This window comes from Pantoea graminicola, from assembly GCF_048452665.1.
In the GTDB taxonomy this organism is placed as follows: domain Bacteria; phylum Pseudomonadota; class Gammaproteobacteria; order Enterobacterales; family Enterobacteriaceae; genus Pantoea.
The window spans coordinates 1-55,426 of the sequence record NZ_JBLWSJ010000002.1 but is presented as its reverse complement, the minus strand read 5'-3'; the positions used below and the strand labels follow the sequence as shown (position 1 = coordinate 55,426).

Annotated in this window: 59 protein-coding genes; 32 read left to right on the top strand and 27 right to left on the bottom strand. The window is 55.7% G+C overall.

Features of this window, described 5'->3' with window-relative positions; translation table 11 throughout:
- The first annotated feature begins 189 nt into the window (after positions 1-189).
- The 5 genes from ACNY69_RS04305 to ACNY69_RS04285 all read left to right on the top strand — a co-directional run bounded on the left by ACNY69_RS04305 (position 190) and on the right by ACNY69_RS04285 (position 2,466).
- Positions 190-669, top strand: a complete 480-nt coding sequence (locus ACNY69_RS04305) for a very short patch repair endonuclease (protein WP_418797400.1) — start codon at positions 190-192, stop codon at positions 667-669.
- 52 nt (positions 670-721) lie between these two features.
- Entirely contained in the window at positions 722-997 is a 276-nt protein-coding gene (locus ACNY69_RS04300; protein WP_293771487.1) for a hypothetical protein, read from the top strand.
- A 10-nt stretch (positions 998-1,007) separates the two neighbouring features.
- Positions 1,008-1,919, top strand: coding sequence for a DUF808 domain-containing protein (locus ACNY69_RS04295; protein WP_111141188.1), 912 nt, complete (start codon positions 1,008-1,010; stop codon positions 1,917-1,919).
- Positions 1,920-1,952: 33 nt separating this feature from the next.
- Positions 1,953-2,084: a hypothetical protein gene (locus ACNY69_RS04290; protein ID WP_003854444.1), complete on the top strand. Its 132-nt coding sequence runs from the start codon at positions 1,953-1,955 to the stop codon at positions 2,082-2,084.
- A 187-nt stretch (positions 2,085-2,271) separates the two neighbouring features.
- Positions 2,272-2,466: a YodC family protein gene (locus tag ACNY69_RS04285; RefSeq protein ID WP_111141187.1), complete on the top strand. Its 195-nt coding sequence runs from the start codon at positions 2,272-2,274 to the stop codon at positions 2,464-2,466.
- Between the two features lie 63 nt (positions 2,467-2,529).
- Here the strand turns inward: ACNY69_RS04285 and ACNY69_RS04280 are convergent, their stop codons facing one another.
- The 3 genes from ACNY69_RS04280 to ACNY69_RS04270 form a co-directional block, all read right to left on the bottom strand.
- A complete protein-coding gene (locus tag ACNY69_RS04280; RefSeq protein WP_111141186.1) occupies positions 2,530-3,750 on the bottom strand; it encodes a glycosyltransferase family protein in 1,221 nt (406 codons plus the stop codon).
- Between the two features lie 30 nt (positions 3,751-3,780).
- On the bottom strand, positions 3,781-4,569 hold the full coding sequence (locus tag ACNY69_RS04275; RefSeq protein WP_111141185.1) for a mannosyl-3-phosphoglycerate phosphatase-related protein: 789 nt from the start codon (positions 4,567-4,569) through the stop codon (positions 3,781-3,783).
- A 353-nt stretch (positions 4,570-4,922) separates the two neighbouring features.
- Positions 4,923-5,168, bottom strand: coding sequence for a DUF2525 domain-containing protein (locus tag ACNY69_RS04270; protein WP_418797397.1), 246 nt, complete (start codon positions 5,166-5,168; stop codon positions 4,923-4,925).
- A 313-nt stretch (positions 5,169-5,481) separates the two neighbouring features.
- Here ACNY69_RS04270 and ACNY69_RS04265 point away from each other — a divergent pair, with 313 nt between their 5' ends.
- Both ACNY69_RS04265 and dsrB read left to right on the top strand, forming a co-directional pair.
- Positions 5,482-5,640 (top strand): YqaE/Pmp3 family membrane protein, encoded by a 159-nt coding sequence (locus ACNY69_RS04265; RefSeq protein ID WP_111141183.1) that lies wholly within the window; start codon positions 5,482-5,484, stop codon positions 5,638-5,640.
- Between the two features lie 63 nt (positions 5,641-5,703).
- Positions 5,704-5,898, top strand: a complete 195-nt coding sequence (gene dsrB / locus ACNY69_RS04260) for a protein DsrB (RefSeq protein ID WP_111141182.1) — start codon at positions 5,704-5,706, stop codon at positions 5,896-5,898.
- A gap of 141 nt (positions 5,899-6,039) precedes the next feature.
- Here the strand turns inward: dsrB and ACNY69_RS04255 are convergent, their stop codons facing one another.
- The 15 genes from ACNY69_RS04255 to fliF all read right to left on the bottom strand — a co-directional run bounded on the left by ACNY69_RS04255 (position 6,040) and on the right by fliF (position 19,896).
- The gene (locus tag ACNY69_RS04255) at positions 6,040-7,746 is read right to left on the bottom strand and encodes a methyl-accepting chemotaxis protein (protein WP_418797395.1); all 1,707 of its coding nucleotides are present in this window, start codon (positions 7,744-7,746) and stop codon (positions 6,040-6,042) included.
- Positions 7,747-7,888: 142 nt separating this feature from the next.
- A complete protein-coding gene (gene rcsA, locus ACNY69_RS04250; protein ID WP_009089542.1) occupies positions 7,889-8,524 on the bottom strand; it encodes a transcriptional regulator RcsA in 636 nt (211 codons plus the stop codon).
- A gap of 628 nt (positions 8,525-9,152) precedes the next feature.
- On the bottom strand, positions 9,153-9,938 hold the full coding sequence (fliR, locus tag ACNY69_RS04245) for a flagellar biosynthetic protein FliR (RefSeq protein WP_367395571.1): 786 nt from the start codon (positions 9,936-9,938) through the stop codon (positions 9,153-9,155).
- Complete coding sequence (gene fliQ, locus ACNY69_RS04240; protein WP_003854466.1) at positions 9,938-10,207, bottom strand: flagellar biosynthesis protein FliQ; 270 nt, start codon at positions 10,205-10,207, stop codon at positions 9,938-9,940. The genes fliR and fliQ overlap by 1 nt, the downstream gene beginning before the upstream one ends.
- A gap of 25 nt (positions 10,208-10,232) precedes the next feature.
- Entirely contained in the window at positions 10,233-10,964 is a 732-nt protein-coding gene (fliP, locus tag ACNY69_RS04235) for a flagellar type III secretion system pore protein FliP (RefSeq protein WP_111142214.1), read from the bottom strand.
- Complete coding sequence (fliO, locus tag ACNY69_RS04230; protein ID WP_111142211.1) at positions 10,964-11,362, bottom strand: flagellar biosynthetic protein FliO; 399 nt, start codon at positions 11,360-11,362, stop codon at positions 10,964-10,966. Before fliO ends, fliP begins: the two co-directional genes overlap by 1 nt.
- 13 nt (positions 11,363-11,375) lie before the next feature.
- Positions 11,376-11,786: a flagellar motor switch protein FliN gene (gene fliN, locus ACNY69_RS04225; RefSeq protein ID WP_111142212.1), complete on the bottom strand. Its 411-nt coding sequence runs from the start codon at positions 11,784-11,786 to the stop codon at positions 11,376-11,378.
- Positions 11,779-12,786, bottom strand: coding sequence for a flagellar motor switch protein FliM (gene fliM, locus ACNY69_RS04220; RefSeq protein WP_293771461.1), 1,008 nt, complete (start codon positions 12,784-12,786; stop codon positions 11,779-11,781). Before fliM ends, fliN begins: the two co-directional genes overlap by 8 nt.
- A 4-nt stretch (positions 12,787-12,790) precedes the next feature.
- Positions 12,791-13,276 carry a flagellar basal body-associated protein FliL gene (gene fliL / locus ACNY69_RS04215; protein ID WP_418797394.1) on the bottom strand — a complete coding sequence of 162 codons (486 nt, stop codon included), beginning with the start codon at positions 13,274-13,276 and terminating at the stop codon, positions 12,791-12,793.
- Between the two features lie 129 nt (positions 13,277-13,405).
- Positions 13,406-14,671 (bottom strand): flagellar hook-length control protein FliK, encoded by a 1,266-nt coding sequence (locus ACNY69_RS04210; RefSeq protein ID WP_418797393.1) that lies wholly within the window; start codon positions 14,669-14,671, stop codon positions 13,406-13,408.
- Positions 14,668-15,111 (bottom strand): flagellar export protein FliJ, encoded by a 444-nt coding sequence (fliJ, locus tag ACNY69_RS04205; protein ID WP_111139991.1) that lies wholly within the window; start codon positions 15,109-15,111, stop codon positions 14,668-14,670. The genes ACNY69_RS04210 and fliJ overlap by 4 nt, the downstream gene beginning before the upstream one ends.
- Before the next feature lie 25 nt (positions 15,112-15,136).
- Entirely contained in the window at positions 15,137-16,501 is a 1,365-nt protein-coding gene (gene fliI / locus ACNY69_RS04200) for a flagellar protein export ATPase FliI (protein WP_140916955.1), read from the bottom strand.
- Entirely contained in the window at positions 16,501-17,193 is a 693-nt protein-coding gene (gene fliH / locus ACNY69_RS04195; RefSeq protein WP_111139989.1) for a flagellar assembly protein FliH, read from the bottom strand. Before fliH ends, fliI begins: the two co-directional genes overlap by 1 nt.
- Positions 17,186-18,178 (bottom strand): flagellar motor switch protein FliG, encoded by a 993-nt coding sequence (gene fliG, locus ACNY69_RS04190; RefSeq protein WP_008926874.1) that lies wholly within the window; start codon positions 18,176-18,178, stop codon positions 17,186-17,188. The genes fliH and fliG overlap by 8 nt, the downstream gene beginning before the upstream one ends.
- The gene (gene fliF, locus ACNY69_RS04185) at positions 18,175-19,896 is read right to left on the bottom strand and encodes a flagellar basal-body MS-ring/collar protein FliF (protein WP_418797392.1); all 1,722 of its coding nucleotides are present in this window, start codon (positions 19,894-19,896) and stop codon (positions 18,175-18,177) included. Before fliF ends, fliG begins: the two co-directional genes overlap by 4 nt.
- A 230-nt stretch (positions 19,897-20,126) precedes the next feature.
- On the opposite strand from fliF, the gene fliE reads away from it, so the two are divergent.
- Positions 20,127-20,438 (top strand): flagellar hook-basal body complex protein FliE, encoded by a 312-nt coding sequence (gene fliE / locus ACNY69_RS04180; protein WP_111139987.1) that lies wholly within the window; start codon positions 20,127-20,129, stop codon positions 20,436-20,438.
- A 188-nt stretch (positions 20,439-20,626) separates the two neighbouring features.
- Positions 20,627-20,968, top strand: coding sequence for a hypothetical protein (locus ACNY69_RS04175; RefSeq protein ID WP_111139976.1), 342 nt, complete (start codon positions 20,627-20,629; stop codon positions 20,966-20,968).
- Positions 20,969-21,103: 135 nt separating this feature from the next.
- Here the strand turns inward: ACNY69_RS04175 and ACNY69_RS04170 are convergent, their stop codons facing one another.
- Positions 21,104-21,304: a hypothetical protein gene (locus tag ACNY69_RS04170; protein WP_111139975.1), complete on the bottom strand. Its 201-nt coding sequence runs from the start codon at positions 21,302-21,304 to the stop codon at positions 21,104-21,106.
- A 271-nt stretch (positions 21,305-21,575) separates the two neighbouring features.
- Between ACNY69_RS04170 and ACNY69_RS04165 the strand changes: the two genes are divergently transcribed.
- The gene (locus ACNY69_RS04165) at positions 21,576-21,824 is read left to right on the top strand and encodes a hypothetical protein (protein WP_128084347.1); all 249 of its coding nucleotides are present in this window, start codon (positions 21,576-21,578) and stop codon (positions 21,822-21,824) included.
- A 39-nt stretch (positions 21,825-21,863) separates the two neighbouring features.
- On the opposite strand, the gene ACNY69_RS04160 is transcribed toward ACNY69_RS04165, so the two are convergent.
- Positions 21,864-22,496, bottom strand: a complete 633-nt coding sequence (locus ACNY69_RS04160; protein ID WP_111139973.1) for a helix-turn-helix domain-containing protein — start codon at positions 22,494-22,496, stop codon at positions 21,864-21,866.
- A 136-nt stretch (positions 22,497-22,632) separates the two neighbouring features.
- Here ACNY69_RS04160 and ACNY69_RS04155 point away from each other — a divergent pair, with 136 nt between their 5' ends.
- From ACNY69_RS04155 to ACNY69_RS04145, 3 genes are all read left to right on the top strand, one after another.
- Positions 22,633-23,016 (top strand): hypothetical protein, encoded by a 384-nt coding sequence (locus tag ACNY69_RS04155; RefSeq protein ID WP_111139972.1) that lies wholly within the window; start codon positions 22,633-22,635, stop codon positions 23,014-23,016.
- Positions 23,003-23,344 (top strand): hypothetical protein, encoded by a 342-nt coding sequence (locus ACNY69_RS04150; RefSeq protein WP_128084346.1) that lies wholly within the window; start codon positions 23,003-23,005, stop codon positions 23,342-23,344. The genes ACNY69_RS04155 and ACNY69_RS04150 overlap by 14 nt, the downstream gene beginning before the upstream one ends.
- Positions 23,345-23,495: 151 nt before the next feature.
- Positions 23,496-23,762 (top strand): hypothetical protein, encoded by a 267-nt coding sequence (locus ACNY69_RS04145; RefSeq protein WP_418797388.1) that lies wholly within the window; start codon positions 23,496-23,498, stop codon positions 23,760-23,762.
- A 38-nt stretch (positions 23,763-23,800) separates the two neighbouring features.
- Here the strand turns inward: ACNY69_RS04145 and ACNY69_RS04140 are convergent, their stop codons facing one another.
- A complete protein-coding gene (locus ACNY69_RS04140) occupies positions 23,801-24,040 on the bottom strand; it encodes a DinI-like family protein (RefSeq protein WP_111139969.1) in 240 nt (79 codons plus the stop codon).
- Positions 24,041-24,216: 176 nt separating this feature from the next.
- On the opposite strand from ACNY69_RS04140, the gene iraP reads away from it, so the two are divergent.
- Entirely contained in the window at positions 24,217-24,516 is a 300-nt protein-coding gene (iraP, locus tag ACNY69_RS04135; protein ID WP_293771432.1) for an anti-adapter protein IraP, read from the top strand.
- A gap of 166 nt (positions 24,517-24,682) precedes the next feature.
- Here the strand turns inward: iraP and ACNY69_RS04130 are convergent, their stop codons facing one another.
- Positions 24,683-25,006: a DUF6388 family protein gene (locus ACNY69_RS04130; RefSeq protein ID WP_418797387.1), complete on the bottom strand. Its 324-nt coding sequence runs from the start codon at positions 25,004-25,006 to the stop codon at positions 24,683-24,685.
- A 251-nt stretch (positions 25,007-25,257) separates the two neighbouring features.
- On the opposite strand from ACNY69_RS04130, the gene yedD reads away from it, so the two are divergent.
- Positions 25,258-25,728: a lipoprotein YedD gene (yedD, locus tag ACNY69_RS04125; protein ID WP_418797385.1), complete on the top strand. Its 471-nt coding sequence runs from the start codon at positions 25,258-25,260 to the stop codon at positions 25,726-25,728.
- Positions 25,729-25,816: 88 nt separating this feature from the next.
- Here yedD and amyA read toward each other — a convergent pair whose 3' ends face one another.
- From amyA to fliD, 4 genes are all read right to left on the bottom strand, one after another.
- On the bottom strand, positions 25,817-27,298 hold the full coding sequence (gene amyA, locus ACNY69_RS04120; RefSeq protein WP_418797383.1) for an alpha-amylase: 1,482 nt from the start codon (positions 27,296-27,298) through the stop codon (positions 25,817-25,819).
- Between the two features lie 100 nt (positions 27,299-27,398).
- Complete coding sequence (fliT, locus tag ACNY69_RS04115) at positions 27,399-27,764, bottom strand: flagella biosynthesis regulatory protein FliT (protein ID WP_293771424.1); 366 nt, start codon at positions 27,762-27,764, stop codon at positions 27,399-27,401.
- On the bottom strand, positions 27,764-28,171 hold the full coding sequence (gene fliS / locus ACNY69_RS04110) for a flagellar export chaperone FliS (protein WP_111139963.1): 408 nt from the start codon (positions 28,169-28,171) through the stop codon (positions 27,764-27,766). The genes fliT and fliS overlap by 1 nt, the downstream gene beginning before the upstream one ends.
- An 8-nt stretch (positions 28,172-28,179) precedes the next feature.
- Entirely contained in the window at positions 28,180-29,595 is a 1,416-nt protein-coding gene (gene fliD / locus ACNY69_RS04105; RefSeq protein ID WP_418797382.1) for a flagellar filament capping protein FliD, read from the bottom strand.
- A gap of 336 nt (positions 29,596-29,931) precedes the next feature.
- Between fliD and ACNY69_RS04100 the strand changes: the two genes are divergently transcribed.
- From ACNY69_RS04100 to ACNY69_RS04055, 10 genes are all read left to right on the top strand, one after another.
- Complete coding sequence (locus ACNY69_RS04100; protein ID WP_418797381.1) at positions 29,932-31,143, top strand: FliC/FljB family flagellin; 1,212 nt, start codon at positions 29,932-29,934, stop codon at positions 31,141-31,143.
- A gap of 156 nt (positions 31,144-31,299) precedes the next feature.
- The gene (gene fliB / locus ACNY69_RS04095) at positions 31,300-32,502 is read left to right on the top strand and encodes a flagellin lysine-N-methylase (RefSeq protein WP_418797380.1); all 1,203 of its coding nucleotides are present in this window, start codon (positions 31,300-31,302) and stop codon (positions 32,500-32,502) included.
- Between the two features lie 284 nt (positions 32,503-32,786).
- Positions 32,787-33,755, top strand: a complete 969-nt coding sequence (locus ACNY69_RS04090; RefSeq protein ID WP_111139958.1) for an HNH endonuclease signature motif containing protein — start codon at positions 32,787-32,789, stop codon at positions 33,753-33,755.
- Between the two features lie 144 nt (positions 33,756-33,899).
- The gene (locus tag ACNY69_RS04085; protein ID WP_111139957.1) at positions 33,900-34,622 is read left to right on the top strand and encodes an RNA polymerase sigma factor FliA; all 723 of its coding nucleotides are present in this window, start codon (positions 33,900-33,902) and stop codon (positions 34,620-34,622) included.
- Between the two features lie 49 nt (positions 34,623-34,671).
- Positions 34,672-35,175, top strand: a complete 504-nt coding sequence (gene fliZ, locus ACNY69_RS04080; protein WP_111139956.1) for a flagella biosynthesis regulatory protein FliZ — start codon at positions 34,672-34,674, stop codon at positions 35,173-35,175.
- Between the two features lie 227 nt (positions 35,176-35,402).
- A complete protein-coding gene (locus ACNY69_RS04075; protein WP_418797379.1) occupies positions 35,403-36,389 on the top strand; it encodes a D-cysteine desulfhydrase in 987 nt (328 codons plus the stop codon).
- 115 nt (positions 36,390-36,504) lie between these two features.
- The gene (gene tcyJ / locus ACNY69_RS04070; RefSeq protein ID WP_418797378.1) at positions 36,505-37,305 is read left to right on the top strand and encodes a cystine ABC transporter substrate-binding protein; all 801 of its coding nucleotides are present in this window, start codon (positions 36,505-36,507) and stop codon (positions 37,303-37,305) included.
- The gene (gene tcyL, locus ACNY69_RS04065; RefSeq protein WP_111139953.1) at positions 37,305-37,973 is read left to right on the top strand and encodes a cystine ABC transporter permease; all 669 of its coding nucleotides are present in this window, start codon (positions 37,305-37,307) and stop codon (positions 37,971-37,973) included. The genes tcyJ and tcyL overlap by 1 nt, the downstream gene beginning before the upstream one ends.
- Positions 37,970-38,722 (top strand): L-cystine ABC transporter ATP-binding protein TcyN, encoded by a 753-nt coding sequence (gene tcyN / locus ACNY69_RS04060; RefSeq protein WP_293771404.1) that lies wholly within the window; start codon positions 37,970-37,972, stop codon positions 38,720-38,722. Before tcyL ends, tcyN begins: the two co-directional genes overlap by 4 nt.
- Positions 38,723-39,175: 453 nt before the next feature.
- Positions 39,176-40,261 (top strand): acyltransferase family protein, encoded by a 1,086-nt coding sequence (locus ACNY69_RS04055; protein WP_293771401.1) that lies wholly within the window; start codon positions 39,176-39,178, stop codon positions 40,259-40,261.
- A 924-nt stretch (positions 40,262-41,185) separates the two neighbouring features.
- Here the strand turns inward: ACNY69_RS04055 and putA are convergent.
- Complete coding sequence (gene putA, locus ACNY69_RS04050; protein ID WP_367395564.1) at positions 41,186-45,133, bottom strand: trifunctional transcriptional regulator/proline dehydrogenase/L-glutamate gamma-semialdehyde dehydrogenase; 3,948 nt, start codon at positions 45,131-45,133, stop codon at positions 41,186-41,188.
- A 450-nt stretch (positions 45,134-45,583) separates the two neighbouring features.
- Between putA and putP the strand changes: the two genes are divergently transcribed.
- The 7 genes from putP (at position 45,584) to ACNY69_RS04015 (ending at position 55,378) form a co-directional block, all read left to right on the top strand.
- A complete protein-coding gene (putP, locus tag ACNY69_RS04045) occupies positions 45,584-47,068 on the top strand; it encodes a sodium/proline symporter PutP (protein ID WP_293771395.1) in 1,485 nt (494 codons plus the stop codon).
- Between the two features lie 190 nt (positions 47,069-47,258).
- A complete protein-coding gene (gene efeU, locus ACNY69_RS04040) occupies positions 47,259-48,083 on the top strand; it encodes an iron uptake transporter permease EfeU (RefSeq protein ID WP_111141951.1) in 825 nt (274 codons plus the stop codon).
- 52 nt (positions 48,084-48,135) lie between these two features.
- Positions 48,136-49,251: an iron uptake system protein EfeO gene (efeO, locus tag ACNY69_RS04035; RefSeq protein ID WP_293771388.1), complete on the top strand. Its 1,116-nt coding sequence runs from the start codon at positions 48,136-48,138 to the stop codon at positions 49,249-49,251.
- 2 nt (positions 49,252-49,253) lie between these two features.
- Positions 49,254-50,531, top strand: a complete 1,278-nt coding sequence (gene efeB, locus ACNY69_RS04030) for an iron uptake transporter deferrochelatase/peroxidase subunit (protein WP_418797375.1) — start codon at positions 49,254-49,256, stop codon at positions 50,529-50,531.
- A 569-nt stretch (positions 50,532-51,100) separates the two neighbouring features.
- A complete protein-coding gene (gene phoH, locus ACNY69_RS04025) occupies positions 51,101-51,889 on the top strand; it encodes a phosphate starvation-inducible protein PhoH (RefSeq protein WP_199560043.1) in 789 nt (262 codons plus the stop codon).
- Positions 51,890-52,376: 487 nt separating this feature from the next.
- Complete coding sequence (locus ACNY69_RS04020) at positions 52,377-54,260, top strand: glucose PTS transporter subunit IIA (protein WP_418797373.1); 1,884 nt, start codon at positions 52,377-52,379, stop codon at positions 54,258-54,260.
- Positions 54,261-54,373: 113 nt separating this feature from the next.
- Positions 54,374-55,378, top strand: a complete 1,005-nt coding sequence (locus ACNY69_RS04015; protein WP_111141947.1) for a LacI family DNA-binding transcriptional regulator — start codon at positions 54,374-54,376, stop codon at positions 55,376-55,378.
- Positions 55,379-55,426: the final 48 nt, after the last annotated feature.

The window sequence follows — 55,426 nt, the reverse complement described above, 5'->3', positions numbered from 1 at the left end:
GCATTTTTCCTTAACAGTAAGGCGCCTATGCTATCACTCCCGGCGCTGCAGGGAAATTCCGGGATGTGCCCTGCAGTGGCCCCCCGGAATCTTCTGCTTTTACGGCCCCGCATCCAGAGTCAACCGGCGGCGACTTTCGCTTTTCGCGGCGCAGGCTAAAGTTACATAACCAGCAAAAAAGGAGAGGTTATGGCTGATGTTCACTCCAGCGAAACACGCAGCAAGAATATGCGTGCGATTCGCGCTCAGGATACGGCCATTGAGCAGCGTATTGCGCTGCTGCTGAAAGACCGTGGCTTCAGCTACCGCGTGCAGGATAAAAATCTGCCGGGACGGCCCGACTTCGTTCTGACCGACCAGCAGGCAATTATTTTTGTGCATGGCTGCTTCTGGCATCGTCATCACTGCTATCTCTTTAAGCTGCCCGCAACGCGCACCGAGTTCTGGACCGGGAAAATTAACAGTAACGTTGAGCGCGATCGGCGTTACGTGCGCCAGTTGCGGGAGGCGGGCTGGAAGGTGCTGATCATCTGGGAGTGTGCGCTGCGGGGCAGACTGCGCCTGACGGATCAGGATCTGCTGGAGCGGCTGGAGGAGTGGCTGCTGGTGATGTCAGAGAGCGCCGAGATCGATCATCAGGGCATTCATCATTACCACGCAGATTGCTAATCCCGGACATAATTGGTTAGATCTGCGCTTTCTCCGTGGCCAGGAGGCCGAAATGAGCAGCATAAAACTGACGGTAAAACGCCTTTATCAGATCCGTGACGAGCGGATGGTCAACACCAAAGCGACCGCGCGGGTCTACAGCGGCGAGAGGCTGATTGCCACGGAGGCGATCACCGGCATGACCGAAAGTCCGGTCAGTAAATATCTGCATGCGGAAGGCACAGCAGGTGAGACGGTGCGGGTAGAGTGGGATTGTGAGGGCATCGCCGAGATGACCGTGACGGAAATTGAGCGCTGCCCATGTTGTCAACATAACGAACCAGACTAAGGATAAGATTTTGGCGGGAACCAGTTTACTCACTTTACTTGATGATATTGCAACACTTCTGGATGATATTTCCGTCATGGGCAAAGTGGCGGCGAAAAAAACGGCGGGGGTGCTGGGTGACGACCTGTCCCTGAATGCCCAGCAGGTCACGGGCGTCAAAGCCAATCGCGAGCTGCCGGTGGTCTGGGGTGTGGCCAAAGGATCGTTTCTTAACAAACTGATTCTGGTGCCGCTGGCGCTGATCATCTCCGCGTTTGCGCCCTGGCTGATCACGCCGCTGCTGATGATTGGTGGTGCCTATCTCTGCTACGAAGGCGTGGAAAAGGTGCTGCACAGCCTGCAGCACGACAGGCAGAGCAAATCACCGGAAGCGCGTCAGCAGCGACTGGATTCGCTGGCGAATCAGAACGCGGCAGAGTTTGAAAAGAAAAAAATCAAAGGTGCGGTGCGGACCGATTTTATTCTCTCTGCGGAGATCGTCGCCATCACCCTGGGGATCGTCTCAGAGTCCCCGCTGCTGAATCAGGTGATTATTCTGGCGGGCATCGCGATTCTGGTCACTATCGGCGTCTATGGCATCGTCGCGGCGATTGTGAAAATCGATGACCTGGGATTCTGGCTGCGTGAAAAATCGTCCCGCCTGGCACAGGGCATCGGCAGTGTGCTGCTGGCTGCCGCGCCCTGGCTGATGAAGATCCTCACGGTGGTCGGCACGATTGCGATGTTCCTGGTCGGCGGCGGCATTGTGGTGCACGGCATTGCGCCACTGCATCATCTGATTGAAGAGGTCAGCGGCGGCTTCAATGGCTGGATCGCGATGCTGCTCAGCAACGGTGCTAACCTGGTGCTCGGCTTTATCATTGGGTCGATCGTGCTGTTAGTGGTTAACCTTATTGCCAGAGTGCGCGGTAAATCGGTATAAAGCGCACTGTGATTTACGGTCAGGAGAATGACGATGAACGACGACATGTTTGAATTTGATATCGACGCACAACTGGAGCAGGCTGAAGCGAAAGCGGAGAAAAAAGCCAGCGAAGTGCCGGACGATCTCGGTGACGAAGCCGACTGCGAAGGGTGCAAGATCTGACGTCAGCGCCTTAACCTTTCCTCAAAGCGGGTAATATTTTTTATCTGCTTTGTTTATTTTCCGCATATCTCTCTGCTTAATTCTGAATTTGCCCTTTTTTTGCGTGCCTTAACAGGCAGGAACCCCGTTCGCCTGCTATAAAGGAAATCATCACCCCGGTTATTAACATTCGTAAAAGGAGCGCATCATGGTTTTTGCAATCAGTGAGGAAGTGCAACACAAGGAAGAGGGCCAGACAATGGTGGTGACCGGCTACGCCAGTGGCATGGTCGAGTGCCGCTGGTATGACGGCTACGCGGTGCGCAGTGAAGCTTTCCGCAGCGATGAGCTGTGTGCGACAGCACCGGCGCAGCAGCTGGCGGGCTCAGGCCTGCAGGTCTGACGACCAGGCAGGCCCGGTGAGCAAAACGCGGTGGCGGGCACACTCTGTGCCGCCCGCTCAGCTTCAGACGTTGCCGTCGTTATCCTCTTCAACGGCCTGGTAGATGCGTTGTAAGACGTCCGGGAACGCAGACTGCACCCGGCTCCAGCTCGGAATAAACGGTTTGTCGTTAGGCCGTTCGATAAAGGCCTGACCCGCTTCCAGGATCGACTGGGTGAACATCTCCACCGCCGCTTCCTCGACATGCTGATCAAACTTCAGGCCGTTCATCGCCGCCTCATGGTTATAGGTCTCCATCATATCCAGCGCATTACGGTAGTAGGTCGCCTTCAGCACCCGGAACGAGTCACTGGTCAGCGGCACACCCATCGTGGCGAGCTTACGCAGCAGCGACTGAACAATGTCACTGCTCATGCGTTTCAGGCCGCCGGTGCCATCATCTTCCGCCAGCGGCTGATGCTTGTGATCGTAGTTATCGGCAATCTCCACCTGACATGACTGGCGGGTAGTATAGTTACGGTAAATCTCCGACAGCACACCGATTTCCAGCCCCCAGTCTCCCGGAATTTTGATGCCGTTCAGCACATGCGTCCGCATGGCAAACTCGCCGGACAGGGGATAGCGGAAACTCGACAGATAATCCAGATACTCGGAATGACCGTAGACTTTCTGCAGCGAGCGCAGCAGCGGGCCGACCAGCAACCGTCCTACGCGGCCATTGAGCTTGCCGTCGGCCACGCGTGCGTAGAAGCCTTTGCAGAACTCATACTGAAAGGCCGGATTAGCCAGCGGGTAGAGCAGGCGGGCCAGCATTCCGCGCTCGTAGGTGACGATATCGCAGTCATGCAGGGCGACGCAGCTGGTGCGGTCGGATGCCAGCGTATAACCGGTGCAGAACCAGACGTTACGTCCCTTGCCGGGCTGGGTAGGGGATAAACCCTCCTTATCCAGCTCGGCATCAATAGCCTTCAGACGCGGGCCATCATTCCACAGAATGCGATGCCGCTGCGGCAGCCGGGAGAAAAATTCGCGCGCATAGAGAAACTGGTCGCGGTCAGCCCGATCCAGACCGATGACAATTTCGTCCAGATAGGGCACTTTCGCCAGCTCATCGACGATATTCGTCAGTGCCGGGCCTTCAAGTTCGGAAAACAGCGATGGCAGGATCAGCCCCATTTTGCGTTTGCGGGCAAAGCGTACCATCTCTTTTTCCAGCGACTCCACGCTGCGGTGGGTCAGATTGTGGAAATTGGTGATTACGCCATTCTGATAAAAGTCACTCATCGCATCATCCTTTTAATGCCCGCGGGCAGCTTATTGAGGTTGAGTCAAAAAATAGTCCAGCCCTTCACGCCAGCCCTCAGGGCCGTGATGCGCCGTGTGATAAACCTGCTGCTGATCGGTGCGGGTAAGGGTGACCGGTGTTTTACTGTAGCCCCGGATCACCACGGCGTAGTCCACCGCATCCAGCATCGGGGCATCGTTGGGCCCGTCGCCCAGACCGATGGTGACGCGCGACTCACCGGGTGAGTGATCCAGCAGCCAGCGCAGCGCCTGGCCCTTGCCGCAGCCCGCGGGCATCACATGCCAGAAACGGCCACCCTGAGTCAGGGCCAGGCCTTCAGCGCCCAGCGCCTCGCGAAACTGCGCCAGCGCCTCCTCACTGTCGCGCCAGACCACCACCTCGGAGGCGTCGCGCTGACGCGACAGCGCCGCATCTGCCTCGCTCAGGCCGGTCATCGAAGCCACGTCCGGGTCGGAGAAGTCATGAAAACCGGTGAAGCGCCAGGTGGCTTTCATGGCGGCCAGCCGTTCGCAGATCGCCTCATAGGTCTGCGTGTCATCCAGGCGAACCCGCTGCTGATCGTGCGTCTGTACCACGGCGCCGTTCTCCGCAATAAAGGGCGAGCCGCTGATACCCAGCCTTTTCTGCAGCGGAATAATCTCGGCGGCCGTTTTACTGGAACAGATCACCAGCGGCACGGCCTGCTGTTTCAGCGTGGCAAGCCATTCACTGGCCGCATCCCAGCGATAGGTGTGATGGTCGAGCAATGAACCATCCAGGTCGGTAACGATCATTAACGGCTGATGGAGAGTGGGCATTAACAGGCTCCTTTCATCACGTTCGCGGCTAAAGCAGCGATTTTTCAATATTATAGTTGAATCTGGCGCACACTTTTTTTAATGTGCCGTCTGCGATGAATCCAGGATTAATCTTAAAAATTCGTGCCGGAACAGGCGACGTGCGCGAAGTGCGCAGAGGCTAAGTGGCTGTCTGACGCGGTATTTTCGGTAACTTCAGAACTGAAATTTCCGGATAGGGTGCAGAAATGTGCATATCAGGTGCTTGTTTCGCCTGTGGGATAGCGTAATCTGCACAGGTGTTAAGAATTCCCTGGTGTAACGAATTGAATTTTTACCCGGCCATCCCGCCGGGTATTTTTTTGAAATCGATTTCAGCGATTCGCTTCACTGGCGCGGTAATCGCAGATATCGATTTCGAATGCCTCAGCCAGTTCGCTGTAAGAGTGGAAAATCCGGCCATCCGCTTCCAGCCGTGGCGCCTGCTCCTGCTCCTGCTCCTGCTCCATATAATCCCGCACCTCTCCCGATGTCCTGGCCTGAATCGCCGCCAGTAATCCCTCGATATCCACCTTCAGTTCGGACGGTTGCCCGTCGCTGTGCTGTTTTTCGTCTGTCATGTGCTGACCTCCGGATGCAAACAGAGTGATCAGTATAGAACGCGGTAGTAAAAGGGGAGTCCAGGCAGATCGCAGAAAAAAAGCCCGCGCTGCGCGGGCAAAATCCTTGTTACTAACAGGTTGGCTGCACCTCTGGGGGGGCAGCAGCAGGATGAGTGTAACGGCCCGGCACGTCAGAAGTCCGGCAGCGAACTGTCAGGAAAGCGAAAAGGTGTAACCTTACTCAGATTTACCTGACTTTTCGCCTGAAGAGAGCAGATTCAGCTATAGTTGAAGATAAAGCTGATTTATTTCAACACCTAAAGGAAGGGTTATGGACATCTTAAAAATTATTATCGCTATCCTGTTGCCACCGCTGGGCGTGTTTATGCAGGTCGGTTTTGGCGGCGCTTTCTGGCTGAATATTCTGCTGACTCTCTGTGGTTATATTCCTGGTATCGTTCATGCTGTCTGGGTGATTGCCCGTCGCTAACGCGCTGCATCGCCACGGTTCTTCGTTTAGACTGTATTCAGCTACTCATCAGGAGAACCGATAATGAAGGTCAATGACCGCGTCAGCGTCAAAACCGATGGCGGCCCGCGCCGCACCGGCACTATTCTGGCTATGGAGCCATTTAATGAGGGCACCATGTTTCTGGTCGCGCTCGAAGATTACCCGCTGGGAATCTGGTTCTTTAATGAGCTGCATCAGCCGGATGGGATTTTTGTTGAGCCTTACGAGGACGCCTGAACCTGACGTGACGTAAAAAAGCCGCCTTCCCGCAAAACGGGAAGGCGGCTTTTTGCTCTATGAGGCCGGGTGGCGACGGGCGTTACGCACTCATCCGGCCGGTTGTTCGGTTAGCAGTGGCCGCAGTGTCAGCCGCCTGACTCAGAAGGTTTCCCAGTTATCGTTACCGGCGGCCAGCGCCGGACGGGAGGCAATAGCAGGGCTCTTTAACGCTGCCGCCTCACGCGCAGGCGTCCGGGGGGCGGCGGGCGCGTCCTGCAGACGGAACGCTGCCACGGCCTGGGTCAGTTTGCCTGCCTGATCTTCCAGCGAGGCAGCTGCGGCGGTGGCTTCTTCCACCAGTGAGGCGTTCTGCTGGGTCACATTATCCATCTCGGTAACGGCCTGGCTGACCTGCTGAATCCCCCGGCTCTGCTCGTCCGACGCCGCCGCGATCTCCGACATAATATCGGTCACGCGACGCACCGCTTCGACAATTTCACCCATGGTGTTGCCGGCGGCACCAACCTGATGCGAGCCGTCATTAATCAGCGTGACCGACTCGGCGATCAGGGATTCAATCTCTTTAGCCGCCTGCGCACTGCGCTGTGCGAGATTCCGCACCTCACTGGCCACGACCGCGAAGCCACGACCCTGTTCACCGGCACGCGCGGCTTCAACCGCCGCATTCAGCGCCAGGATGTTGGTCTGGAAGGCGATACTGTTAATGACGTTGGTGATCTCGGCAATCTTCTTCGAACTGCCAGAAATATTGTTCATGGTTTTCACCACGCTGCCCACCAGTTCGCCCCCGCTGCGCGCTTTGCCGGAGGCATCGGCCGCGAGCTGACTGGCGTGGTGTGCATTCTCGGCGTTCTGTTTCACTGTCGCGGTCAGCTGCTCCATGCTGGCAGCGGTCTGCTCCAGCGCGGCGGCCTGCTGCTCGGTGCGTGACGAGAGGTCGGTGTTACCGGCAGAAATCTCACTGGAACCCTGATAGATCGCCACCGCACCTTCACGCACCGTTCCCACGGTGGTGACCAGCGCCTGCTGCATCAGCTGCAGGTTATAGATCAGCGTGCCGATCTCACTGCGGCCATGCGGCAGAGGCGGGGAGGTCAGGTCACCCTGAGCAATACGTTCGATACGCTGCACCGACAGGCGCAGCGGCGTGATGACTACGCGGCGCAGGAAGACAAAGGTCATCAGCACCAGCACCAGCGCGGCTGCAAAGGCCACCGCCATTGAGATAAAGCCGACGCGCGACTGATGGTCCGCCTGCGCATTGATCGCCATCGCCCGGTCAGTACGGATCTTAATCGCCTTCAGCAATACCGCGTTGTAGTCATCATCCAGCTTGCGGGTTACATCGGTTTCCTGAGCGATAATGCCCTCGAAGCTGCCCTCTTTACCGGCGTTGATCATCGGGATCAGGCCTTTGGTGATGTAATCGTTGAAGCGGGCCTTCAGGCTGCTATCGAGTTCCGTATCGGCGGGCGATTTTACCTCCCGCGCTTCATACACGGCGAAGCCCTCTTTGGCCTGCTGGATGCGTTTTTCGGCCGCTGCCACATTGGCACGAAACTCATCCATTTCCCCGATACGCGCGGCGGCACCGGCCTGGATAATAGTCAGGCGGGCGGTACGCAGATGGTTCGAACTGTTTGAAAGGCCCATGCGAACCTGAATCTCGTTGGTCGCATCATCAAGAGAGTGATTGCTTAAAATCAGGAAGTAACTGGCGACACCGATACAGAGTGCAAACAGCAGCAAAATGCCGCCGAAGATCAGGCTAAACAGCGGCACCAGACGGAGATTCTGCCAGAGGCCCGCGCTTTTCTGTCCATCATTATCTACTGCAGTGTTCATATCCATGCTCTCATGAGGCTGATTGTTATAAAACTTAACATCGGCAGCCGGAGCAGAAGACTTAACAGCCAGAGTGAGACGCAGATCGCAATTTCGTGCAATAAAAAACCGGCCATTGAGGCCGGTTTCTGTTTTGCGACGATCAGCGAATATTAACGTAAATACCCGAGGTCACATTATCCGTCAAACGAACAACATGATAAATAACCTGCTTATTATGGGTTTTGATTTTGCGTTTAATATTCCCTTTGTGCGACGAAACCGTCTTGGCCTTAATTTGCATCTTGTCTGAAATCTGGATGGTATCATGACCTGACATCCACATTTTCAGCATGTTTGATTCAGTCTGGCTCAGCGTCAGCGGATGTACATCCATGCCCGAAGAGATGCGCGCAGACTGGTTAAGCTTCTTCTGCAAATAGGTACTGAGTAAGGAATCAAGGGTCGAAGTCTTCATCGATTTTGACGTAATAATCAGGTTCTTACGAACGTAGAGATATTCCTCAAAATGGATATTGCTGATCGCCATGAATATAAAAAACAGTGTGTCAGGATGCTGTGTAATAATGCTGCGAATGCGTTCGCTGGAGTCAGACTCATGAATGAAGCAATCTTCATTAATAAAGACGACACCAGGATTTAATTGCTCACATTTTTGCTGTAGTTGTTCAATATCGGAGACAGACGAGATGTTCTTCTTCTTAACTCCTTTTAAAGACATGTAGTCTGTTAATCCCAGGCGTGTGTAGTTGCAGGAATCCATAATAATAGTTGGCATAATAGCGACCCTCACCAATTTGTTATCCGTTTAAATCAACGATGAATACGCGTTGCGGTACGAGAGAGATTTCTTAGGTACTTTTTTATTCTGCTCGTGCAGTTTGGCAACAGGCAACCGCCCGTAAAAGTCTTCATCCCTGACCCGTTCTGCAAAAATTTTGTGCTGCCCTGACGTCATACATTCTCCGGCCGTGGCGGGGAATGCCAGTGAAGTGCCGGAGGTTAAGTAAAACGCGTTCTTTTGAGAGCAAAATCACTATCCCTGAAAACACAGAGTTTTCTGATAGGATAATTCTCAAAAGCATTTGTTTTACGAAAGTGTGACGCCTCAGCGTGCGATGACAATGCCGGAAAAAACATTTTTTAACAAGAAAAATCACTTAAAGTTTTTTTTCTATCAAATTCATGGGTTTACCGGATTTGCCCGCCAATTCACAGTCTAAGTGCTTCCGTGAACCACCCAACTAAAATACGCGAAGCCCGGTTTAATAAGAATTATTTTCAGACTCTGCGCACATTTATCAGAATTTCCTTAGTTGCATTCTGAAAAACATGGTTCGGAAAATGCACGTATGGTTTTGCGATACTTAAGTTTCATAACGTAAAGATAGTTAGAAACTTAATGTTCAGGGACGGGATAGTTCTGTCAGGAACAGGGTGAGTAAATCAAAGACTTCCCCGAACAAATGCTCGCAGAACGGGGCGAGAAGGGGCATCAGCAGGCTGATGGTTAAAATTCCGACTGTTAAGGTAATCGGAAAGCCAATTGCGAAGATTGATAACTGTGGTGAAACACGGTTTAACAAACCTAGTACCAGATTTAGCATGAGTAACAAAACGATTAAGGGTAGCGCTAACATCATGCCATTAAGGAAAATTAATCCGCCCGATTTCACCAGCGCCATAAACGCATTGGCATTCAGCGGGTGTCCGCCAATCGGCAGCGTATGAAAACTGTCCGCCAGCAGCGAGATCAGCCATAAATGCCCGTTGAAGGTCAGGAACAGTAACATCGCCAGCATGTCGAGGAAACGGGCCAGTACCGGCATGTTAAGACGGCTGCCGGGATCGAAAAAGGTGGCGAAGGAGATGCCCATCTGCAGACCAATCACTTCACCGGCGCAGCGCACAGCCGCAAAGGCAAACTGCATGGTAAAGCCGAGCGCGATACCAATTAGCATCTGCTGAATAAGCAGCCAGAAACCCGCCGGAGAAAACAGGGTGACATTCACTGCAGGTAACAGCGGCATCAGCAGCCAGGTGATCATCACCGCCAGACCGATTTTGACACGCTTGCTGACAGATCGTTCACTGAGGATGGGTGCGGTGGCGAACAACGCCATGATGCGCACCAGCGGCCAGAAGAACTGGCTGACCCACTGAACCAGCTGACTGCTGTCGAGAGTAATCATCAGCCGATGATATAAGGCAGGTTAGTAAAGACGGTACGGATGTAGTCCAGCAGCAGATTCAGCATCCAGGGTCCGGCAATGATACCGGTGGTGGCGACCGCCAGGATCTTGGGAATAAAGGATAAGGTCTGTTCGTTGACCTGGGTCGCCGCCTGGATCAGGCTGATCAGCAGGCCGCTGACCAGCGCGGCCAGCAGCAGCGGGGCGGCCAGCATCAGGGCGACGCGCATCGCTTCCTGTCCCATTACCATTACTGATTCAGGTGTCATGTGTTGCTCCGGTAAAAAAGGGGGATCAGGAGTAGAAACTTTGCGCCAGTGAACCGACCAGCAGTTGCCAGCCATCGACCAGAACAAACAGCATCAGTTTAAACGGCAGCGATATGGTCGCGGGTGGAACCATCATCATCCCCAGCGCCATCAGCACGCTGGCTACCACCAGGTCAATGATCAGGAACGGAATAAAGACGGTAAAGCCAATCTGGAAAGCGGTCTTGAGTTCACTGGTCACATAGGCTGGCAGCAGAATGCGCATCGGCACGGCTTCCGGACCGGCAATCGGCGCGGTATTGGCCAGCCTGGCAAACAGGGCGAGATCCGCCTCGCGAGTCTGACGCAGCATAAAGTCACGCAGCGGCTGAGCACCTTTCTCAATCGCGACATCCATGCTGATCTTGTCCTGACTGAACGGCAGATAAGCATCCTGATAAATTTTGTCGAAGGTCGGCGCCATAATAAAGAAGGTCAGAAACAGCGACAGACCGAGCAGAACCTGGTTCGGCGGCGCCGAGGGGGTGCCCAGGGCGTTACGCAGTAAACCGAATACAATGATGATGCGGGTGAAGCTGGTCATCATCAGCAGCACCGCCGGGATAAAGGTCAGGGCGGTGATAAAGACCAGCGTCTGAACCGGCAGGGACCAGCTCTGACCGCCGCCAGGCAGCGAGTGACTCACCAGACCCGGCAACTGGGCATGGGCAGCCGGTGCCAGTAACAGCAGTGGCAATAAAGCAAGCAGTCGACGCATCATTGTGGTTTTCCGGGACGTTTAACCAGATTCTGTAATAACTGACGAAAATCCTGTGGCGCACGATTGTCCGGCGTCACGGAGACCGGCTGACCCGGTGGCAGCGTGTGCAGATGGGTAATCTGCTGCGCGGTGACGCCCAGCACCAGACGGGCATCGGCCGTATCAACAATCACGACGCGCTCACGCTGGCCAACGGAGACGCTGGCGGTGAGCTTCAGCTCCTGGCTACTGACTTTCTTCGGCGCGAAGCCGGCACGACGTGCCAGCCAGGCGCAGGCCAGAATCAACAGAATAATTACGGCTAAGACGCTGCTGACCTGCGCCAGCATAGAGCCGGTAGAGATCGCCTGCGCGTGCGGCGTCGCCGTCTGCAGCGTTTGATTCTGGCTGTTCATAGTCAGTGGCTCTTTAGCGACTCAGACGACGCATACGTTCAGACGGGGTGATGATGTCAGTGATGCGCACGCCATATTTGTCGTTCACGACCACCACTTCACCCTGCGCGATCAGGTAACCGTTGATCAGAATATCCAGCGGTTCACCCGCCAGGCCATCCAGTGACACTACGGAACCCTGCGTCAGACGCAGCAGCTCTTTGATCGTCATCTTGGTGCGGCCCAGTTCTACGGTGAGCTTCACCGGGATATCCATAATCAGGTCGATATCCTGCAGCGAGCCAGCGACGTTGCCGCTGTCGAATGATTTAAAGACGTCATCGGTCTGCGGCGCGCTGCTGCTGCTGCCGACCTGCTCATTCATCGCTTCAGCCCACAGATCGTCTGCAGAGATATCGTCAGACGGTTTATTACTGTCAGTCATGGGGCTGTTCCTCGTTCAGCGAATTCAAAATCGGGTTAATCAGGTGTTCAACACGGAGCGCGTACTGACCATTCATCGTGCCATACTGGCTGGTTAAGACCGGGACGCTATCCACATGCGCGATAATGCGTTCCGGCTTCTCAATCGGCAGCACATCGCCAGGTTTCAGCTGCAGGATCCGTGACAGACGCAGTGAGGTTTCGGCAAAGTGTGCAATCAGTTCCAGCTCAGAGTGCTGCACCTGTTTGACCAGGTTGTCACGCCAGTGGTTATCTTCCTGACGTGAGTTTTCGAGCGGTGGATTCACCAGCAGCTCGCGCAGCGGTTCAATCATTGAAAACGGGATGCAGATATTAAACTCACCTACCAGGTTACCGATCTCCACCTGGAACGGCGTGTTGACCACGATATCGTTCGGTGAGGTGGTAATGTTGGTGAACTTCACCTGCATTTCTGAACGTACATACTCGACGTCCAGAGGATAAATCGCTTTCCAGGCATCGCTGTAACCATCCAGCGCCAGCTTCAGCATGCGGCGGATGACGCGCTGCTCGGTATGGGTAAACTCACGGCCTTCGACTTTGGTCGGAAAGCGGCCGTCGCCACCAAACAGGTTATCGACGGCAATAAACACCAGGCTCGGTGAGAACACCACGAGTGCTGTGCCGCGCAGCGGTTTCAGGTGGATCAGGTTCAGGTTAGTCGGCACCGGCAGGTTGCGGGCAAACTCATGATACGGCTGAATCTTGATCGTCCCGACGCTGATATCCGGGCTGCGGCGCAGCAGGTTAAACAGCGCCATACGGAAACTACGGGCAAAACGCTCGTTAATAATCTCCAGCGCCTGCAGACGCTCGCGCACCACGCGACGCTGGGTATTCGGGTCGTAAGGACGAATGTCGCCTTCCGGCCCGCTTTGTTTCTTTTCTTCTTCCGCGCTGCCGCTGTCGCCGTTCAGAAGGGCGTCAATTTCAGCCTGGGAGAGAATACTATCGCCCATTGATTCACCTCAAAATGAAGGCAGTAAACAGCACATCGTTTACGACCTGCGGAGGTTGACCTTTTACCAGCGGTGGGGCTAGCGCCTGTTTGATTTGTTCAACAAGCACCTGTTTTCCCTGCTCGGTCGCCAGCGCCGCAGCACTCTGACGCGAGAGCAGCAGCAGCAGACGGCTGCGCACCTCAGGCAGATAATCATTCAGCCGACGACGGGTATCCTCATCGGCCAGACGCAGGGTAAAGCCTACGTAAAGCACGCGGTCAGGATCGTTGTCGGGATTGACCAGGTTAACCGTAAATGTATCAAGTGCAAAAAAGACCGGAGCGGGAGGCGGTTCAACTTTCGCCACCTCAGGCTTATCGCCCTCGTGTTTGTTCATCATTCGCCAGACTGCATAGCCTGCCACGCTGCAAGCGGCCAGCGTCACAATGAGCAACACCGGTATTAAGAGTTTACGTTTGCGGCCTTTTGCTTTTGCGTTTTCAGACATGGTTGCAGTTACTTCCTGTGAATTATGGGCAAGCCTCTCGGCTCACGGGACAGATTATCCCGCGTCTTAAGTCAAACCAATGGGAAGAAAAGACGCGGGTTTTACGCTTACCTTCAGCGTTTGTCGCTGTCAGGCAAAAGTGTCGACGGCGCTGTTGCCGCTGACGCGAGCCTGAAGGGCGGCGGGGACGGCAATCGGCGTGATGTCGGTGTCACTGTCCTGGGAGAGGGAGAAGCGGCCATGCTGTCCATCGCGAGGCGCCTCCTGCTGCTGGAAGCTCTGGCCCTGCGCGGAACTGTCACTGCTCACCTGACTCTCGCCCAGGTTAATACCGCTCTCTGCCAGTGCGCTGCGCAGCTGCGGTATCGCGGCTTCCAGCGCCGATCTGACATGGCTGTGGCTGGAAACCAGACTAATTTGTGCCTGGTCGTTATCCAGTTTCAGGCTAATCTGGATAGCGCCAAGATCTTCCGGGTGCAGACGCAATTCCGCATTCTGCTGACCGTTGCGGCTGAACATGACAATCTGCTGACTCAGCGCCTGCTGCCATTCGTCGCTGCCCAGCTGCGCATTCAGCATCGGCGTGGCTGGCGTGCTGCTGGTCGCAGAGGCGGTCACCGGGGCCGGCAGGCTGCTGGCGCTGCTCACCGGGGTCGCGGTGAGCGCGTTATCGCTGTTACTGGCTTTCACCGCCGCCTGGTCATCCTGCTTCACGAGCGTGTTCAGCGCCTGCTGGAAACTGGCATCGGGCGTCAGGCCAGTGCCGGTTGCGCTTTTCGCCGGGGCTGAACCCTGGCTGGCTGCGCTGCTGGCCGCAGAGGCATCCGCGGCGGCGCCTTTCGCGTCATGTTTCTCAGCTTTATCCGCTGGCGCAGTAGTCTGTGCACTGTTGAGCAGTTGCATCAGCGGGTTCTGTGCTTTGCGGTCGCCGCCAGCCTGAGCTATCAGCTCGCCGGCCTCAGCGCTGACCGGGGTCGGCGTTGCGGCAGCGGCGGTGGTCACGCCGGGTAACATGGCGAACAGCGCCTGCACATTCTGCAGCTCGCTGGCGCTCAGGGCGGCCACGTCCGGCTTGCCTTTATCATCGGCTGATTTTGGATCAGCTTTAATATTTTCCGGTTTAAACAGGCCACTCAGCGCAGCCGGATTTTCCAGTGCCGCCATCAGCGCATTCAGGGTAGGTTTGGCCCGCGCGTCATCGCCTTTTTCGGCTTTCATATCAGCCGATTGCAGCGTTTTTCCGGGCTGCTTAGCCAGCCCCAGAAGCTGGTTGCCCAGCGCGGTCAGAAAGTCCTGTGGCAGGGCATCATTGCCCGCTGTGGCATCAGCTGAAACTGATGGTTCAGCGTCAGTTTTCACCGCCGCTTTTGTGGCAATGTGTGGCAGCGTAATCATTCGCCTCTCCTCAATGCGGCCCGTTGGGCAAATTCGTCCATCCGTTTCTGATCGAGACGGTTTTCCTGTCGTGATGCGTTTTCTGCTGCCCGCGTAATCAGGGTCTGATAGGCATTCAGCCGCTGCTGCTTGTCGCGCCAGTTAATCAGCGCCTGTTCGAGCCGCTGATTCCAGTGATTGAGCTGGTTACGGTGCTGCTCGATCGCTTTTTCCAGCGTCTGAATAAACTGGTGATAGTTGGTCCAGCGGGTGCTGGCGATACCTGATGACATGTCATCGTTGAGTTTGTTGCGATATTCGTCCTGATAATCGAGCAGCATCGTCAGCTGCTCGTTGGCGGCATGCTGGCCGCGACGCATATCGCCTAAGTAGATGGCGGCGCGTTCGAGATCCTGCTCCGCTAAATCACGCAGCGTGTCGATGGCATTTGCAGTTTTCATTGCCGTTACCTCGCGTTAAAGGGTGTTACTGTCCAAACAGCGCATGCAGATGCAGGGTGGCGTCGTCGTAATCGCTGCGCTCAAAAATCCCCTGCTGCAGGAAGGCTTCCATCTGCGGATAGAGTTTGATGGCTTTATCGAGCATCGGGTCGCTCCCGGCGGCGTAGGCGCCGACGCTGACCAGATCCCGGTTACGCTGGAAGCTGGAGAGCAACTGCTTGAACTGGCGTACCTGCGCATAGTGGTTCTCATCGATCAGATGTGTCATCGCACGGCTGATCGAGGCTTCAATATCGATGGCCGGGTAGTGACCCGCTTCGCCCAGCCGGCGTGACAGCACGATGTGGCCGTCAAGGATGGCGCGCGCGGAGTCGGCGATCGGATCCTGCTGATCGTCGCCCTCGGTCAGAACGGTATAGAAGGCGGTAATCGAACCGCCGCCGTCGATGCCGTTACCGGCGCGTTCAACCAGCGCAGGCAGTTTGGCGAACACGGAAGGCGGATAGCCTTTGGTGGCGGGCGGCTCACCGATCGCCAGCGCAATCTCACGCTGCGCCATGGCGTAGCGGGTGAGGGAGTCCATAATCAGCAGGACGTGCTTGCCGCGATCGCGAAAATCTTCCGCAATGCGCGTGGCGTAGGCGGCACCCTGCATACGCAGCAGCGGGGAGACATCGGCCGGGGCGGCGATGACCACTGAACGGGCGCGGCCTTCGGCACCGAGAATATTCTCGATAAAATCTTTGACCTCGCGGCCACGTTCACCGATCAGGCCGACCACGATGACGTCCGCTTTGGTATAGCGCGCCATCATGCCCAGCAGCACGCTTTTACCCACGCCCGAACCGGCAAACAGGCCCATACGCTGGCCACGGCCAACCGTCAGCAGCGCGTTGATTGCCCGCACGCCGGTATCCAGTACGTCGGTAATCGGCGTACGCTGTAAGGGGTTAAAGGGCGGTGTGATCAGCGGCGCACGATAGCCTGTATCCGGCGACGGCAGACCATCCAGCGGACGGCCACTGCCGTCAAGAACGCGGCCCAGCAGTTCCGGCCCCAGCATCAGCTGCTTGCCTGCCTGCGGGTTATCGCCATTCTGACGGGCATAGACTCGCGCGCCAGGTAAAATGCCGTCCACCTCTTCCAGTGGCATCATCAGCAGTTTCTGGCCGTTAAATCCCACCACTTCGCTTTCGATTTCGCTGATGGCTTTGCCATCGTTGCGTTCAATGATGCAGGTTGCCCCCAGCGGTAACTGCAGGCCGGTCGCTTCCAGCACCAGACCGGTGGCGCGGGTCAGGCGACCATAACGGCGCACCGGTTGCACCTGGGCGATGCGTTTCTCAAAGGCGTCCAGCGATCCCAGCCAGCGGTTCAGACGGGTGGTCATTAAATTTCTCCTGGTGCCGCGAGACGGCAGAGTTCCTGCCAGCGCGTGGCGACGCTGGCATCCAGGTCACCATCTTCTGCGCTGAGTTTGCAGCCGCCGGGATGGAGGGTGCTGTCGGCGATCAGACGCCAGCCGTGCAGATCCAGCGTCGGGCCCAGGGTCTGCTCAATGCGCTGTAAGTCATCCGGATGAACACGCAGCTGCGGTTTGCCGCTGAACATCGGTTCCTGCTGCAGTAAGCCCTGAATCTGGCGCAGCAGGGCAGTGCCATCGACGGCGGTTGCCTGGCCGATAACGGAGCGTGCCGCTTCCAGAGCCAGCTGCATCAGACGCGCGGCGATCACGCTGTCCAGGGATTCCAGGGTGTTCTGGAACTCGGTAACCAGCTGCTGCATCCGCGCCTGAAGCGGCGCCTGCTGCTGCTGGGCATCCACCAGGCCCTGCTGAAAACCGGCGTCATAGCCCGCTTTCTGACCTTCGGTCATGCCCTGCTGATAGCCTTCGTTGTACCCCTGGCCCTGCGCCTCTTTCCGCATCTGCTGCTGCAGGCGTTCGAGCTGCAGTTGCTGCTCATCGACGCCATCATCCGATTCGGTAAATTCAGGCTCCGGCGCGGCTTCAGGCTCATCGAAACGGCCTAAATCCGTGGGCTGCCACAGCTGCCAGGGACGGGCAGAAAATGCATCAGACATACGTTTCCTCGCCACCACCAATTACCATCTCGCCCGATTCGGCCAGGCGGCGAACCACCAGCAGGATCGCTTTCTGTTCGTTTTCCACCGCAGACATACGCACCGGACCCCGGTTTGCCAGATCGTCGCGCAGAATATCGGCTGCACGGGCTGACATGTTTTTGAGGAACTTCTCGCGCAGTGGCTGTTCGGCACCTTTCAGCGCCACCAGCAGCTGCTCGGACTCCACTTCCTGCAACAGACGCTGGATGCTGCGGTCGTCCACTTCCACCAGGTTCTCGAACAGGAACATCTCGTCGATAATTTTCTGCGCCAGTTCGCCATCGAAGTCGCGTACCGCTTCGATAACCGCCTCTTCCTGCTGCGTTTTCATCAGGTTGATGATCTCGGCTGCGGTTCTCACGCCGCCCATCTTCGCGCGCTTGAGGTTGGTACCGTCCAGCAGCCCATTCAGCACTTCGGTCAGTTCGGCCAGCGCGGCTGGCTGCACACCACCGAAGGTGGCGATACGCAGCATCACGTCGTGACGCAGACGCTCGTCGAACAGCGCCACGATGTCGGCGGCCTGGGCACGTTTCAGGTGTACCAGAATGGTGGCGATGATCTGCGGATGCTCGTCGCGAATCAGGTCGGCAGCAGCCTGCGGCTCCATAAAGTTGAGTGTTTCCATGCCGCTGGTGGTGTCGCGCGTTTCGAGGATGTCCTCCAGCAGGCTGGAGGCGCGCTCTTCGCCCAGCGCCCGGGTCAGTACCGAACGCAGATATTCGTTGGAGTTCAGGCTCAGCGCCGCGAACTGCTCGGCATCCGCTTCGAACTCACGCAGGACCTCGGTCAGCTGTTTGTGCGACACCTGACGCATATTCGCCATCGCGCCGCTCAGGTGCTGCACCTCACGCTGGTTCAGGTGTTTGAAGACTTCCGCCGCGCGCTCTTCACCAATGGTCATCATCAGGATGGCGCTTTTTTCAGTTCCGGTCAGACTCATAGCTCTTTACTCATCCATTCACGAATGACCAGCGCTACCACACGCGGATCGTTTTCTGACATGTCGCGGATGCGTTGACTCATCACTTCTGCGCTCATGCGGTTGTTAGACTTACGTTCCTGCTCCAGCTCATCTTTGCTGAGCTGTACGCTAAAGGCTTCTTCTTCCGGCTTCTCGGCAGCGCGGGCGGCAATGGCTTCAGCAGCGGCTTTGTCTGCGGCCTGCTTGCGAACCAGATGCGGACGAACCAGTTTGCGATAGAGAATGAAGGCGACCAGGGCAACCAGCAGCCACTTACCGGCATCCATCAGCTGTTCAAAGAACGACTGCTGTTGCCAGAAGGGCAGGTCGACGCTCATCGGCTCAGTGGTGTTAAACTGCGAGTTCACCACGTTGACGCTGTCACCACGATTCTGAGAGTAACCCATCGCTTCACGGGTCAGATCTTCAATCTGTTTTAGCTGCTGCTCATTCAGCGCAATGGCTTTGCCTTTATCATCCGCACGGTAGTTCACGACGACCGCAACCGACAGACGCTGCACGTCGCCGACGTTCATTTTGGTGTGACGAATGGTGCGATCCAGTTCGTAGTTCACCGTGTCGTCACGACGTGAGTTCGTCGGCGTTGCGCTGGCGGCGGTGCTGGTGGTCTGCGTGGCGTTGTTAGCCGCATTGTTCTGACCGTTCGCGTTCTGACCATTGGCCGCATTGTTGTTCGGCGTCGTTACCGGCGCAGTGTTGGCTGGCGCAGGCTGATTGGAGAGCGCGCCCGGCACGCCGCCCGGATATGGGGAACCAGACTGGTCACTGGTGCTGGTCTGCCGCGAACGGATAGCGGTGTTCGACGGGTTAGCGTTAGGCTGATATTTCTCATCTGTCTGCTCGCTGGTGTCGAAGTTAATCTGTGCGGTGACCTGTGCATGAACGTTACCCTGACCGAGAATCGGATTCAGGATCGCTTCAATACGTTGCTGATAGCGCGCTTCAACTTCTGCGGCATATTTCAGCTGCGCATCATTGAGATCGCGACCGGCGGCATCGGAGCGGGTCAGCAGGCGACCGGCCTGATCGACGACGGTGACGTTGCCTGGCGGTAAACCTGCAACGCTGCTCGACACCATGTGTGCGATCGCCTGAATCTGGCCTTCATCCAGCGCACGGCCGGGCTGCAGGGTTAAGGTGACAGAGGCGGAGGGCGCTTTCTGCTCACGCACAAACAGGGTCGGTTTAGGCATCGCCAGATGGACGCGGGCGGTTTTGACCGGACCGAGTGATTCAATGGTGCGGGCCAGTTCGCCTTCCAGCGCACGCTGATAGTTCACCTGCTCGCTGAACTGACTGATGCCAAACTTCTCTTTATCCAGCAGCTCAAAGCCTACAGAGCCGCCTTTCGGCAGACCCTGCTGAGCCAGACGCAGACGCAGCTCATGCACATTCGCTTCCGGCACCATCAGCGCGCCGCCGTTTTCAGCGAAACGGTAGGGGATGTTCATCTGCGTCAGCTGAGTCACGATGGCGCCGCCATCCTCATCTGAGAGGTTGTTATAAAGAACGCTGTAGCTGGGCTGCTTTGCCCACAGCACCATCGCGATCACGATCGCTACCACTGCGGCAGCGGCAACGATTAAAGGGATACGCGGGTTTGCGCGCAGGCGAGCGAGCAGGTCACCGAAGCCTTTCTTATCTTGTTCTGTTGTGGCGGCTGTGCTCGCATTCATGACCGATTCCTGCCTGACGTAATTGACCGGGTAAGTTGAGATGGCAAAACAGACTCCCTGACCTGCGTAGATAAAATTTCCACTTCAATGCCAGGCATTATTAGGTGATAAGCAAAATTCGATGGCTGGATAAGGTAGGTTTTTTGCTGTCATTTAGCGGCTTTGTCTCATTGACAACGTGCTAACTTTTGAGCACAGAAAAAATAACTCCTCTTTAAAAGGTATCGTTTATGTCCATTCAGGCAATCGACGGCGTGCTGCAGCAGCTGCAGGCGACCTCACTGCAGGCCAGCAACCGCAGCAGTGAAGCCACCCATCAGATCGATTTCGGCGCCACCATGAAAGCGGCGCTGGATAAGATCAGTGAGACCCAGACCACCGCCCGCACTCAGGCGCAGGATTTTGAGATGGGGAAACCCGGCATTGCCCTGAATGATGTGATGGTCGATCTGCAGAAATCTTCAATCTCGATGCAGATGGGGATTCAGGTCAGGAATAAGCTGGTGTCAGCGTACAGCGAAATCATGAATATGCAGGTGTAGGTTGCCTGAGAGCTGAATAATCACACAGCGCCACGCCTTCCGCGTTCTGAAGCCGGAGCAGGCAGGTCCGCCAGTGATAAGGTGACTGCACCCGGCTATACTTCTGTTTACTTCAGCGCGTGGCAGACAAAAGGGTCCTCCGTCTGCCGCGCTTTTCCGCTTTTCTGTGAACAGCAGGACGCTCACCTATGTTTAAAACGCTCACCCTTATCGCCTGTTTAACCGCGCTCTCTTCTTCGGCCCTGGCCTCCACGCAGTGCGGACCATTCACCCTTAAACCGGACAGCAGCGGCTGGTTCTCCGTCAATGGGGAGCGCGCAAAGACGCAGAAGGTCACGTTTGCAAAACAGAAGGGCGATTACGATAACGCGACGATTAAGCTGCGGGTCAAAAACAGCCGGGCACCGGGGATGGTGGATATGGAGCAGACGACACGGGATGGCAAAGGGATGTTAAGAGCCGAAATCGTCCGCACCAGCCAGAGCCAGATCCGTATACGGGGCGCGTATGATTGCGAACAGGTGAAGTAAATCCGCTGAGGAGAACAACGGATCATCGCAGCCTGGAAACCGGGGGATGCCTCAGGTGAAAAGGGGAAAACGCCGACAGGCTTCGGCACCGCCTGAATCCTGCAATCCGCGCGCCCGTCGGGCGCGCCATTGGCCTTAGCTGGCTTTAAAGGGATCCTTCTTATCATCCTGGCTGTCGTCGTTTTTACGCGGCACTTCGCCATGATCTTTCGGCGCATCCGTCGCGGGATGATCGTCCTCTTCATACATATTTCCTGCGTGCGGGGCTGCTTCCGGCAGGCTCTTGCTGACATCACCTTCTTTATTACGTTCTTCGTTCGAATTGTGCTTAAACATGCGTCGCTCCTTTTTTCAGTCTCTTAAGTCTAGACCAGCCTGAGCGTCTTATCCGCGCTGAGTTGAGGATGACTTTCAGCAGCAGAGTCGCTGCGAGTGACGTATCCATTCCGGATTTTGTGCAATGGCCATTCAAAGCAAAAGCCAGACAGCGTCGTAAGCAGATTCAGGCTGGCGATCACTGTCAGGCAGTCCCATCTCGATAAATAAATTCGATTGAAATGATTAAATAAAAGCATATAGTGACCAGCGTTACCAGGAGGTGGATACAATGTTAAGAGACTATTTAAAAATTGAAGCTGACGATCAGCTGATTGAGCAACGCTCGCTGAGCCTGAAGAATCGGGGGCAGGAAGAGGTCACGGAATGGATTATCGTCAATGGTCAGGGGATGAAGACCGGTGGCGTGACCCTGTTTGATAAACTCAGTACCCGCCGCTCGTGGCCGGTCAGTTACCGTATCATGCAGACCGACCTGCAGGGTAACGTGGTGGTCGATCAGCTCACCGACGCCCTGTAACCCCGCAGGCTCCCGCCGGAACCTGGTCTGTGCCAGGTTTTATGCCTGGCGATAGCGGCGCAGTTCGACCAGCGTGCCGATCAGTTTCAGGCTGTCCCGGCTGGAATGCAGATCGGGAAAGTTAATGTTGACCGGGGCGAGTTCAAACTGCACGACACCATCCTGCGGGCCGCGCTGACGCCAGGTGCGCAGCAGGGGAGTCTGCTGCTGCAGGGCCAGCACGCAGTCGCCGGGCTGAGGTGACTGCGTGGGATCGATAATCACCACATCATTCTGCAGGATTGCGGGTGCCATCGCCTGCTCCTCCACACGCACACCAAAGCTCTGCTGCGCAAGCGCCATGTCGTTGTGCATCAGCCACTCACACTTCACAGCCTCCGCATCCGCCAGCCACTGCGTTAGGTTCCGCTGACTCACCAGCGGGATCTGGTGCAGGCCACCCCACGCGCTTTCGCTGAAAACAGGGCCATCCCCATCTATCAGAAACGAGGGCGCGCAGCCCAGCGCTTCGGCGAGCCGCAGCAGGTTCTCGCCGCGCGGCAGCGTCTCCTCTTTTTCCCATTGTGAAACAGCAACATGGGACACGTTTACCTGCTGAGCCAGCTGTTTCTGCGTTAACTGCAATGCCTTACGGCGGAGTCGGATGCGGTCACCCAGGGTTCTGTTTTTCATTGGCTTGACTTTTTGATGAAGTGTGGCTTAAGTATACTTAAGTTGGTAATTTAAGCAATCTTAAATTCCTGGCGGGGATCGTGTCTGATAAGCACGCAGTAAGTTCCAGAGACCTTACCGGATTAAGGGGTGTGGCATGGAAAGTAGTCTGATTACCAGTATGGGTGCGTTAGTTCTGGGTGGGGGGGCAGCAGCACTGTTCTGGAAACCGTTACTGGCAGGGATTGCCTCAATCGTGACCAGTAATCGTGCAGGCGGCGAAATTATTACCAGTTACAAAGAGCAGGTGGTGTTGCTGAAAGAGAGTAATCAACTGATGCGGGAGGAGAACGACGAGCTGCGTGAACGTCATGACAGGAATCTGCGGCGGATTGCGACACTCGAAACCGATCTTCGGTTAATCAAGAACGCGGTAGGGATATTACTGGCCATGACCGAAACCGATCACAACGACAAATTTCGTATCGAGATTGATCGGCTTATCTCAACTCTGGAGGATCGCAGTGATGACAACGATTAATGGTAGTCACTCTCCGATGTCATACCGGCGCAAAGTCATTCTGGGCTGTATTCTGCTGAGCTGCTCAATGATCTGCATCCTGATGACAATTATTTTTCTCTATGTCAGCAACACCGCAAATAAGCGGGTGGAGGAGATCCGGGCAGATTACCGGGTGATCGCCGCGCGACGGGATGACAGAGTCGATCTGCTGACGACGCAGGTGGCGGCGCTGCAGCATAAACTGGATGCCATTCCTGACCGCACCGCGGACAAGACGGTCATCAAAGTCAAAGAGGTGGTGGTGGATGGGGAACTGCCGCCGGTCAAAGCGAACGCAAAACCGTAACTTCCGATTATTCTTAGTGCGGCTTCGCTATTATCGACTACATTTAAATCTCACGGCGACATTTTATCTCTTAATGTGCGCTGGTTGATTGGCCGGTTGATGAACCGCTAAGCCTAATCACTTTGGATAACTGACCAGAAGGAAATTCAGCATGAGCGATTCAACTGAAACCAAGACCAAAACTGAATATCTGCGTGACGTGACCTCTCAGCTTAAAGAGATGCGCCACTACGCGCAGACCAACACCGAAACCCTTTCCAGCCATTGGTTAGCGTTTGATGCCGGTGAGTATAAAGACAAAACCAACGCCGACCGAATTGATGCGTTGCTGAATAAGCAGGGAAAACTGCTGGAAGATCTGGATGCCGCGATTCAGGACATCGAGATTGAAATCAATCACAGCGAGCAGGAGAATTAAGTTTTCTCCCGCTGACTGATGCGGTGGCCGTTAAGGGATTAATCGGCCACCAGCCACATTTCCGCTTCGTCGAACATCTCTTCAACAATCCGCGCAACCGTCGCTTTATCATTCTTACTTAAATCAGTATCAATCGCGTTACGCTCCATCGGCTTAACCCTGACTTCGAGATCAGGAAACACCCGATGCACCCGCTTTTCCAGCTCCTCACGAATCATCTCGCGGGCACCCGGCAAACCGGCAACGTTGCGCTTGTCATAAATCAGTTCAACAAACATGATGGCAATCCATTCTGAGTAAAATCGCTGACCTATGATACTGTAAATAAAAACAGTAGCAAGGCGGCGCAGCCGATTTCGGGCAAAATTTTCAGGGTAAACGGGGTGTCATCTTAAACTGGCAAAACAGGCACGCCTCACGACATAATGGCGGCTTACTTTTCAGGAGGTGCGCGATGCGACAACTGGTGATTGATATTCTGCTCAAGCTGGCAAAAATGGACGTCGATGCTAAGGAGCTGACTGCACAGCTGGAGGCTCAGTCCCTGCTGGTTGCCGCGCTGCTGGTGCAGGCCAAACAGGATAACTCCCTGACCATTACGGAAACGGTTCAGGATGCGATTATCACCGCCTCGCAGTCCTCCGCGGAATTTATGCAGTCCGACGTTGACCTGTTGCTGACCCACATCAATCGTCTGCTGGCCGTGGCCAGTTATGTGGAAGTGAAGGGCAGAATCGCGGAAGAGAGAGAGTAACAGCAGGTTCACGCGCGTCCTGCGTTACCACAGAGCGCCGCCGTTTCAGGGCCATTGAAAACCAGAGTTTACCTGCAAAATCCGTTCAGGGGGCCCGTCGCACCCGCATGATGGTCGTGGTGCAACGGCCCGAAAGCCATCACCTGGCTTTCCAGTACAGCGCCGATCAGAGTTCGTTTTTGATGCAGAACTCTTCCCAGCTCATCCCCAGCGATTCCGCGTGAGATTTGAGGTAGGTCTCGATCGCGTCCGCCGCCACCGCTTTATCCGGCTCGGCGAGCTGAATAGAGAAGATCATCCCATCCAGATTCTTCTGCCGTAAAAAAGCGGCATAGATGCGTTCTGCATGCCATGCGCGCAGCTCGCGCAGCGACAGATTGGCGGCACGGGCATCGCTCTCAGTTAACTCATCAAGCGCAGCCTGAAAGTCGGGATGCGCGGTGAAAAACATCTCGCGCGCCTGGGCATAGTAGGCTTCTGGCGTTTTCATACTCATATTCCTGAAAAAGTGTTGCAGCGCGCCAGTGTAGCGGGTTGTGTTTCGCTTGTCAGGTGCGACAGACCCGCATCAGGAACCTCTCACGGGGAGCATCAGCCAGCCGAAGAGGGCAGGCGGCAGGCGCTGCGGATGAAATACGGCTTTTATTGGTTCTTCGTCGCCTGCCAGACACCAGATACCTTGCGCAACGCGGGGGAAAAATTATAACGTAGCCGCCATTGACGCGATCTTAGGGATTAAACATGAAAAAGTGGATGCTGATTGCTGCGCTGGCACTGGGTGGCTGTGCGCAAATCAACGATTATGAAAGTGCGGTGCAGACGCCGGCGCCAGCGGAACTGCAGGGGAACTGGCAGACCGTCGGCCCGCAGAGCAGCCTCGTCAGCGATCAGGCTATCGGCAGTCTGCTGATTACTGCAGAGGGCACCACGCTGGATTGCCGTCAGTGGCAGCGGGTGATTGCGAAGCCGGGTAAACTGACCCGACTGAACGGGGACTATGTCAACATTACGCGTCAGATGCGGGTGATGCCGCTCAACGTAGATAATGGTGAGCTGAAATATGACGGACTGGCCCTGCGCAAAGTGGCGCGTCCGACCGTCGAGTGTCAGCAGGCGATGAAAGAAGTGGCTAAACAGCCCAAAGCGGCGGTGATCCAGAATATTGAGCCGCAGCTGCTGCGGACGGCGATCACCGAACACAACGCCGGTTAAATACTTTCCTGACATGCACCGCCCCGACGGACAGATGGCGTCCTTTACGCCTCTGCCCGCCGGGGCGGTGCTGTTTTTACGGCTTAGGTTATTCTGCTAACACCCAGACGCTGACGCTGCCTCCGTTGCAGGCAAAGACCGCAGTGCCGTGCTCGTCGGCGGTAATGGTCTCTTCCCGGTTACCCAGATGATCGCGCCAGACCTTGCCGGCAAAGCCTTCGCCCATTGGCACACTCTTCTCGCCCGCATCGCCGTTCGACATGATGACCACACAGCCCGGCTGTGTTTCGGTCCCGCTGCGGCTGAACGCCACGCAGTTCGGATGATCAAAATAGTCGGTCTGGACACCCCAGCCATACTGCTGACGGGCGCGGATTAACCCTTCCAGTTCCGGGATCACCGGCATTTCGATTTTGTGCTTCTCGCCGTCGCCGCCTTCATCTTCATAGGTCGCCCCGAACAGATCCGGATAGAAGATGGTCGGCACACCCTGTTCGCGCAGCAGAATCAGCGCATAAGCCAGCGGTTTAAACCAGGCTTCCACCGGCGCTTCCAGCGACTGCAGTGGCTGCGTATCGTGGTTGGCTACGATGGTCACCGCGTGCCACGGGTCGGCCACGACCAGGGAGTTTGCGAAGATCTGGCTCATGTCGTAGGCGCTGCCGGCCGTAGAGGCCTGATGGAAGTTCATGTGCAGGGGAGCATCAAACAGCATCGTTTTGCCCTCCACCTGATGCACATACTCCTGCAGTTTTTCAGTTTCAAACGACCAGTATTCCGCCACGATGAACATCGGCTCCCGGGCGGCTTCCTGGATATGGTCGATCCACTCTTTATAGAACCAGGCGGGAATATGTTTGACTGCATCCAGGCGGAAGCCGGTGCAGGGCACCTGTTCCATCACCCAGCGCGCCCAGTATTTCAGCTCTTCCCGGACCGCGTTATTCCGGAAATCGATATTGGCGCCCATCAGATAGTCGAAGTTGCCCAGCTCGTTATCGACCTGATCGTTCCAGCCTTCGGCGGTGTAGTCGTTGATGACTTTAAATACGCCGTTTTCGTCCGGATTTTCGATGTGGTCTACGCCGCTGAAGCATTTGTGATCCCAGACGAATTTCGAATATTTTCCTTCACGCGCCGGAAAGGTGAATTTGGTCCAGGCCTCACACTCCACGACTTCGTCATAGATTTCATCACGGTTGTCCGGATTGACGCGGTTGACGCTGATTGCCTCTTTCTCATCGGCACCCATTTTGTGGTTCAGCACGACATCGAGCAGCACTACAACGTTGTGGCTGCGCAGCGCCTCTGTTGCCGCCAGTAACTGCTGTTTATCACCATATTTGGTGGCAACGCCGCCTTTCTGATCAAATTCACCCAGGTCAAAGAGATCATAGGTGTCGTAACCGACAGAATAACCTCCTGAATCCCCTTTGTAGCTCGGAGGGAGCCACGCCATCGTAATGCCAATTTCACTGAGCCAGGCTGCACGTTCGGCGACTTCAGGCCACAGTTTGCTGCCATCCGGGTAATACCAATGGAAAAACTGTAATAACGTCGGGTTTTGCATTTACCACACTCCAGGGGATGATGAAAATTAAGTATGGAGTAAGCGGCAGAAAAGAGACGCCGCGCAGAAAAATAAATCTGGCGGCGTGAAAAGCAGGGGATCAGGAGAGGGTTTCGCGCGGCACCATAACGACGCCGCCCTGCTTGCCATAGGCGGAGAGTACCGATTTCTGGCGGCTGTTCTGGCTCACTAACGAGGCCAGCTCATCCATTCGCGCCTGCAGCAGGCGTTTGACTTCGCTTTCATTATCCAGAATACGACGCAGTACCGGGCGCAACTGCTCCTGCGTCTGCGAGGAGGGCGATACCGCCTCTGTCGAGTGCGCTAAATTCTGCACCGCGCTGACATATTCCGTCTCCCTGCTGATTAATTCATCCCATTCGCCCTGTACCGCATGATGCAGCATCCCCTGGCTGAGGTCGAGTAACTGTTGGTAAACGGCAATCAGATGCGGTGCAGTTGTCATTAAACGGCGTCCTGAATAGGGTTAGGTTGAACCACTTCTTTCCACGCGTCTGCGATGTTGCGGAGGAGGCCTTCGACCTCCTCAATCGCGGCAACATCATTGTGCAGGTTGGCCTCTAACAGGCGACGCGTCATGTAGTTGTAAAGATCCAGCAGGTTATCTGCCAGTTCATCACCACGGTTTTCAGCCAGACCCTCTTTCAGGCCCGCTTCGATAATATTGATGGCTTTGGAGATGGATTTGCCTTTGCCTTCAATATTGCCATCCTGCATAAACAGGCGTGCGCGGATTAATGCGCTCAGTGCGCCGTCGAACAGCATGACCACCAGCTGCTGCTGGCTGGCGCTCATGACGGCGCTTTCGACGCCAATTTTTGCATAGGCCTGGGTGCCTGTAGCGGTGTACATGGTCACTCCTATGATTTGTTAGAAGAATTTGAAGTATCGAACTGCTGCGTCAGATAGGTACTGGTCGAGTTGAGTTTACTGATTGCCATATCCAGCTGGGTAAACTGTGTTTTATAACGGGCGATATCCGCATCGATGCGATCATTGGTGGTGTTGTAGAGCGCCGTTAAGTTATTCAGGGTTTTACTGACACCATCGGTGGCAGACTGAACGATCCCTTTTGATGAGAGCCATTCGGTCAGTTTGGTGTCCATTTTTGCGGTGATGCCGGTTTTGCCGTCACCCACAATCATCTCTTTCACGCCCGCCGCATCTTTATCCAGGGCGACGCTGAGCTTGGTTGAATCCAGTTTCAGTGAGCCGGTCGTCGGATCGGTGGTCACGCCAATCTGGCCCAGTGATTTATAGGCAGAGGAGCTCTGCGCATTGGTCAGCAGGCTTTTCAGTTGGGTCTGAATGGTGCGGAGCGTGCTGTCACCGAGCAGCGCACCATTGCTGTTGTCCTGAGTACCCGTGTTGGTGTCGACCTTGGTGTACTTGGTCAGCGTATTAAACTGATCCAGCAGGGTGTTGTAGGCGTCGACCCAGGTGCTGATCGCGCTGGACGCTTTTGAGGTGTCTTTGGTGATCGTCAGTGTCTGATCGCCCACCGTCTGCGCAGTCAGGTTCAGCGTAATGCCTTCCAGCGCATCGCTGATCTGGTTGCTGCTGTTCTCGATGGCGATGTTATTCACGGTCAGTTTGGCGTTCTGCGCCGCGACGCTCTGCGTCATCGGATTGCTGCTGGCGCTGGCATCAAAGCCGACAATCCCCTGAAGGGTGCTGTCGCCAGTGACGGCAATGCTTGCTACTGCATTGTCGCTGCCGGTCTTGTTGGCACTCATGGAGAGACGGAAGCTGCCATCCGAGACCTTGATAATCGTGGCGGTCACGCCAGCGTTGGCACCATTGATCGCATCGCGCATGCCGGTCAGCGACGTCTGGTCGTTACTCAGCGTGACGCTTTTGCTGGTGCCATCTTTCAGGGTGATAGCGATGCTGCGGCTGCTCACAGAGCTGTCGCCCAGTGCAGCGGTGTTGCTGCTCTGTACTGCCGAGGTCAGCACCTGCGCCTGCGCCAGCTGCGTCACGTTAATCGAATATTTACCGGCTACGGTGCTGCCCGAGGTCGTGGCGCTGAACGCGCTTGAACTGCTGGTCGCGGTGGTGGCGGTAAACAGATCGGCACTGTTCAGCTTGCTGTTGGCGGTCTGAAAAGTGGTCAGCGCACTTTTCAGCGTGGAGTAAGCACTGAGCTTGGCGGTGTAAGCCGACTGCTGGGTTGAGATAGGTTTCAGCGCCGCTTTTTCCGCGGTCTGCAGATTATCAAGCATCGTACTGAGTGGCAGGCCGGAACCGACACCAAGGTTGCTAAAACTAGCCATGTTTATTCCTTTATAAGGTCGACAGGGAAATTGATACCGGGGTTATCGGCCTTGATTAAGGAAAGTTTAAAGCTATTTGCCTTAGGGTAATGGGATAAATAAGCGCTATAGAGAAGGGCAATTCAGCGGCTAGAAAATTAATGAATTAAGTCTAAAGAAGTCGGAACCGGTGGCGATAACTTACAACGTGACAGGCAGAAGCAGAAAAGTTCGCCTGGTACTAAAAAAATTCTAAAGGTTGTTTGACGGCAGACGATAACAACCTTGACGGCGCTGAAGCCGGCGGGTTGAAGCCCACACCTTAACCGAAAGACTTGATTAACAGGAAAATTTATCATGGCCCAAGTCATTAATACCAACAGCCTCTCGCTGATCACTCAGAATAACATCAACAAGAACCAGTCAGCTCTGTCTACCTCTATGGAGCGTCTGTCTTCTGGTTTACGTATCAACAGCGCAAAAGATGACGCTGCTGGTCAGGCGATTGCCAACCGTTTCCAGTCAAACATTAAAGGTCTGACTCAGGCTGCCCGTAACGCCAACGACGGTATCTCTGCAGCGCAGACCACTGAAGGCGCACTGTCAGAAATTAACAACAACTTACAGCGTGTTCGTGAGCTGACTGTGCAGGCTCAGAACGGTACAAACTCCGATTCTGACAAGTCTTCAATTCAGGACGAAATCAAATCACGTCTGAGCGAAATCGACCGCGTATCGGGTCAGACTCAGTTCAACGGCGTTAACGTGCTGGCTAAAGACGGCAAAATGAACATCCAGGTTGGCGCCAACGATGGTGAAACCATTACTATCGACCTGAAGAAAATTGACTCCAAGACCCTGGGTCTGGACAGCTTTAACGTCAACGGTCCTCAGGATAAAGCAGGAACCTTGGGCACTGTTGCAAACACCGATTTTACCTCTTACTACGGCTCAACGACCAAGGTAACCAAAGCTGCAGTTACTGAAACTGGCGGTGCTAACACTCTGTCAACCCGTCTGGGCTTGGCTGCTGGTGGCGCAACCGTTAAAGGTGATGAGGTCTATAAAGACGACAATGGCAATCTGTTTGCTAAAGTTTCAATTAAACCAACTGGCGCAGCTGAAGTTAACAACTTAAAAGCTAACGGTTTCGATAGCGCAGATGGGGTGTCCAAAGATTACTTCATCGCTCTGGATCCACAGTCTGCTGATACTAAGACTAATGCTGATACTGCAGCATTCAAGGTTGATACCGCGAATATTAGTCTGTCATCACTGACCACAGGTGCTTCTTCTGACCCACTGGCTAAACTGGACGAAGCGATTGCAAGTGTTGACAAATTCCGTTCTTCACTGGGTGCGATTCAGAACCGTCTGAACTCAGCCGTGACTAACCTGAGCAACACCACCACCAACCTGTCATCTGCACAGTCTCGTATTCAGGATGCTGACTACGCGACTGAAGTTTCAAACATGTCTAAAGCGCAGATCGTACAGCAGGCGGGTAACTCCGTGTTGGCGAAAGCTAACCAGGTTCCACAGCAGGTTCTGTCTCTGCTGCAGGGCTAATCGCCTTCAGTCTCAAAGCAAAACCCCGCTACGGCGGGGTTTTTTTATGCTTACGATTAGGCTGTTTTTACCCTGTTTCTCTGCCAATCAATCTCGTTTTGTTAATTTATCCTCATAGGCAGATTCTTTTAAGTGCTTTTATTGAGCAGGTAAATAATGAAAAATATTACTGTAGTGGAACCGCTGTTTGTCAGTACCTTCAAATGTATTGGTAGCGAATGCCGCGATCACTGCTGTAAGGGCTGGGATATCAATCTGGATAAGCCTGCGGTTAATCGCTATTTAAAATCCTCGATCATTGAAATAAAAAATCTGGCGACTGAGAACATTGAAGTTACCCGTAAAAGTTTTGCTAGCTGGGGAACCATGAAGCTTCAGCCTTCGGGGAACTGTGCGTTTATGGATGAGGATCGCCTGTGCAAAATTCACTCGCGTCTGGGTGCTAATGCTCTGAGTAACACTTGCTCTACTTATCCCAGGTCGTCCAGAATTTTCAAAACTGAACAGCAGCGAACTCTGTCTTTATCCTGTCCCGAAGCGACCCGGCAGCTCTTGTCTTCAGCAGATGCGATGCTTTTTCAGCAAACTGTTAAGATACAAGCTGAAGCGTGCAGTGCAAAGGATATTGATCAGCAAAAGAAATTGCTTAACCTTATGTGTCTCAATATAGTCAAATTGAGCGGTGAGAAGCTGGATGAAGCTATTTACGCCCTGGCCACTTTCATGTTGGCAGTCGAAAGAGTCAGCCAGGAAGATGACTGGCTGGTTCAGATGGAAAGCCATTTTTTTAACGTACTAAATAGTCTGGAGCATGGCGAGTTTCGGTTGCAGCTTGATCAGATCAAACCTGATCATAATCTGCAGTGGTCTTTATTATTGAGATTGCAGACCTGGTTCGGCGGAATGGCGGACAAACGTGCTTTTCCTACACTGAATCACTATCTGAATAAGCTCATTTATATTCAGGCAGAAGGTGCTAAAACAGATAATGTTAGTATGTCTATGATTCGATTGAATAGTGTCTGGCAAAATCAGGTCCTGCCCTGGCTAGCTGAAAGACCGTGGATAATGAATAATTATTTTCAGTATCGTATCTATGATGATTTTTACCCTGATACCGAAAGCCGTAGTCCGTTGATGAGTTTGTATCTTATGACTGCAGAATGGTTCCTGCTTAAATCTCTCATGGCCGCTAATGTCGACATGGTTGGTAAGATTGACGAAGAGGATATGATCAATATTATCTATAGTTATCATTCAAATACAAAACACACCGCTAATTCGGTTAAGGCATTCGAGTCAGAAATCAATAAAAGCAAAGTTAACGATGATCTTTCATTAATTTATTTGCTTAGATGATTCGAGTTAAATCAGCTCAGATAAATCAGCATTGACTGCATGTGTGCATGTTAATAGGGTGTGCTAAATAAACCGCCGTAGTGCTGACTTATTTTAAGTCAGCACTTGATACTATATTTAACCGACATCACTTTAACGCTCATCTTTCCTTTATTCTGACAATAAAGTCCGCAGTCTGCCCGTTTTCCAATTTCACTCCCTCCATCCCGTTACAGTTCCCCATCGGCCTGCCGATAACTCTTCACAGAACAACATCATTTTGATTTTAACTTTGTGGAGTGTCTATGCGCTTCAATTATGATCTGTTGCCGGGCGAGCGGCTGACCTTCGAGGAGATCGCCCGGCGCTATGCGCTGCAATACCCTGATGACAAAGAGCTGACGGCGCGCGCCTTATTGAGTCCCTCAACCGGCCTGCGCACCCTGAAAATTCGTGCGGTCTTCGCCCAGGAGGAGAGCAACAGCCCGCTGGAGGATCTGCTGTTTATCTCCAGTGACAACGAGCGTAAAAATTACCTGCGCCGCTTTGAGCACTACCTGAAACAGAATCTCTCGTTTCTCTATTTCCGTCGCAGCGAAAACGAGAGGCGCGACAACCTGTGGAAGGTGATGGGCAGCAGTCAGGTCTTTGCGATGATCGATCCGCAATCGGCCACGGCGCAGAACCTGCTCAGCAGCCGCGGTTATAAGCTGGTACTGATGCACCAGGACGACGATGAGGCGTACTGGCAGCTCTTTAATCCGCAGGCAAATCCCTGTTTTCCGCAGTCCCGACGCATTCAGTTCATTGTGGTGCTGAGTACCCCTCAGCTCAAAGTGCCTGCGGCGGTAATGCCGGGAACGGAGGTCGGGCGCCGGGTCAAAGCGCGGGTGCTGCAACGCGCCAGCCAGGCCGAATTCAGCGCTGGCGTCAAAGCGCGCTACGGGGCCTGCGTTATGACCGGCACCGAGCTGACTGAGCGACACAACTGGCCGTGGGTGGAAGCCTGCCACATCGATACGCGAGAGGGGGAGGATGGTCTGCTGGCCGACAACAGCATCGACAACGGCCTGTTTCTGCGCAGCGATTTGCAGCGACTGTTTATTAACCGATTGATTAGCATTGATGGTGAGTCGGGCGAGATTCATGTGCACCCTGGTGAGGAGGCGCGGCAGCATATTGCGCCCTGGTATCAGGAGCTGGATGGACGTGTCTGTAGCCTGTGGTCAGCCGTGCCGCCCGCCACGCGGCAACGGCTGCGCGCCCGTCGTTAATCCCGACTGATGAGTGCAGAGGGATCTGCGCTCTGATGCAACAAAAATGAAATAGCCTCGTTTTACCCCGCCTATTCATCCAATCGAAAACGCTACAGAATTGGATAATCATGCCGATAACTTCATTAACGCAGGGTAGTCAACGTGAACGATTTCTATACCGCCGAAGGCGTGATGGACAAACATTCGCTCTGGCAGCGCTACGTGCCGCTGGTGCGCCATGAAGCGTTGCGTTTGCAGGTTCGCCTGCCAGCCAGCGTGGAGCTTGACGACCTGCTGCAGGCCGGAGGGATAGGGTTGTTAAACGCTGTGGATCGCTACGATGCGCTACAGGGCACAGCCTTTACCACCTACGCCGTGCAGCGCATTCGTGGCGCAATGCTCGACGAGCTTCGCAGTCGGGACTGGGCTCCGCGCAGCGTTCGTCGTAACGCGCGTGAAGTGGCCGGAGCAATGCATAAAGTGGAGCAGGCGCTGGGGCGTTCTGCTTCCGAGCAGGAAGTGGCACAGCAGCTGAATGTCTCTATGGAGGAGTACCGGCAGATCCTGCTGGACACCAACAATAGTCAACTCTTCTCCTACGACGAGTATCGGGAAGAGCACGGCGACAGTGCGGAACTGGTGACGGAAGGCCATGAAGAGGCCAATCCGCTTCATCAGCTACTGGAAGGGAGTCTGCGTGAGCGCGTCATTGAAGCGATCGAAGCGTTACCCGATCGTGAAAAGATGGTGCTGACACTGTACTACCAGGAAGAACTGAACCTGAAAGAGATTGGCGCGGTGCTTGATGTGGGGGAATCCCGTGTCAGCCAGCTGCACAGTCAGGCGATTAAACGCCTGCGTGCCCGACTTACGGGAGCGCGCTAGCAGTATCAGTTCCTGGCGATTCAAATTATAAGAAACCGGGGACTCAGTAATGGGAGCCAAAACCAAGGCCAGACCGTTAAGTCGTTATCTTAAAGACTATAAACACAGCCAGAGCAATTGTTCACACTGTGGCAAGGTATTAGATCGAATGGCGCTCGTTTTTCGTGGCCAGATCATCAATAAAGAGGCCATCGCGCGAATGGACCAGATGATTGATGAGCAGCTGTGGCTGAAACTTCAGCCCGAGCTGACCGCGCTTTGTCGTTTTTGCAGTGATATTTTTTGCAATACGCATCCTAATTATTTCGACATTATGTCGTTTAAACAGTATCTGTTTGAGCAGACAGAGATGAGCCCCAGCACGATTCGCGAATATGTGGTGCGGCTGCGTCGGCTGGATGAGATGCTGAAAGCCAAAAATTTCCCGGCCGACAGGCTGCAGGGAAACAGCTGGCATCAGTGTCTGGAAAGCGATCTGCCCGATGCCGGTAATAACAATTACCGCATTGCGCTGCGCAAGTACGATCAATTCTTAGGCTGGCAGCAGGGTTAATCCTGTTCTGCACCGATTGCTCCCCCTTGTGCCTGTGGCACATTGCCCTGTTGCCCGCGCGCCGGGTAACGGGGAAGGGGGAGCACGGCGCCGCCTGCGGTTTTACTGCCCCCTGTTTTATCACGGCCTTTTCGTTACCGCCTCTGCTGACACCTGAATCAGGGTGATCCTTTCTTCATCTTCTGTAACACTGTAGAGATCATTCCCGTGCCCATACGGAGGCCGCTTTGTCTTTACACCTGTTACACCAGTTTCCCCGTCTTGAACTGCTGGGCGCACCGACGCCGCTGGAGCATCTGCCACGACTGTCCGATTACCTGGGACGCGATATTTTCATCAAGCGTGATGACTTTACCCCGGTGGCGATGGGCGGCAACAAGCTGCGTAAACTGGAGTTCCTGGCAGCGGACGCGCTGCGTGAGGGGGCCGATGTGCTGCTGACAGCGGGCGCAATTCAGTCCAATCATGTGCGTCAGACGGCCGCCGTCGCGGCCCGGCTGGGTCTGAAGTGCGTGGCGCTGCTGGAAAATCCGATCGGCACCGACGCTGAAAACTACCTCAGCAACGGCAACCGTCTGCTGCTCGATCTGATGGATGCTGAAGTGATCATGGTGGAGGCGCTGCATAATCCCGTGGAGCAGCTGGCTGAGGAAGCCACCCGGCTGGAGGCGCAGGGCTTCCGGCCTTACATCGTACCGGTTGGCGGCTCCAATGCGCTGGGTGCGCTGGGCTATGTGGAGTGCGCACAGGAAATTGCCCATCAGAGCGAAGGCGTGGTCGATTTCGCCGCCGTTGTTGTCGCCTCAGGTAGTGCCGGCACCCATGCCGGGCTGGCCGTTGGCCTGGAGCATCTGTTACCACAGAGCGAACTGGTCGGCGTGACTGTTTCCCGTCAGGTTGCGCAGCAACAGCCGCTGGTTGAGCGGTTGCGTGACGCCCTGGCTGAGAAGCTGGAAGTGCAGGCGACAGCGCCAGTCACCCTGTGGGATGACTATTTTGCGCCACGCTATGGTGAGCCGAATGAGGAAGACATGGCGGCGGTGAAGCTGCTGGCGCGACTGGAAGGGATCATGCTGGACCCGGTCTATACCGGCAAGGCGATGGCCGGATTGCTGGATGGCATCAGCCGGAATCGCTTCCGCCGTGAAGGTCCGCTGCTGTTTATTCATACGGGTGGTGCACCGGCGTTATTTGCTTATCATCCTTCGATCTGAGACAAGCCAACAAAACAGTTTATACTCCGTGCGTTATCATTCTGGACTGGCAGCGACTCGCGGTGCTGCCCTTATAAAAAAACACACACACAATACTGTCAATAATGGGGTGAATATGTCCTTTTCTCGTGCAGGTCGTCAGATGATGATGGGCGTCATGGCTGTGGCGCTGATTGCGGGCGTTAACGTTAAAACCTTTGCAGCAGAAAACCTGCTGAACAAAATCAAAGAGCGCGGCACGCTGCTGGTGGGTCTGGAAGGCACCTATCCGCCGTTCAGCTTCCAGGATGAAAAGGGCAAGCTGACCGGCTTTGAAGTGGAGTTTGCCGAGCAGCTGGCGCAGCATATGGGTGTTAAAGCGAGCCTGAAACCGACTAAATGGGATGGCATGCTGGCGTCACTCGACGCGAAGCGCATCGATGTGGTGATCAACCAGGTCACCATCTCCGATGAGCGTAAGAAGAAGTATGACTTCTCCACGCCTTATACCGTTTCCGGTATCCAGGCGCTGACCATGAAAGCCAATGCCAGCACCATTACTAAACCGGCCGACCTGGCGGGTAAAAAGGTGGGTGTGGGTCTGGGCACCAACTATGAGCAGTGGCTGCGTGAAAACGTGAATGGCGTGGACATCCGTACCTATGATGATGACCCGACCAAATATCAGGATCTGCGCTCTGGCCGTCTGAATGCGATTCTGGTTGACCGTCTGGCTGCGCTGGATCTGGTGAAGAAGACCGGCGATACCATGGCCGTTGCCGGTGACGCCTTCTCGCGTCAGGAGTCGGGCGTCGCCATGCGCAAGGGCAATGAAGACCTGCTGAAAGCGGTTGATCAGGCCATTGCGGATATGCAGAAAGATGGCTCGCTGAGCAAGCTGTCGCAGAAATGGTTTGGCGCGGACGTGACGAAATAATGCAGGAAAGCCTTCAACTGGTGCTGGATTCAGCACCTTTTTTATTCAAAGGCGCGCTCTTTACGCTACAGCTCAGCATCGGCGGCATGTTCTTCGGGCTGCTGCTGGGCTTTGTTCTGGCCCTGATGCGCCTGTCGCGCATCTGGCCGGTTCGCTGGCTGGCGCGTATCTATGTCTCGATCTTCCGTGGCACGCCGCTGATCGCCCAGCTCTTTATGATCTACTACGGTCTGCCGCAGTTTGGCATTGAGCTGGACCCGATCCCCTCTGCGATGATTGGCCTTTCCCTGAATACGGCCGCTTACGCGTCGGAGTCTCTGCGCGGCGCGATTTCCTCGATTGAGCGCGGGCAGTGGGAAGCGGCGGCCAGTATCGGGATGACGCGCTGGCAGACGCTACGCCGGGTTATTCTGCCGCAGGCCGCCCGCACCGCGCTGCCGCCGCTCGGCAACAGTTTTATCAGCCTGGTTAAGGATACCTCGCTGGCAGCCACCATTCAGGTGCCGGAACTGTTCCGTCAGGCGCAGCTGATCACCTCGCGCACGCTGGAAGTCTTTACCATGTATCTGGCGGCCTCACTGATCTACTGGGTGATGGCGACGGTATTATCTGCCCTGCAGAACCGGCTGGAGCAGCATGTTAATCGTCAGGATTCGGAGTCGAAATGAGCGCCATCGAAGTCAGAAAGCTGGTGAAATCTTTTAATGGCCAGAGGGTGCTGCACGACATCGACCTCGATGTGGCCGCGGGTGAAGTGGTGGCAATCATCGGCCCCAGCGGCTCAGGCAAGACGACGCTGCTGCGCAGTATCAATCTGCTGGAAGTGCCGGATAGCGGCACCATCCGGGTCGGCGATATCACCATCGATGCGGCGCTGGCCGAGAGTAAGCAGAAAGAGCAGGTGCGTCGTCTGCGTCAGCAGGTCGGGTTTGTCTTTCAGAACTTCAATCTGTTTCCGCACCGTTCGGTGATCGATAACATCATTGAAGGGCCGGTTATCGTTAAGGGCGAGCCGAAAGCGGAGGCGGCAGCTCGCGCCCGCACGCTGCTGGAAAAAGTCGGACTGCAGGGCAAAGAGGCGAGTTTTCCACGTCGCCTCTCGGGCGGGCAGCAGCAGCGTGTGGCGATTGCCCGGGCGCTGGCGATGCGACCGGAAGTCATCCTGTTTGACGAACCTACGTCGGCGCTGGATCCTGAGCTGGTGGGCGAGGTGCTCAGCACCATTCGCGCACTGGCTGAAGAGAAACGCACGATGGTCATCGTCACGCATGAAATGAGCTTCGCCCGCGACGTGGCCGACCGTGCCATCTTCATGGATCAGGGGCGGATTGTGGAGCAGGGCGATGCAAAGGCGTTGTTCAGCAATCCCCGCCAGCCACGTACCCGTCAGTTCCTCGACAAATTCCTGAATCAGTAATCACACTGCCTTCTCCGGAAGGCAGTTTTTATCTGCCCATCTGATTGCGCCTCCGCTCTGGTTATACCACTCTGATTTCTCCGCTATCATAATTATTTAATTGCCCGTTAAACCTTTTGACGCATCTGACAAAACTTTTCCTTTCATCAGAAATTAACTGGCTTCTGCAGTGACGCCTTTCTCTTAATTATATTCATCGCTTTATCAAATAATGATTATCCTTTGCTGCGGATCTGGCGGGGCTAATTCCCGTTATCCATTGCTATTCGTAAGTGTAAGGAAACGTTCTGCTGAGTAAATAACTGTGGCATCAGGGCCACTGCGCGGCTTTTAAGAGTTTCGCTACATTCATCAACTGTTCAAAGGCGAATAATTGCCGGATAACGATAAAGCAATAGTGATTTCCTCGCTTTGACTTTTCACTCTTCTGACCTACACAGCAGGAGTCATTGAATGAATCAGACCAAGTCAGACAAGATACTGTGGGTGGACACCCTCAAAGGCGCCTGCATCATGCTGGTAGTGCTTTATCACACGGTACTGCCCGGTTTCGAAGGCACACTGAAATATCTCTCTGCCGGCTGGATCCCTGCCGAAATATGGGTACAGTTTAATACGGTCCTGTCGCCATTACGGATGCCCGCCTTTTTCTTTGTGTCGGGATTACTGGCGACCAACGGTATTGTTAACCGTCCCTGGAAACAGGTCTTTACCAGTCGCATCACTAATCTCTTTTATCTCTATATTCTGTGGGGATTTATTCAATGGTGGTCAATCGTTGGTATCTCGACAGAAATAACCGGCCAGCGTATTTCGCAGAATCTTAATGCTGCCTATGCCGGTTCGCTGTGGGAATTTCTCCGGCTGACCTTTATGGCCATGAGTACCTCATGGTATCTGTATGGGCTCGGGATCTATTTCCTCTGTGCCAAAATTTTCCGTGAATATAAGCTGGCCCTGGTGGCGGTAGCGGTGCTGCTGAATTATCTGGCGGTGGAAAAAGTGATCCCTTACTGGGGACCCCAGAGTCTGGCGCAATATTTCCTCTTCTTCCTGCTAGGTGCGTTCTGGAGCCAGGCCATGCTGCGCCTGAGTGAATGGCACCGGGAGAATCTGGTGCCCTGGGCGGTGCTGGCGGCGGTGGCCGGTATTCATGTGATATTCGGTCTGGATAAGAGTCTGTTCCTCTGCGTGCTGGCAGTGCTGTTCAGTATCGCCGCCTGCCGCTGGCTGAATCAGCACTTCAGTATGCGTTATCTCAACTGGGTAGGGCGCAATACGCTACAGATTTACGTCCTGCATCGTATTTTTATCGAGTTCTTTGGTATGACCGCGATTCAGTTTGCGCAGCGGCATCATCTGTTTGAGCAGGCGTGGTTTTCATGGCTCTGGACCTGTTTTTATCCGGTGGCCATCGTGGGACTCTGTTCACTCAGTTCGGTAGCGATCTGGTCCCTGACCAATCGCGGTGTCGGTCAGTCGCTGTTTGTCTTCCCGACGCTGCTGAAAAGGACGCCTGGCGGCGTGAGCCGGGGATAGCAGGGGATTGTGGTAACAGGCTGGCGCTGAGCGGGTTTCGGATGACAGCAGATTTACCCTGAGCGGGTTTGGGATGGCAGCAGATGTACCCTGAGCGGGTTTCGCCCGCCAGGCGAGCTTTCAGGTTGCCCGTGCGGGCGGACGCGTCAGGGGGTGGACGCCCGCCCCTTAACAATCCCGGCGTCCGGCTGCCTTCGCGCCCCGCTTCGCGGGGTGCCCTCGTCACGCCCTGCGGCCGACCGACCGTCCGGACGCGCCATCCCTGGCGCGAACCGTCCTTTCGCCGACGTCCTGTCGGCTCATCCCGGCCTCCGGTTGTTCCTCGGCGCTGCGGACGCCTCTCCCAATCCCCGCCTGTAAGTTCATAGTGTTTTTGACGTGCAGCGTTGTCTGACAGAGTTGTAGCCAGCTACGCTATCGGCAACGCCAGCAAAAGCACTGAATATGATGATGGGCACATGCAGGAATAGTGCGTTCCCCTGATTGAGTCAGAACCAAAGTCACCGCAAGGCAGAAGACTTACCGCGATGAAAGACCGAAAGTCAGAAGAAGAAATAACAGCGGGGGAGGGAGGCCGTCAGAACCGCTGAGCGGATGAGGGATTTCAGGACGAGCGACAGGGATGTCGCGAAGAGGCGGGTTCGCGCCAGGGATGGCGCGTCCCGCCGGTCCGTGAGAAATCCGGAAGAAGCGAAGGGACCGCGAAGCGGCGGTGATGCAGGCCGGAGCCCGGGGTCAAGGGGGCGCGGCGACTGGCGCCCCCTTGTCGGTCGCCTGCTGAAGCGGGCCTGAAACTGCCCAATCCACCAGGCGAACGAAACCCGCACCATACCCCGTTCAGGATACCCCGTTCAGGCAGCAACCCTGCACCGCCCCGCAGGCGAACAAAAATTCCCGTTCGCCCACCGCCCCTTTATTTCCCCATTACCCGATAGTCATCAGACTGGCATTGCCGCCTGCCGCAGCGGTATTCACACTCAGCGAACGTTCAATCAGCAGACGCTCCAGCAGCAGATTCGTCTCGCCACGGGCGAAGCCCTGCACCGACACAATCGCGCCGTCACGCGCCGCGATCTGTTCACACAGGGCGCGCAACTGATCGGCATCGCCGTGATAAATCACCGCATCAAACTCTGCCGCTAACGGATCGCGCGCCAGTTTAATACGGGCCTTAACCGCATCCGGCAGCGAGGTCAGTAAGGCGCGATGCAGCTCATCATCCTGCCACAGGGCTTTACTGCCGACGCTGGTGACCGCAGCCAGCTGGATCAGCGCATCCTGCTCGTTGTCCGCCAGGCAGAGTACCCGATCGCGAGGCAACAGCGAGAAGGTGTTACGTTCGCCGGTCGGGCCAGGCAGCAGCCGGACGACGCCCGCCTGGGCCAGTTCGCCGTAGTGCTGGCACAGCTCAGCCAGGGCGGGCTTCTCTTTCGCCCAGAGGCTCAACGCCTGATGCGGAGCCAGCAGAGACTGGCGCAGCGTACTGTCTGCCGGACGCTCCGCATCCTGACGATCAAAGGTCAGACGCAGTGCGCTATCCGGGCGATGAGCCAGCAGTCGATAGAGGTAGAGCGGACCACCGGCCTTCGGACCGGTGCCAGACAGACCTTCGCCGCCAAACGGCTGCACGCCGACCACCGCGCCTACCATGTTACGGTTAACGTAAAGGTTACCGACCCGGGCATTTGCCGTGACCTGGGCGATGGTCTCATCGATACGGGTGTGGACACCCAGCGTCAGACCGTAGCCAGAGGCGTTAATCTGATCGATCACCTGAGGCAGCGCGGTGCGGCTGAAGCGCACGACGTGCAGCACCGGACCAAAGATCTCTTTGTCCAGATCGCTGACCTGATTCAGTTCAATCAGGGTGGGTTTCACAAAGGTGCCGCTGTTCCACTCTTTACTGTCCTGCGGGTTATCCTGCACCGCCTGATAAACGGTAAAGCCTTTATTGCGCATCGCCTGAATATGGCGGTCGATATTGGCTTTCGCTTCGGCATCAATGACCGGGCCGATGTCGGTTGAGAAACGCTCCGGATTGCCCATGCGGCACTCTGCCATCGCACCACGCAGCATCTTCAGCGTATGGTCAGCCACATCTTCCTGAATACAGAGCAGACGCAGCGCCGAGCAGCGCTGTCCGGCACTGTCGAAGGCCGATGCGACGATATCGACTACCACCTGCTCGGTAAGTGCGGAAGAGTCAACGATCATGGCATTCATGCCGCCGGTTTCTGCAATCAGCGGCGTCGGGCGACCCTGTGGATCAAGACGACCGGCCAGGTTGCGCTGCAGCAGCGTCGCGACTGCCGTCGAGCCGGTAAACATAACGCCGCGTACCCGATCGTCGCCGGTCAGCTGCGCGCCCACGGTTTCACCCTGACCCGGCAGCAGCTGCAGAACGCCAGCGGGTACACCCGCATCCAGCAGGATCTGAACCGCCTGCGCCGCAATCAGCGGCGTCTGCTCGGCCGGTTTTGCCAGCACGCTGTTGCCCGCAGCCAGTGCAGCAGCAATCTGACCGGTGAAGATCGCCAGCGGGAAGTTCCAGGGGCTGATACAGACCACCGGACCCAGCGGACGGTGCGTCTCGTTGTCGAAATCGTCACGTACCATCCCGGCGTAGTAATAGAGGAAATCTACCGCTTCACGCACTTCGGCGATGGCGTTGTTGTAGGTCTTGCCCGCTTCACGCACCAGGATGCCGATCAGCTGCTGCATCTGGCCTTCCATGATCTGTGCAGCACGTTCCAGAATGGCCGCACGCTCCTGCGGCGGTGTGGCGAACCAGATCGGCCCGCTGTTCACAGCAGCATCCAGCGCCAGGGAGACTTCCTGCTCCGTCGCTTCACGTACCTGACCAACCCGATCGTTCGGCGCAGCCGGGTTCAGAACGTCACGCAATTCACCGGCACCGGCTTCCCCCTCGATCATCGGTTCAGCCAGGCAGGGCTGTGCGGCGCTGCTCAGCAGGGCGCTGGAGAGGGAGGCAAGACGATGCTCGTTAGCCATATCCAGTCCCGCTGAGTTCACGCGGTTTTCACCGTAGAGTTCGCGCGGCAGCGGGATCTTCGGATGCGGCAGGCCAATGGTGCCTTCGCTGACGCCCAGCTTTTCAACGGCGCTGACCGGATCGGCCACCAGCTCATCGATTGGCAGAGAAGTATCGGCGATGCGGTTAACAAAGGAGGTGTTCGCGCCATTCTCCAGCAGGCGGCGAACCAGATAGGCCAGCAGGGTTTCATGGGTACCGACCGGCGCGTAAATGCGGCAGGGACGGTTCAGTTTGCCGTCCGCCACTTTGCCGACGACCTGCTCGTAAAGCGGTTCGCCCATTCCGTGCAGACACTGGAACTCATACTGACCCGGATAGTAGTTATTGCCCGCCAACTGATAAATTGCCGCCAGAGTGTGGGCGTTGTGCGTGGCAAACTGTGGATAGATCAGGCTCGGTACAGAGAGCAGCTTACGGGCGCAGGCCAGGTAAGAGATGTCGGTATAGACCTTGCGGGTGTAAACCGGATAACCCTCCAGTCCTTCCATCTGCGCGCGCTTAATTTCGCTGTCCCAGTAGGCCCCTTTCACCAGACGAATCATCAGGCGACGACGGCTGCGCTGCGCCAGATCGATCAGTTCATCAATCACAAACGGGCAGCGTTTCATGTAGGCCTGAATGACGAAGCCGATACCGTTCCAGCCTTCCAGCTCCGGTTCGAAACAGAGCTTCTCCAGCAGATCCAGTGACAGCTCCAGACGGTCGGCCTCTTCGGCATCGATGTTGATGCCGATATCATAGGAGCGGGCCAGCAGCGTCAGCGATTTCAGAATCGGGTAGAGCTCCTCCATGACGCGCTCATACTGCGCACGGCTGTAGCGGGGGTGCAGGGCGGAGAGCTTGATGGAGATGCCGGGGCCTTCATAGATGCCGCGGCCATTTGAGGCTTTGCCAATCGCATGGATCGCCTGCTGATAAGAGAGCAGGTAGGCTTTGGCATCACCAGCCGTCAGCGCCGCTTCACCCAGCATGTCATAGGAGTAGCGGAACCCTTTCTCTTCCAGCTTGCGGGCGTTCGCCAGGGCTTCCGCAATCGTTTCGCCGGTGACGAACTGCTCACCCATCAGACGCATCGCCATATCCACGCCTTTGCGGATCAGCGGCTCGCCCCCTTTACCGATAATGCGGTTCAGCGAGCTGGAGAGGTTTGACTCGTTGTGAGTCGAAACCAGACGACCGGTAAACAGCAGGCCCCAGGTGGCTGCGTTGACAAACAGAGAGGGGCTGCGTCCCAGATGCGACTGCCAGTTGCCGTTGCTGATCTTGTCACGGATCAGCGCATCGCGCGTTGGCTTGTCAGGAATACGCAGCAGCGCCTCGGCCAGGCACATCAGCGCCACGCCTTCATGAGAGGAGAGAGAGAACTCCTGCAGCAGGCTCTGCACCATACCGGCGCGTCCGGTTGCACCTTTCTGGTGCCGCAGCTTGTCGGCGAGCTGGTAAGCCAGCTGGTGAGTTTTCTCTGCCAGCGCCGCCGGTAAACGGGCCTGCTCCAGCAGCATCGGCACCGCATCGGTCTCCGGGCGACGCCACGCGGCAGTCACGGCAGAGCGGGTCACGGACTGAGGTAAAATCTGCTCTGCGAAGTCGAGGAACGGCTGGTGCATCTCCTCGGGCTGGATGTCGTCAGCCTCAGTGGCCGCCTGAGCAGAAAGGGGGATCTCTGGCAGACTGTCGCCGGTTTCCAGTTGGCCCAGATAGGTAAAGATCGCCTGTTTAATCAGCCAGTGTGGCGTGCGATCAATACGCTGCGCAGCCAGTTTGATGCGCTCACGCGTTGCGTCATCCAGTTTTACACCCATGGTGGTTGTACCCATGACTCCAGAGCTCCTTAATAGTGGTTCGATACGGCGTTGGCTGCACTATCACTTAAGTTGCAACTTTGTGCAACCGTGTTAAATGTGAGCCAGTTAACACCCTTTTAACGTGGTCAAATGTTAAATCCGACAATGCGGCATGAATCTTGCTGCAAGATCCTCGCCAAGTTTGCAGGCCCGTTAAAAAGCGGGTTCTCGGCAGGTAAAACCCGGGTGCAACCAGATAACTGTGAGCGAGTGCAACCTCTGAGCACGTTTTAACATCTGGTTAGTGAAATCACTGTAACGCCTGTGTTAAATCCATTGTGCGCGCTCCGGCTTTCCGGCAGGATACCGCGCCGCTGGGAAATGAGTGACCCCTGACACAGAAAATCGGCCCGCGCTGCCCCGTTCCGGCAGACGGGCGGCTGGCGATTTCTCTGGGATATCAAATAATAAGTGGAGAGACAGATGAGTGTAAGTACACCAATGCTGGTGACCTTTGTAGTTTACATACTTGGGATGGTGTTAATTGGTTTTGCTGCCTACCGCTCAACCAAAAACTTCGACGATTACATCCTGGGTGGCCGCAGTCTGGGTAGCGTGGTCACGGCACTCTCTGCCGGTGCATCCGATATGAGCGGCTGGCTGCTGATGGGATTGCCTGGTGCCATCTTCATCTCCGGTATCTCAGAAAGCTGGATTGCAATTGGTCTGACGATCGGGGCCTGGCTTAACTGGAAAATTGTTGCGGGTCGTCTGCGGGTGCAGACCGAACATCACAACAACGCGCTGACCCTGCCGGACTTCTTTACCAGCCGCTTTGAGGATCACAGTAAAATTCTGCGGGTCATCTCTGCCATCGTCATTCTGGTGTTTTTCACTATCTACTGTGCCTCGGGCGTGGTCGCTGGTGCGCGTCTGTTTGAGAGCACCTTCGGCATGAGTTATGAGACCGCCCTGTGGGCTGGTGCCGCTGCAACCATTCTCTATACGCTGATTGGCGGTTTCCTGGCGGTGAGCTGGACCGACACCGTGCAGGCCAGCCTGATGATTTTTGCGCTGATCCTGACGCCGGTCTTTGTGATCATCGCGGTCGGCGGCTGGTCAGATTCGATGGCGGTCATTCAGGCGAAGAGCCTGGAAAACCTCGACATGCTGAAGGGCCTGAACTTCGTGGCGGTCATCTCGCTGCTGGGCTGGGGCCTGGGCTACTTTGGTCAGCCGCATATTCTGGCGCGCTTCATGGCGGCCGATTCGCATCGCTCTATCCGCACGGCGCGTCGCATCGGTATGGCGTGGATGGTGCTCTGCCTGGCCGGTGCCGTGGCGGTGGGCTTCTTTGGTATCGCCTACTTCCAGAATAACCCGGCGCTGGCGGCGGGCGTGAACGCCAACGCCGAGCGGGTCTTTATCGAGCTGGCGCGTATCCTCTTCAACCCGTGGATTGCCGGCATTCTGCTCTCCGCGATTCTGGCGGCCGTGATGTCCACCCTGAGCTGTCAGCTGCTGGTCTGCTCCAGTGCGCTGACTGAAGATCTCTACAAAGGCTTCCTGCGTAAGAAGGCGAGTCAGAAAGAGCTGGTGTGGGTAGGGCGTCTGATGGTGCTGCTGGTGGCGCTGATTGCGATTGCACTCGCCTCCAACCCGGAAAACCGGGTCCTGGGCCTGGTAAGCTACGCCTGGGCAGGTTTTGGTGCCGCCTTCGGTCCGGTTGTCCTGTTTGGTGTCTGCTGGAAACGCATGAACCGCAACGGCGCGCTGGCGGGGATGATTGTCGGTGCCCTGACCGTACTGGTGTGGAAACAGTATGGCTGGCTGGGACTGTATGAAATCATTCCGGGCTTCATTTTCGCCAGCATCGCGATTGTTCTTTTCAGCCTGATGGGCCGTGAACCTTCAGCGGCTGCGCAGCAGCGCTTTGCTGCAGCGGAAGCGGAGTATCAGGCGAAATAAGCCAGGCTACAGACGATCAGGCCCGCCCCGCAAAGGGCGGGCCTTTTTATTGCAAAGATAAATCACCCAAAGATGAAATTATCTCCGCCGGTAACTTGTTTTTTTTGCAGCGATAATGATAATCGGTATCGTTTACACTTTACCTGATTTTACTGTTGATTGACGCTGCTTAACATTCAAGAGGTTGGCAATGTTCGTTCCCTTTCTCATCATGCTGCGTGAAGGCATCGAAGCCGCGCTGATTGTCAGCCTCATCGCCAGCTACCTCAAACGCACCCAGCGTACCCAATGGTTTCCGGCCATGTGGGCTGGCGTATTTATCGCCGCCGCGCTCTGCCTGGGCCTGGGGCTGTTCATCAATGCCACCACGGGCGAATTTCCGCAAAAAGAGCAGGAGCTGTTTGAAGGCATCGTGGCGCTGATTGCGGTGGTGATCCTGACCTCTATGGTTTTCTGGATGCGCAGGGTGGCGCGCAACATCCGCGTGGAGCTGGAGCAGGCAGTCGATCAGGCACTGCAGCGTTCAGGTCGTGGCGGGATGGCGCTGGTGCTGATGGTGTTTCTGGCCGTGGCGCGTGAAGGGCTGGAGTCGGTGTTCTTCCTGCTGGCCGCCTTTACCCAGGACGTGGGCTATGCGCCGCCGATGGGGGCCGTGCTCGGGCTGGCGACGGCGGTGGTGCTGGGCATGCTGCTCTACTGGGGCGGGATTCGCCTGAACATGGCGCATTTCTTCCGCTGGACCAGCGTTTTCATCCTGTTTGTGGCGGCGGGCCTGGCGGCGGGGGCGATTCGCGCCTTCCACGAGGCCGGGTTGTGGAACCACTTTCAGGAGGTGGCCTTTGATCTCAGCAATACCTTATCTACCCATTCGCTGTTTGGCACCCTGCTGGAAGGGGTACTGGGGTATCAGGAGGCACCCAGCGTCAGTGAAGTGACCCTCTACGTCGTCTACCTGATTCCGGCGCTGATTCTGTTTTTCATGCCTGCGCGACCTGCTGCGTCGGCCACTGTGTAATGCACCATTTAACGGGCGCACCTTGTGCCCGCAACGTGATAGGGAAAGAGAGATGACAATGCGTTTCCGCCGCAAGGCACTGCTACTTCCTCTGCTGGCGATCTCCGCTTCGGCGGCCGCGGCGGTTCCTCAGGTCACCGTAAGCGTCAACGACAGGCAGTGTGAGCCGATGCGCCTGACGGTCAAGGCTGGTAAAACCCAGTTCCTGATTAAGAACAACAGCCAGAAGGCGCTGGAGTGGGAGATCCTGAAAGGGGTACTGGTGGTTGAAGAGCGTGAAAACATCGCGCCGGGCTTCAGTCAGAAGCTGACCGCCACGCTGGAGCCGGGCGAATATGAGATGACATGCGGCCTGCTGAGCAACCCCAAAGGTAAGCTAATCGTCGAAGCGGGCGAGGGTGCGGCCAAAGGCGCCACCTCGGCGCGTATGCAGCTTGAAGGGCCGATCACCGCCTATAAAGCTTACGTTACCGGGCAGGTCAGCCAGCTGGTGAGCAGCACGCAGGCCTTTACGGATGCGGTGAAAGCGGGTGACACAGAAAAAGCCAGAGCCCTGTTTGCGCCGACCCGCCAGTACTATGAGCGTATTGAGCCAATTGCTGAACTCTTCTCTGACCTCGACGGCAGCATTGATGCCCGCGAGGATGATTATGAGAAGAAAGCCGCCGATCCCAAATTCACCGGTTTCCACCGTCTGGAGAAGGCCCTCTTCGGGGATAACAGCACCCAGGGCATGGCAGACTATGCGGACCAGCTTAATAAAGATGTCAAAGATCTGCAGGTGCGCATCAGCGAACTCGCCTTTCCGCCAGCCAAAGTGGTCGGCGGTGCAGCGGGCCTGATCGAAGAGGTGGCCTCCAGCAAAATTTCCGGTGAGGAAGATCGTTACAGCCGCACCGACCTGTGGGACTTCCAGGCCAACATCGACGGCGCGCAGAAAATTGTTGAGCTGCTGCGTCCGCTGATCGGTAAAGAGAACCCGGCGTTGCTGGCGAAAGTGGATGCTAACTTTAAGAAAGTGGATGCGATACTGAGCAAGTACCGCACGGCTAGCGGCTTCGAATCTTACGAGAAACTGACCAGCGCCGACCGTAATGCGCTGAAAGGGCCGATCACCGCGCTGGCGGAAGATCTTTCATTACTTCGTGGCACTCTGGGTCTGGATTAATCATGAGTCGTAAGGAAGATGACGCGCAGCCTGCGCGTCGTCGTTTATTAAAAGGGCTGGGGCTGCTGGGCGGCGCAGCGGCCCTGGGCGGTGGCTGTCCGTTCCACGCCGCCCGCGCTGATAATTTTTCACCGGGCACCGTCACACCGCAGGCACGGCAGCAGAGTCAGCCGTTTTACGGTCAGCATCAGGCGGGCATCACGACGCCGCAGCAGGCCTCAATGATGCTGGTGGCGTTTGACCTGCTCAGCAGCGATAAGGCGGAGCTGGTGCGTCTGTTTCGTCTGCTGACCCAGCGCATCGCCTTTCTGACCCACGGCGGACCGGCACCGGTGGTGAAAAATCCGCAGCTGCCGCCGATGGATTCCGGCATTCTGGGGCCGACGATCGCGCCGGATAACCTGACGATAACCGTTTCTGTGGGTCACTCCCTGTTTGACGAACGTTTCGGGCTGGCCCCGCACAAGCCGGCAAAGCTGCAGCCGATGACGCGCTTTCCTAACGATTCGCTTGATGCCAGCCAGTGTCATGGCGACCTGCTATTGCAGATCTGCGCCAACACCCAGGATACGGTGATCCATGCTCTGCGTGACATCATCAAACACACGCCTGACCTGCTCGGCGTACGCTGGCGGCGCGAAGGTTTTATCTCTGAACATGCCGCGCGCAGTCAGGGGCAGGAGACGCCGATCAACCTGCTGGGTTTCAAAGATGGCACGGCCAACCCCGATACCCGCGATCCGGCGCTGATGAATCAGCTGCTCTGGGTAACGGCCGATCAGCAGGAGCCCGCCTGGGCGCGCAACGGCAGCTATCAGGCTGTGCGATTAATCCGCTTCCATGTGGAAATGTGGGACCGCACCCCGCTGGGTGAGCAGCAGACTATCTTTGGCCGGGAGAAGCTGAGCGGCGCACCGCTGGGAATGCAGCATGAACATGACGTGCCGGATTACGCCCGAGACCCGGACGGCGAGGTGATCGCGCTGGATGCCCACATCCGTCTCGCCAATCCCCGAACGCCGGAGACAGCCAGCAGTCTGATGCTGCGCCGTGGCTACAGTTACTCGGCAGGGATCTCCGCCGCCGGACAACTGGATATGGGCCTGCTGTTTGTCTGCTATCAGCACGATCTGGAGCGCGGCTTTCTCACGGTTCAGCAGCGTCTGAATGGTGAGGCGCTGGAAGAATATATCCGGCCTTTTGGCGGCGGTTATTTTTTTGCGCTGCCCGGCGTCCCCGACGCGAGCCATTATTTAGGGCAGTCGCTGCTGGAATCCTGATTAAAATATCATCACAATGGGCGTGCCGTTGACCGGCCGCCCGTCATCACCGTTTTATGCGCGTGACGCGGTGAGTTTTTACTGAGATTACGCAGATTGTCAGCCACCCCGAAATAACCCAAGACATTGTAATTCTTCAGTTTTACATTTTATCGAAAAAGAAATGTTTACCTGCGATTAGCAATTCCTTTGCCAGCAGATAAAATTAGAGTTGCAAAGGCCCAACAAAATGGTGCACTTTATTAAACAGGCGTAATCGGATGTGTTGCTGTATCACACTGGAGTTCGCGCATGGGTCGATTCTTTTCTGGAAAGTTACTGCCGTTAAATAAATTGCGCCTGAACGCGAGGGCAATTCTGCCTCGTCATCTCTCCCTTTCTTCAACCCTTTCTTTTGTTCTGCAACCTGTATTATCCGGTGTTCAGCAACGTCTGTGCGCGGCTGCATACCCATTATCCTGTCCTGTCATGGCTCTGAAGGAAGCCAACTGAAACCTCTAAAGCGTTCACGTAATCGCAACGGGCTACGCGCCTGACGCGGGAAATGAAACCAACTGAAAGGTGCCACTATGGGAAGACAGAAAGCAGTGATCAAAGCACGTCGTGAAGCAAGAAGAGTGCTTCGCAGTGACTCGCGGAGTCACCGTCAGCGTGAAGAAGAGTCGGTCACTTCGCTGGTGCATATGAGTGGACTGGACGCAATCGGCATGGCGCGCGACACGCGTGACCGCTTACCGATTGAGGCCCGTAATGAAGCTCAGGCGCACTATCTTAACGCCATAGAAACCAAGCAGCTGATCTTCGCAACCGGTGAAGCCGGATGCGGTAAAACCTGGATAAGCGCCGCGAAAGCGGCTGAGGCCCTGATTCATAAGGATATCGACAGGATTATTGTTACGCGCCCGGTACTTCAGGCAGATGAGGATTTGGGATTCCTGCCCGGTGATATTTCTGAGAAATTCGCCCCTTATTTCCGTCCGGTCTATGACATTCTGGTTAAACGTCTTGGCGCATCATTTATGCAATATTGTCTGCGTCCGGAAATCGCCAAGGTCGAGATTGCGCCCTTCGCCTATATGCGAGGACGTACTTTTGAAAATGCCGTGGTGATTCTGGATGAGGCGCAGAACGTCACCGCCGCGCAGATGAAAATGTTCCTGACCCGACTGGGCGAAAACGTCACGGTCATCGTTAACGGCGATATTACCCAGTGCGACTTGCCCGCTGGGGTGCCTTCTGGTCTCGCGGACGCGCTGGCGCGTTTTGAAGAGGACGAGATGGTTGGCATTGTCCGCTTCGGCAAAGAGGATTGTGTGCGGTCTGCGCTGTGTCAGCGCACCCTGCACGCGTATAGCTAGCGTTTGATTGAGTAAGAAGTGTAGCGCCCAAACCCGGCTCCGGCCGGGTTTTCTTTTTTAATCGCAGTAAGTTTTCACGGTCAGAAGCGTCAGGCTGAACGCCGTCAGCGTCAATGAAAAGCGTTCTTTTCGCCGGACAGTTTCCGGTTTTTACGTGGCCCCTCCAGCCGGGCGTGATGATTTCAGTCCGCCGCTGAAACCGCCTTTAACCCCTTTCTCCCGGATAGCTCAGCGATATTCGTCTCTCACGGCGTTGCTGCTGACGCAGGGAGAGCCGCGTTAACGCGCACAGATCGATCCGATCACAGATCTGCGCTTTACCTGCCATGAAATAGGTGAAGTGACTCCCACATTCTTATGAAACCGGTTGCATGGCTGCTGTTACGGGGTACGGTGAAACCGGTTGCATGGTCATTGTTCCGGATAGCTACAGAGGCAGTCTCGCCTTTTGTGAGACGCAATTACTGAATGAAGAAGGAAAAACTGCATGGCTGTTATCAGGGATTACAACAGGTTAGCCAGTGACATCCTCCGGGAAGTGGGTGGGGAGAAGAATATCGTCAGTTTCAGTCGCTGTGCCACCCGCCTGAGGCTGGTGCTGAATGAAACCCCGACGGAAGCGAAGCAGAAGGTACAGAGTCTGCCGGGCGTGATTGCGGTGGTGGAGAGCGGTGGGCAGTTTCAGGTGGTTATCGGCACACATGTCGCCGATCTCTTTAATGCGATGTCGGGCCTGGTGAAAGAGAGTGGCCCCGCTGACAGCCAGCCGACGAAAATGCGCAGGCTGGATGCAGTGATCGCCACTATGTCGGCAGTCTTCGCTCCTATCGTTTATATCCTGGCGGCGGCAGGGATCCTGCAGGGGCTGCTGATTGTTGTCACGCTGATTGATGCTGATGTCAAAACGACGGGCACCTTCGCTGTGCTCAACTTTATGTCCTGGACCCCGTTCGCTTTTCTGCCGGTCTTTATCGGCATGACGGCAGCCCGGCATTTCAAATGTAATCCCTTTATTGCCGTACTCTGCTGTTGTGCCTTGATCAGTCCGGACTGGGCGACCCTGGCCGGACGGATCGCCGGCGGGGAGAGTATCCGTTTCCTCTTCTTTCCACTCTCCGAAACGGTCTACACCTCGTCGGTTTTACCGCCGCTGTTTCTGGTCTGGGCGCTCTCCCTGCTTGAACGCCGTGTGGAGAAGTGGATACCAGAGGTGGTCAGCCCGCTCTTTACGCCTCTGATCTGTTTTGTGGTTATCGTACCGCTGACGCTGATTGTGATCGGTCCGATTACCACCTGGGCCGCAATGGGTGTCGCGGGTGGTTACAACGCCCTGTTCCAGGCGGCTCCGCCAGTGGCGGCGGCGGTGATTGGTGGGGTGTGGCAGATTATCGTTATTTTTGGGGTTCACTGGGGCATTACGCCCGTCATCATGGCGAACTTCGACACGCAGGGGTATGACTCTTTTCAGGCTTACCAGACGATTGCGGTTATCGGTCAGATGGCCGCCGTATTTGGCGTGTTCCTGAAAACCCGCAACACGCAGTTAAAAGCTACCTCCCTGTCTGCCGGTATTACCGCTGTTTTCGGTATCACCGAACCGGCCATTTATGGCGTGACGCTGCGGTTTAAAAAACCCTTTATTTGTGGCTGCATCGGTGGAGCGATCGGGGCGGTGGTTGCCAGCCTGTTCGGCAGCCTCTACTACGCCTATGCAGCATTGCCGGGCCTGTTTACGCTGGTTAATGCCATCAGCCCTGCGGCACCCATGTCGTTTATGGGTGAGCTGGCAGGTGCCGGGACCACGATTGTACTGACGATTCTGATGGTGCAGTTTGTAGGTTTTGACGATCCCGTCAATGAGAACGCGATCCCGTCACCAGAGGTCAGAACCCGGACCGCCCCGGACGCCGCATTATCCGGCGGCATGGACATCCTCAGCCCGTTAAAAGGCAACGTTGTTGCGCTGGAGAGCGTGGCGGATGAAACCTTTGCCAGGAAATTCCTGGGCGACGGACTCGCGATTAAGCCTGACGAGGGGAAGGTGGTGGCGCCGTGCAAAGCGACGGTCGCAACACTGCTTCCTTCGCATCATGCCATTGGCTTAGTCTGCGAAAATGGTGCGGAGTTACTGATCCATGTTGGCTTAAATACCGTTGAGCTGCAGGGCGAACATTTTCATCCGTTAGTGAAAGAGGGCGACGTGGTCAGCGCGGGAACGCCACTGCTTGAGTTTGATCAAGCCAGTATCGAACGCCAAGGTTATGACCTGACGACGCCGGTTCTGGTCGTGAACAGCGAGGCATTCACGTTGACGAAGTACCCGTCTCAGGGGGCTGTCAGCACTGGTGTGCCTCTGATGTCGCTGGCATAAACGTCTACACGCCAGGGCGGGATGCGCAGGCTTCAACGGCTGCGCGTCTCCTGGCGCTCTATTCACTGGTTCAGACGGGCCTGATGTGACTCATCCATTGATTGAGGTGTTGAATGGTAACCATACTGGATGTCGCCAGACTGGCCGGCGTGTCCAAAGCGACCGTTTCACGCGCACTGAGCGGCAAAGTCTTTGTGCGGGAAGAGGTGAAAGCCAGAATTTTGCAGGCGGTGGCGGAGACCGGCTATCGGCCCAATCGACTGGCGCGTAATCTGTCCAATAATGCCACCCATTCGATCGGGCTGGTCATTACCAACGCGCTCTACAACGGCCCGTTCTTTTCGGGGATGGTTTATCAGGCGGCCACCCTCAGCGAAAAACACAACCGCCAGCTGGTGCTTGCGGACGGGAAACACAGTGCGCAGGATGAGCGTGGGGCGATTGGATTACTCCTTGAACTGCGCTGCGAAGCCATCATGATCTATCCCAAATATCTGTCGGTCAGCGAACTGGATGAGATTATTGATGAGAACCAGACGCCGATAGTGGTAATCAACCGCGAACTCACCCGAAACCGCAATCGCTGCGTGTTTACTGATCACCGGCGGAGCAGTGAAGAGATGATGGCGCATTTACTGGCGCTGGGACATACCCGGATCGCCTTTGTCACGGGAAGCCCTGGCTCACCGACCGGCGAGCAGCGTTTAGCGGGCTACCGTCATGCGCTGCAGAAGGCGGGCATCAGTCTGGATCCGCAACTGGTGGTGCAGGGTGCCTGGAGTACCGGGAGCGGTTACGCGGCCGGGTGTGAGCTGCTGGGGCGGAACGTGGCGTTTACCTGTGTGCTGGCCGCCAATGACGATATGGCGATTGGTCTGGCAAAAGCCTTTCAGGAGGCGGGTAAAAGCGTGCCGGAAGCGATCTCGCTTGCTGGTTTCGATGATGCGGTGATAGGAAAGTACTACACGCCCTCCTTAACGACCATTCATGTTCCAGTAGATGAGATGATCCGTGACGCGATGGAAATTATTTTGCGGCCTGAAGAGAGCATCCTGTTTTCGCATCAGGGGACGCTGGTAAGCCGGGATTCGGTGGCCCGCTGCGCGGAAGCCCCTTAAGCAGACAGACTTCTCATCTCCTCTCGCGGTGCAATATGCAAAAAAAAA

Bases quoted from the DNA above. Each gene is read 5' to 3' on its own strand.
- rcsA (WP_009089542.1), bottom strand. From the start codon at position 8,524: ATGCCAACTATTATTATGGATTCCTGCAACTACACACGCCTGGGATTA.
- amyA (WP_418797383.1), bottom strand. From the start codon at position 27,298: ATGCAAAACCCGACGTTATTACAGTTTTTCCATTGGTATTACCCGGAT.
- ACNY69_RS04300 (WP_293771487.1), top strand. From the start codon at position 722: ATGAGCAGCATAAAACTGACGGTAAAACGCCTTTATCAGATCCGTGAC.
- efeU (WP_111141951.1), top strand. From the start codon at position 47,259: ATGTTCGTTCCCTTTCTCATCATGCTGCGTGAAGGCATCGAAGCCGCG.
- ACNY69_RS04015 (WP_111141947.1), top strand. From the start codon at position 54,374: ATGGTAACCATACTGGATGTCGCCAGACTGGCCGGCGTGTCCAAAGCG.
- ACNY69_RS04275 (WP_111141185.1), bottom strand. From the start codon at position 4,569: ATGCCCACTCTCCATCAGCCGTTAATGATCGTTACCGACCTGGATGGT.
- ACNY69_RS04170 (WP_111139975.1), bottom strand. From the start codon at position 21,304: ATGTTTAAGCACAATTCGAACGAAGAACGTAATAAAGAAGGTGATGTC.
- tcyJ (WP_418797378.1), top strand. From the start codon at position 36,505: ATGTCCTTTTCTCGTGCAGGTCGTCAGATGATGATGGGCGTCATGGCT.
- tcyN (WP_293771404.1), top strand. From the start codon at position 37,970: ATGAGCGCCATCGAAGTCAGAAAGCTGGTGAAATCTTTTAATGGCCAG.
- phoH (WP_199560043.1), top strand. From the start codon at position 51,101: ATGGGAAGACAGAAAGCAGTGATCAAAGCACGTCGTGAAGCAAGAAGA.
- fliD (WP_418797382.1), bottom strand. From the start codon at position 29,595: ATGGCTAGTTTTAGCAACCTTGGTGTCGGTTCCGGCCTGCCACTCAGT.
- ACNY69_RS04285 (WP_111141187.1), top strand. From the start codon at position 2,272: ATGGTTTTTGCAATCAGTGAGGAAGTGCAACACAAGGAAGAGGGCCAG.
- fliR (WP_367395571.1), bottom strand. From the start codon at position 9,938: ATGATTACTCTCGACAGCAGTCAGCTGGTTCAGTGGGTCAGCCAGTTC.
- fliS (WP_111139963.1), bottom strand. From the start codon at position 28,171: ATGTACACCGCTACAGGCACCCAGGCCTATGCAAAAATTGGCGTCGAA.
- fliF (WP_418797392.1), bottom strand. From the start codon at position 19,896: ATGAATGCGAGCACAGCCGCCACAACAGAACAAGATAAGAAAGGCTTC.
- tcyL (WP_111139953.1), top strand. From the start codon at position 37,305: ATGCAGGAAAGCCTTCAACTGGTGCTGGATTCAGCACCTTTTTTATTC.
- ACNY69_RS04175 (WP_111139976.1), top strand. From the start codon at position 20,627: ATGTTTAAAACGCTCACCCTTATCGCCTGTTTAACCGCGCTCTCTTCT.
- fliP (WP_111142214.1), bottom strand. From the start codon at position 10,964: ATGCGTCGACTGCTTGCTTTATTGCCACTGCTGTTACTGGCACCGGCT.
- iraP (WP_293771432.1), top strand. From the start codon at position 24,217: ATGCGACAACTGGTGATTGATATTCTGCTCAAGCTGGCAAAAATGGAC.
- ACNY69_RS04305 (WP_418797400.1), top strand. From the start codon at position 190: ATGGCTGATGTTCACTCCAGCGAAACACGCAGCAAGAATATGCGTGCG.
- ACNY69_RS04255 (WP_418797395.1), bottom strand. From the start codon at position 7,746: ATGAACACTGCAGTAGATAATGATGGACAGAAAAGCGCGGGCCTCTGG.
- putP (WP_293771395.1), top strand. From the start codon at position 45,584: ATGAGTGTAAGTACACCAATGCTGGTGACCTTTGTAGTTTACATACTT.
- yedD (WP_418797385.1), top strand. From the start codon at position 25,258: ATGAAAAAGTGGATGCTGATTGCTGCGCTGGCACTGGGTGGCTGTGCG.
- ACNY69_RS04165 (WP_128084347.1), top strand. From the start codon at position 21,576: ATGTTAAGAGACTATTTAAAAATTGAAGCTGACGATCAGCTGATTGAG.
- dsrB (WP_111141182.1), top strand. From the start codon at position 5,704: ATGAAGGTCAATGACCGCGTCAGCGTCAAAACCGATGGCGGCCCGCGC.
- fliJ (WP_111139991.1), bottom strand. From the start codon at position 15,111: ATGAAAACTGCAAATGCCATCGACACGCTGCGTGATTTAGCGGAGCAG.
- fliE (WP_111139987.1), top strand. From the start codon at position 20,127: ATGTCCATTCAGGCAATCGACGGCGTGCTGCAGCAGCTGCAGGCGACC.
- ACNY69_RS04020 (WP_418797373.1), top strand. From the start codon at position 52,377: ATGGCTGTTATCAGGGATTACAACAGGTTAGCCAGTGACATCCTCCGG.
- ACNY69_RS04145 (WP_418797388.1), top strand. From the start codon at position 23,496: ATGAGCGATTCAACTGAAACCAAGACCAAAACTGAATATCTGCGTGAC.
- ACNY69_RS04280 (WP_111141186.1), bottom strand. From the start codon at position 3,750: ATGAGTGACTTTTATCAGAATGGCGTAATCACCAATTTCCACAATCTG.
- ACNY69_RS04160 (WP_111139973.1), bottom strand. From the start codon at position 22,496: ATGAAAAACAGAACCCTGGGTGACCGCATCCGACTCCGCCGTAAGGCA.
- ACNY69_RS04140 (WP_111139969.1), bottom strand. From the start codon at position 24,040: ATGTTTGTTGAACTGATTTATGACAAGCGCAACGTTGCCGGTTTGCCG.
- efeO (WP_293771388.1), top strand. From the start codon at position 48,136: ATGACAATGCGTTTCCGCCGCAAGGCACTGCTACTTCCTCTGCTGGCG.
- fliI (WP_140916955.1), bottom strand. From the start codon at position 16,501: ATGACCACCCGTCTGAACCGCTGGCTGGGATCGCTGGACGCCTTTGAG.
- fliO (WP_111142211.1), bottom strand. From the start codon at position 11,362: ATGAACAGCCAGAATCAAACGCTGCAGACGGCGACGCCGCACGCGCAG.
- ACNY69_RS04210 (WP_418797393.1), bottom strand. From the start codon at position 14,671: ATGATTACGCTGCCACACATTGCCACAAAAGCGGCGGTGAAAACTGAC.
- ACNY69_RS04150 (WP_128084346.1), top strand. From the start codon at position 23,003: ATGACAACGATTAATGGTAGTCACTCTCCGATGTCATACCGGCGCAAA.
- putA (WP_367395564.1), bottom strand. From the start codon at position 45,133: ATGGGTACAACCACCATGGGTGTAAAACTGGATGACGCAACGCGTGAG.
- fliM (WP_293771461.1), bottom strand. From the start codon at position 12,786: ATGGGCGATAGTATTCTCTCCCAGGCTGAAATTGACGCCCTTCTGAAC.
- fliZ (WP_111139956.1), top strand. From the start codon at position 34,672: ATGGGAGCCAAAACCAAGGCCAGACCGTTAAGTCGTTATCTTAAAGAC.
- fliB (WP_418797380.1), top strand. From the start codon at position 31,300: ATGAAAAATATTACTGTAGTGGAACCGCTGTTTGTCAGTACCTTCAAA.
- ACNY69_RS04055 (WP_293771401.1), top strand. From the start codon at position 39,176: ATGAATCAGACCAAGTCAGACAAGATACTGTGGGTGGACACCCTCAAA.
- ACNY69_RS04270 (WP_418797397.1), bottom strand. From the start codon at position 5,168: ATGACAGACGAAAAACAGCACAGCGACGGGCAACCGTCCGAACTGAAG.
- fliN (WP_111142212.1), bottom strand. From the start codon at position 11,786: ATGACTGACAGTAATAAACCGTCTGACGATATCTCTGCAGACGATCTG.
- fliQ (WP_003854466.1), bottom strand. From the start codon at position 10,207: ATGACACCTGAATCAGTAATGGTAATGGGACAGGAAGCGATGCGCGTC.
- fliL (WP_418797394.1), bottom strand. From the start codon at position 13,276: ATGTCTGAAAACGCAAAAGCAAAAGGCCGCAAACGTAAACTCTTAATA.
- fliG (WP_008926874.1), bottom strand. From the start codon at position 18,178: ATGAGTCTGACCGGAACTGAAAAAAGCGCCATCCTGATGATGACCATT.
- ACNY69_RS04100 (WP_418797381.1), top strand. From the start codon at position 29,932: ATGGCCCAAGTCATTAATACCAACAGCCTCTCGCTGATCACTCAGAAT.
- ACNY69_RS04265 (WP_111141183.1), top strand. From the start codon at position 5,482: ATGGACATCTTAAAAATTATTATCGCTATCCTGTTGCCACCGCTGGGC.
- ACNY69_RS04090 (WP_111139958.1), top strand. From the start codon at position 32,787: ATGCGCTTCAATTATGATCTGTTGCCGGGCGAGCGGCTGACCTTCGAG.
- fliH (WP_111139989.1), bottom strand. From the start codon at position 17,193: ATGTCTGATGCATTTTCTGCCCGTCCCTGGCAGCTGTGGCAGCCCACG.
- fliT (WP_293771424.1), bottom strand. From the start codon at position 27,764: ATGACAACTGCACCGCATCTGATTGCCGTTTACCAACAGTTACTCGAC.
- ACNY69_RS04155 (WP_111139972.1), top strand. From the start codon at position 22,633: ATGGAAAGTAGTCTGATTACCAGTATGGGTGCGTTAGTTCTGGGTGGG.
- ACNY69_RS04290 (WP_003854444.1), top strand. From the start codon at position 1,953: ATGAACGACGACATGTTTGAATTTGATATCGACGCACAACTGGAGCAG.
- ACNY69_RS04130 (WP_418797387.1), bottom strand. From the start codon at position 25,006: ATGAAAACGCCAGAAGCCTACTATGCCCAGGCGCGCGAGATGTTTTTC.
- efeB (WP_418797375.1), top strand. From the start codon at position 49,254: ATGAGTCGTAAGGAAGATGACGCGCAGCCTGCGCGTCGTCGTTTATTA.